The sequence below is a fragment of the Bacteroides sp. D22 genome (assembly GCF_000163675.1).
GTDB lineage: Bacteria > Bacteroidota > Bacteroidia > Bacteroidales > Bacteroidaceae > Bacteroides > Bacteroides xylanisolvens.
Genome location: NZ_GG774811.1, coordinates 59,623 through 116,137, shown reverse-complemented (window position 1 = coordinate 116,137; position 56,515 = coordinate 59,623). Strand labels below are relative to the sequence as shown.

59 protein-coding genes and 2 pseudogenes (1 of these 61 cut by a window edge) are annotated in these 56,515 nt (G+C 43.0%); 22 read left to right on the top strand and 39 right to left on the bottom strand.

The window, feature by feature from the left end; genetic code table 11:
* The 4 genes from HMPREF0106_RS08745 to HMPREF0106_RS08760 all read left to right on the top strand — a co-directional run.
* Window positions 1–644: the end of a PCMD domain-containing protein gene (locus HMPREF0106_RS08745; protein WP_157133815.1), read on the top strand. The gene continues 1,027 nt to the left of window position 1, outside the view; the window shows 644 of its 1,671 coding nt (coding positions 1,028–1,671); its start codon lies beyond the left edge, outside the window; the stop codon is at window positions 642–644.
* An 11-nt stretch (window positions 645–655) separates the two neighbouring features.
* A complete protein-coding gene (locus HMPREF0106_RS08750) occupies window positions 656–2,983 on the top strand; it encodes a DUF4493 domain-containing protein (RefSeq protein ID WP_009040429.1) in 2,328 nt (775 codons plus the stop codon).
* Between the two features lie 10 nt (window positions 2,984–2,993).
* Complete coding sequence (locus HMPREF0106_RS08755; protein WP_009040428.1) at window positions 2,994–3,719, top strand: DUF4493 domain-containing protein; 726 nt, start codon at window positions 2,994–2,996, stop codon at window positions 3,717–3,719.
* An 82-nt stretch (window positions 3,720–3,801) separates the two neighbouring features.
* Window positions 3,802–4,170, top strand: coding sequence for a hypothetical protein (locus tag HMPREF0106_RS08760; RefSeq protein WP_009040427.1), 369 nt, complete (start codon window positions 3,802–3,804; stop codon window positions 4,168–4,170).
* 1,052 nt (window positions 4,171–5,222) lie between these two features.
* Here HMPREF0106_RS08760 and HMPREF0106_RS08765 read toward each other — a convergent pair.
* From HMPREF0106_RS08765 to HMPREF0106_RS08795, 7 genes are all read right to left on the bottom strand, one after another.
* Window positions 5,223–6,680 carry an OmpA family protein gene (locus HMPREF0106_RS08765; RefSeq protein ID WP_009040426.1) on the bottom strand — a complete coding sequence of 486 codons (1,458 nt, stop codon included), beginning with the start codon at window positions 6,678–6,680 and terminating at the stop codon, window positions 5,223–5,225.
* Window positions 6,681–6,741: 61 nt separating this feature from the next.
* Entirely contained in the window at window positions 6,742–8,199 is a 1,458-nt protein-coding gene (mobV, locus tag HMPREF0106_RS08770; RefSeq protein WP_009040425.1) for a MobV family relaxase, read from the bottom strand.
* 206 nt (window positions 8,200–8,405) lie between these two features.
* Entirely contained in the window at window positions 8,406–9,266 is an 861-nt protein-coding gene (locus HMPREF0106_RS08775) for a hypothetical protein (RefSeq protein ID WP_009040424.1), read from the bottom strand.
* 23 nt (window positions 9,267–9,289) lie between these two features.
* Window positions 9,290–9,847: a hypothetical protein gene (locus tag HMPREF0106_RS08780; protein ID WP_009040423.1), complete on the bottom strand. Its 558-nt coding sequence runs from the start codon at window positions 9,845–9,847 to the stop codon at window positions 9,290–9,292.
* Window positions 9,844–10,239 (bottom strand): hypothetical protein, encoded by a 396-nt coding sequence (locus tag HMPREF0106_RS08785; protein ID WP_009040422.1) that lies wholly within the window; start codon window positions 10,237–10,239, stop codon window positions 9,844–9,846. Before HMPREF0106_RS08785 ends, HMPREF0106_RS08780 begins: the two co-directional genes overlap by 4 nt.
* An 11-nt stretch (window positions 10,240–10,250) precedes the next feature.
* Window positions 10,251–10,703 (bottom strand): hypothetical protein, encoded by a 453-nt coding sequence (locus HMPREF0106_RS08790; RefSeq protein ID WP_009040421.1) that lies wholly within the window; start codon window positions 10,701–10,703, stop codon window positions 10,251–10,253.
* A gap of 15 nt (window positions 10,704–10,718) precedes the next feature.
* Window positions 10,719–11,768, bottom strand: a complete 1,050-nt coding sequence (locus HMPREF0106_RS08795) for a hypothetical protein (RefSeq protein ID WP_009040420.1) — start codon at window positions 11,766–11,768, stop codon at window positions 10,719–10,721.
* Between the two features lie 237 nt (window positions 11,769–12,005).
* Between HMPREF0106_RS08795 and HMPREF0106_RS08800 the strand changes: the two genes are divergently transcribed.
* Complete coding sequence (locus HMPREF0106_RS08800; RefSeq protein ID WP_009040419.1) at window positions 12,006–12,650, top strand: recombinase family protein; 645 nt, start codon at window positions 12,006–12,008, stop codon at window positions 12,648–12,650.
* A gap of 360 nt (window positions 12,651–13,010) precedes the next feature.
* On the opposite strand, the gene HMPREF0106_RS08805 is transcribed toward HMPREF0106_RS08800, so the two are convergent.
* The 4 genes from HMPREF0106_RS08805 to HMPREF0106_RS08820 all read right to left on the bottom strand — a co-directional run bounded on the left by HMPREF0106_RS08805 (window position 13,011) and on the right by HMPREF0106_RS08820 (window position 16,257).
* Entirely contained in the window at window positions 13,011–13,265 is a 255-nt protein-coding gene (locus tag HMPREF0106_RS08805) for an LPD11 domain-containing protein (protein ID WP_009040418.1), read from the bottom strand.
* Window positions 13,266–13,694: 429 nt separating this feature from the next.
* Window positions 13,695–14,120 carry a hypothetical protein gene (locus tag HMPREF0106_RS08810; RefSeq protein WP_009040416.1) on the bottom strand — a complete coding sequence of 142 codons (426 nt, stop codon included), beginning with the start codon at window positions 14,118–14,120 and terminating at the stop codon, window positions 13,695–13,697.
* A 443-nt stretch (window positions 14,121–14,563) separates the two neighbouring features.
* The gene (locus tag HMPREF0106_RS08815) at window positions 14,564–15,829 is read right to left on the bottom strand and encodes a PcfJ domain-containing protein (RefSeq protein ID WP_009040415.1); all 1,266 of its coding nucleotides are present in this window, start codon (window positions 15,827–15,829) and stop codon (window positions 14,564–14,566) included.
* 2 nt (window positions 15,830–15,831) lie between these two features.
* Window positions 15,832–16,257 carry a PcfK-like family protein gene (locus tag HMPREF0106_RS08820; RefSeq protein WP_009040414.1) on the bottom strand — a complete coding sequence of 142 codons (426 nt, stop codon included), beginning with the start codon at window positions 16,255–16,257 and terminating at the stop codon, window positions 15,832–15,834.
* Window positions 16,258–16,485: 228 nt separating this feature from the next.
* Here HMPREF0106_RS08820 and HMPREF0106_RS25450 point away from each other — a divergent pair, with 228 nt between their 5' ends.
* The 3 genes from HMPREF0106_RS25450 to HMPREF0106_RS08830 are packed head-to-tail and all read left to right on the top strand — an operon-like array spanning window position 16,486 to window position 18,302.
* A complete protein-coding gene (locus tag HMPREF0106_RS25450) occupies window positions 16,486–16,683 on the top strand; it encodes a hypothetical protein (RefSeq protein WP_050427879.1) in 198 nt (65 codons plus the stop codon).
* Between the two features lie 15 nt (window positions 16,684–16,698).
* Window positions 16,699–17,016, top strand: coding sequence for a helix-turn-helix domain-containing protein (locus tag HMPREF0106_RS08825; protein WP_009040412.1), 318 nt, complete (start codon window positions 16,699–16,701; stop codon window positions 17,014–17,016).
* Window positions 17,013–18,302, top strand: a complete 1,290-nt coding sequence (locus HMPREF0106_RS08830) for a type II toxin-antitoxin system HipA family toxin (RefSeq protein WP_009040411.1) — start codon at window positions 17,013–17,015, stop codon at window positions 18,300–18,302. The genes HMPREF0106_RS08825 and HMPREF0106_RS08830 overlap by 4 nt, the downstream gene beginning before the upstream one ends.
* A 113-nt stretch (window positions 18,303–18,415) precedes the next feature.
* Here the strand turns inward: HMPREF0106_RS08830 and HMPREF0106_RS08835 are convergent, their stop codons facing one another.
* On the bottom strand, window positions 18,416–18,730 hold the full coding sequence (locus tag HMPREF0106_RS08835) for a hypothetical protein (RefSeq protein ID WP_009040410.1): 315 nt from the start codon (window positions 18,728–18,730) through the stop codon (window positions 18,416–18,418).
* A gap of 390 nt (window positions 18,731–19,120) precedes the next feature.
* Window positions 19,121–19,498, bottom strand: coding sequence for a single-stranded DNA-binding protein (locus HMPREF0106_RS08840; protein ID WP_009040409.1), 378 nt, complete (start codon window positions 19,496–19,498; stop codon window positions 19,121–19,123).
* Between the two features lie 152 nt (window positions 19,499–19,650).
* Between HMPREF0106_RS08840 and HMPREF0106_RS27150 the strand changes: the two genes are divergently transcribed.
* Window positions 19,651–19,824 carry a hypothetical protein gene (locus HMPREF0106_RS27150; protein WP_157133814.1) on the top strand — a complete coding sequence of 58 codons (174 nt, stop codon included), beginning with the start codon at window positions 19,651–19,653 and terminating at the stop codon, window positions 19,822–19,824.
* 378 nt (window positions 19,825–20,202) lie between these two features.
* On the opposite strand, the gene HMPREF0106_RS08845 is transcribed toward HMPREF0106_RS27150, so the two are convergent.
* Genes HMPREF0106_RS08845 through HMPREF0106_RS08860 form a run of 4 tightly spaced genes read right to left on the bottom strand, consistent with a single transcriptional unit; the run spans window position 20,203 to window position 21,296 of the window.
* Window positions 20,203–20,460, bottom strand: a complete 258-nt coding sequence (locus tag HMPREF0106_RS08845) for a hypothetical protein (RefSeq protein ID WP_009040408.1) — start codon at window positions 20,458–20,460, stop codon at window positions 20,203–20,205.
* A gap of 11 nt (window positions 20,461–20,471) precedes the next feature.
* A complete protein-coding gene (locus HMPREF0106_RS08850; RefSeq protein WP_009040407.1) occupies window positions 20,472–20,801 on the bottom strand; it encodes a hypothetical protein in 330 nt (109 codons plus the stop codon).
* Window positions 20,802–20,814: 13 nt separating this feature from the next.
* Window positions 20,815–20,985, bottom strand: a complete 171-nt coding sequence (locus HMPREF0106_RS08855) for a hypothetical protein (RefSeq protein WP_009040406.1) — start codon at window positions 20,983–20,985, stop codon at window positions 20,815–20,817.
* A 17-nt stretch (window positions 20,986–21,002) separates the two neighbouring features.
* Window positions 21,003–21,296 (bottom strand): hypothetical protein, encoded by a 294-nt coding sequence (locus tag HMPREF0106_RS08860; protein ID WP_009040405.1) that lies wholly within the window; start codon window positions 21,294–21,296, stop codon window positions 21,003–21,005.
* Between the two features lie 72 nt (window positions 21,297–21,368).
* On the opposite strand from HMPREF0106_RS08860, the gene HMPREF0106_RS27880 reads away from it, so the two are divergent.
* A complete protein-coding gene (locus HMPREF0106_RS27880) occupies window positions 21,369–21,575 on the top strand; it encodes a hypothetical protein (protein WP_232286787.1) in 207 nt (68 codons plus the stop codon).
* A 525-nt stretch (window positions 21,576–22,100) separates the two neighbouring features.
* On the opposite strand, the pseudogene HMPREF0106_RS27875 reads toward HMPREF0106_RS27880, so the two are convergent.
* The 9 genes and pseudogenes from HMPREF0106_RS27875 to HMPREF0106_RS08895 form a co-directional block, all read right to left on the bottom strand.
* Window positions 22,101–22,259 (bottom strand): annotated as a pseudogene (locus HMPREF0106_RS27875) (PG0870-related protein); the annotation flags it as partial.
* A gap of 115 nt (window positions 22,260–22,374) precedes the next feature.
* Window positions 22,375–23,748 carry a DUF3987 domain-containing protein gene (locus HMPREF0106_RS08870; protein ID WP_009040403.1) on the bottom strand — a complete coding sequence of 458 codons (1,374 nt, stop codon included), beginning with the start codon at window positions 23,746–23,748 and terminating at the stop codon, window positions 22,375–22,377.
* Complete coding sequence (locus HMPREF0106_RS08875) at window positions 23,748–24,107, bottom strand: helix-turn-helix domain-containing protein (protein ID WP_009040402.1); 360 nt, start codon at window positions 24,105–24,107, stop codon at window positions 23,748–23,750. Before HMPREF0106_RS08875 ends, HMPREF0106_RS08870 begins: the two co-directional genes overlap by 1 nt.
* 368 nt (window positions 24,108–24,475) lie before the next feature.
* Window positions 24,476–25,375, bottom strand: a complete 900-nt coding sequence (locus HMPREF0106_RS0124900; protein ID WP_157133812.1) for a hypothetical protein — start codon at window positions 25,373–25,375, stop codon at window positions 24,476–24,478.
* A gap of 8 nt (window positions 25,376–25,383) precedes the next feature.
* The gene (locus HMPREF0106_RS0124895) at window positions 25,384–25,683 is read right to left on the bottom strand and encodes a hypothetical protein (RefSeq protein WP_032851466.1); all 300 of its coding nucleotides are present in this window, start codon (window positions 25,681–25,683) and stop codon (window positions 25,384–25,386) included.
* A gap of 81 nt (window positions 25,684–25,764) precedes the next feature.
* Entirely contained in the window at window positions 25,765–27,015 is a 1,251-nt protein-coding gene (locus tag HMPREF0106_RS08880; RefSeq protein ID WP_009040401.1) for a site-specific integrase, read from the bottom strand.
* Complete coding sequence (locus tag HMPREF0106_RS08885; protein WP_009040400.1) at window positions 27,012–27,572, bottom strand: helix-turn-helix domain-containing protein; 561 nt, start codon at window positions 27,570–27,572, stop codon at window positions 27,012–27,014. The genes HMPREF0106_RS08880 and HMPREF0106_RS08885 overlap by 4 nt, the downstream gene beginning before the upstream one ends.
* 209 nt (window positions 27,573–27,781) lie before the next feature.
* Window positions 27,782–29,695, bottom strand: coding sequence for a molecular chaperone DnaK (dnaK, locus tag HMPREF0106_RS08890; protein ID WP_009040399.1), 1,914 nt, complete (start codon window positions 29,693–29,695; stop codon window positions 27,782–27,784).
* Window positions 29,696–30,021: 326 nt separating this feature from the next.
* Window positions 30,022–30,810, bottom strand: a complete 789-nt coding sequence (locus tag HMPREF0106_RS08895; protein ID WP_004313951.1) for an META domain-containing protein — start codon at window positions 30,808–30,810, stop codon at window positions 30,022–30,024.
* A gap of 145 nt (window positions 30,811–30,955) precedes the next feature.
* On the opposite strand from HMPREF0106_RS08895, the gene HMPREF0106_RS08900 reads away from it, so the two are divergent.
* The 4 genes from HMPREF0106_RS08900 to recA all read left to right on the top strand — a co-directional run bounded on the left by HMPREF0106_RS08900 (window position 30,956) and on the right by recA (window position 35,068).
* Window positions 30,956–32,239: a hypothetical protein gene (locus HMPREF0106_RS08900; RefSeq protein ID WP_009040398.1), complete on the top strand. Its 1,284-nt coding sequence runs from the start codon at window positions 30,956–30,958 to the stop codon at window positions 32,237–32,239.
* Between the two features lie 90 nt (window positions 32,240–32,329).
* A complete protein-coding gene (locus HMPREF0106_RS08905; protein WP_004312514.1) occupies window positions 32,330–33,523 on the top strand; it encodes a saccharopine dehydrogenase family protein in 1,194 nt (397 codons plus the stop codon).
* A 28-nt stretch (window positions 33,524–33,551) separates the two neighbouring features.
* A complete protein-coding gene (gene bcp, locus HMPREF0106_RS08910; protein WP_004312515.1) occupies window positions 33,552–34,007 on the top strand; it encodes a thioredoxin-dependent thiol peroxidase in 456 nt (151 codons plus the stop codon).
* Between the two features lie 26 nt (window positions 34,008–34,033).
* Entirely contained in the window at window positions 34,034–35,068 is a 1,035-nt protein-coding gene (gene recA / locus HMPREF0106_RS08915) for a recombinase RecA (RefSeq protein ID WP_004312516.1), read from the top strand.
* Between the two features lie 120 nt (window positions 35,069–35,188).
* Here the strand turns inward: recA and HMPREF0106_RS08920 are convergent, their stop codons facing one another.
* The 4 genes from HMPREF0106_RS08920 to HMPREF0106_RS08935 form a co-directional block, all read right to left on the bottom strand.
* Window positions 35,189–36,181, bottom strand: a complete 993-nt coding sequence (locus HMPREF0106_RS08920; RefSeq protein ID WP_009040397.1) for a YeiH family protein — start codon at window positions 36,179–36,181, stop codon at window positions 35,189–35,191.
* Window positions 36,182–36,303: 122 nt separating this feature from the next.
* Window positions 36,304–36,678: a YccF domain-containing protein gene (locus tag HMPREF0106_RS08925; RefSeq protein ID WP_009040396.1), complete on the bottom strand. Its 375-nt coding sequence runs from the start codon at window positions 36,676–36,678 to the stop codon at window positions 36,304–36,306.
* Between the two features lie 64 nt (window positions 36,679–36,742).
* Window positions 36,743–38,008: an ATP-binding protein gene (locus HMPREF0106_RS08930; RefSeq protein ID WP_009040395.1), complete on the bottom strand. Its 1,266-nt coding sequence runs from the start codon at window positions 38,006–38,008 to the stop codon at window positions 36,743–36,745.
* Between the two features lie 170 nt (window positions 38,009–38,178).
* Window positions 38,179–39,561 (bottom strand): BACON domain-containing protein, encoded by a 1,383-nt coding sequence (locus tag HMPREF0106_RS08935; RefSeq protein ID WP_009040394.1) that lies wholly within the window; start codon window positions 39,559–39,561, stop codon window positions 38,179–38,181.
* A gap of 715 nt (window positions 39,562–40,276) precedes the next feature.
* Here HMPREF0106_RS08935 and HMPREF0106_RS08940 point away from each other — a divergent pair.
* Both HMPREF0106_RS08940 and HMPREF0106_RS08945 read left to right on the top strand, forming a co-directional pair.
* A complete protein-coding gene (locus HMPREF0106_RS08940) occupies window positions 40,277–40,921 on the top strand; it encodes an HU family DNA-binding protein (RefSeq protein ID WP_009040392.1) in 645 nt (214 codons plus the stop codon).
* Window positions 40,922–41,242: 321 nt separating this feature from the next.
* Window positions 41,243–42,964: an ATP-binding protein gene (locus HMPREF0106_RS08945; protein WP_032851498.1), complete on the top strand. Its 1,722-nt coding sequence runs from the start codon at window positions 41,243–41,245 to the stop codon at window positions 42,962–42,964.
* Here HMPREF0106_RS08945 and HMPREF0106_RS08950 read toward each other — a convergent pair whose 3' ends face one another.
* Window positions 42,965–43,861, bottom strand: coding sequence for a LysR substrate-binding domain-containing protein (locus HMPREF0106_RS08950; protein WP_008021299.1), 897 nt, complete (start codon window positions 43,859–43,861; stop codon window positions 42,965–42,967). It lies immediately after the preceding gene.
* 60 nt (window positions 43,862–43,921) lie between these two features.
* The gene (locus HMPREF0106_RS08955; protein WP_009040390.1) at window positions 43,922–44,506 is read right to left on the bottom strand and encodes a DUF6621 family protein; all 585 of its coding nucleotides are present in this window, start codon (window positions 44,504–44,506) and stop codon (window positions 43,922–43,924) included.
* A gap of 170 nt (window positions 44,507–44,676) precedes the next feature.
* Between HMPREF0106_RS08955 and HMPREF0106_RS08960 the strand changes: the two genes are divergently transcribed.
* Window positions 44,677–46,305: a plasmid pRiA4b ORF-3 family protein gene (locus HMPREF0106_RS08960; protein ID WP_009040389.1), complete on the top strand. Its 1,629-nt coding sequence runs from the start codon at window positions 44,677–44,679 to the stop codon at window positions 46,303–46,305.
* Window positions 46,306–46,538: 233 nt separating this feature from the next.
* Window positions 46,539–49,127, top strand: a complete 2,589-nt coding sequence (gene clpB, locus HMPREF0106_RS08965; protein WP_004313964.1) for an ATP-dependent chaperone ClpB — start codon at window positions 46,539–46,541, stop codon at window positions 49,125–49,127.
* A 129-nt stretch (window positions 49,128–49,256) separates the two neighbouring features.
* On the opposite strand, the gene HMPREF0106_RS08970 is transcribed toward clpB, so the two are convergent.
* From HMPREF0106_RS08970 to nusB, 6 genes are all read right to left on the bottom strand, one after another.
* Entirely contained in the window at window positions 49,257–49,514 is a 258-nt protein-coding gene (locus HMPREF0106_RS08970; RefSeq protein WP_004313966.1) for a hypothetical protein, read from the bottom strand.
* Between the two features lie 234 nt (window positions 49,515–49,748).
* On the bottom strand, window positions 49,749–50,177 hold the full coding sequence (locus tag HMPREF0106_RS08975) for a DUF5606 domain-containing protein (protein WP_004313967.1): 429 nt from the start codon (window positions 50,175–50,177) through the stop codon (window positions 49,749–49,751).
* A gap of 24 nt (window positions 50,178–50,201) precedes the next feature.
* Window positions 50,202–50,816 (bottom strand): dephospho-CoA kinase, encoded by a 615-nt coding sequence (coaE, locus tag HMPREF0106_RS08980; RefSeq protein WP_004313970.1) that lies wholly within the window; start codon window positions 50,814–50,816, stop codon window positions 50,202–50,204.
* Complete coding sequence (locus HMPREF0106_RS08985) at window positions 50,806–51,819, bottom strand: CdaR family protein (protein ID WP_004313972.1); 1,014 nt, start codon at window positions 51,817–51,819, stop codon at window positions 50,806–50,808. Before HMPREF0106_RS08985 ends, coaE begins: the two co-directional genes overlap by 11 nt.
* Window positions 51,820–51,840: 21 nt before the next feature.
* Window positions 51,841–52,164 (bottom strand): preprotein translocase subunit YajC, encoded by a 324-nt coding sequence (gene yajC, locus HMPREF0106_RS08990; protein ID WP_004302063.1) that lies wholly within the window; start codon window positions 52,162–52,164, stop codon window positions 51,841–51,843.
* Between the two features lie 39 nt (window positions 52,165–52,203).
* Entirely contained in the window at window positions 52,204–53,130 is a 927-nt protein-coding gene (gene nusB / locus HMPREF0106_RS08995; RefSeq protein WP_004313974.1) for a transcription antitermination factor NusB, read from the bottom strand.
* A 168-nt stretch (window positions 53,131–53,298) separates the two neighbouring features.
* On the opposite strand from nusB, the gene HMPREF0106_RS09000 reads away from it, so the two are divergent.
* The 4 genes from HMPREF0106_RS09000 (at window position 53,299) to HMPREF0106_RS09015 (ending at window position 55,660) form a co-directional block, all read left to right on the top strand.
* The gene (locus tag HMPREF0106_RS09000) at window positions 53,299–53,700 is read left to right on the top strand and encodes a PUR family DNA/RNA-binding protein (RefSeq protein ID WP_004309787.1); all 402 of its coding nucleotides are present in this window, start codon (window positions 53,299–53,301) and stop codon (window positions 53,698–53,700) included.
* Between the two features lie 137 nt (window positions 53,701–53,837).
* Window positions 53,838–54,428, top strand: coding sequence for a 50S ribosomal protein L25/general stress protein Ctc (locus HMPREF0106_RS09005; protein WP_004309786.1), 591 nt, complete (start codon window positions 53,838–53,840; stop codon window positions 54,426–54,428).
* A gap of 136 nt (window positions 54,429–54,564) precedes the next feature.
* On the top strand, window positions 54,565–55,131 hold the full coding sequence (gene pth, locus HMPREF0106_RS09010; protein ID WP_032811507.1) for an aminoacyl-tRNA hydrolase: 567 nt from the start codon (window positions 54,565–54,567) through the stop codon (window positions 55,129–55,131).
* Window positions 55,132–55,237: 106 nt separating this feature from the next.
* Window positions 55,238–55,660, top strand: coding sequence for an RNA-binding S4 domain-containing protein (locus HMPREF0106_RS09015; RefSeq protein WP_008021285.1), 423 nt, complete (start codon window positions 55,238–55,240; stop codon window positions 55,658–55,660).
* 58 nt (window positions 55,661–55,718) lie between these two features.
* On the opposite strand, the pseudogene HMPREF0106_RS09020 reads toward HMPREF0106_RS09015, so the two are convergent.
* Window positions 55,719–56,515, bottom strand: a pseudogene (locus tag HMPREF0106_RS09020) (PDDEXK nuclease domain-containing protein); the annotation flags it as partial.

The window sequence follows — 56,515 nt, the reverse complement described above, 5'->3', positions numbered from 1 at the left end:
ATAAGTTGTGGAATCCCTGGTCTTCATCGGGCAACTCTTTTTGGGATACGGGTAATCGTGGTGCCACTACCGTAGGTAACAGTAATTCCGTACCTACCGATGATACTTGCAACGGAAGTGGACAGGCTGCATTGCTGGAATCTAAATGGATTGTGTTGAAGTTTGCGGCAGGAAACATCTTCACTGGAAGTTATGTTAAAACAACCGGAACCAACGGTGTATTGAGTTTCGGTCGTGAGTTTTCGGCTTTTCCAACCAAGTTGCGCGTGAACTATAAATGTGAAGTGACCGAAGTTAACCGTTGTGGTGATGATGACTACGAATGGTTGAAAGGCAGGCCGGATACTTGCCACATTTATATTGCTTTGACCGACTGGGATGAACCATTGGAGATTCGTACGCGTCCCAGCGAACGCCAATTGTTTGACAAGAACGAGTCTAAAGTAATAGCCTACGGCGAACTGCTGAAAGGTGAAACCGTGACTACCTGGACACAGGTGGATATCCCCTTGACTTATCGTTATTCCAAGCGTACGCCCCGTTATATTCTGGTGGTGGCCAGCGCCAGCAAGTATGGGGACTTCTTTACCGGCGGTGAAGGTACCAAGTTGTGGATAGACAATTTTGAACTGATTTACGAGTAAAAACGACTTGCATGAAATACTCTTATCGGACATATATCTTATTGTTAACGATTCTTTTGCTTTTCTCTTGCCGACAAGAAGAGCCGGTAGTAGACATGGAAAGTGGTTTCCTGCTTACTTTGGGAGAAGCAAGTGTGATAGTCGATACGCGCAACACACCGATTGAACTGGGTACTCCCGTGGCCGACAAATTCAATGTACGTATTGTGCGTAGCACCGGAGAAGTGATTTACGACCGTGCCTATACTTCGCAACTTATTCCCGCATCGGCAGACAGCTATACGCTGACCGCTTCCTATGGTACCAATGTAGCTTTGGGACTTGATGCTCCTTATTATGAAGGCGTTGCTACGGCTACCGTGGAGAAAGGAAAACAGACAGCTGTACGCATAGAATGTGGTGTGGCCAATTCCCTGGTTACGGTGAGGTACATTGATGCCAATACTAAGGAAGAGAGTACTGCTCGTTTTGACCGTTTTCTTTCGGATTACAAGGTAAGGATAGAGGTGGGCAATCGTGGTCTTTACCTACCTCACGACACCAAGCAGAGTATCTATTTTCCTGTAGGATCTATTCCTAAATTACAGTTTCAAGGTGTGTTGAGGGAACCGGAAGGCAAAGAGGTACGTTATGATATTCCTTTGAAGGACAAAGAAGGTAGGAATATTTCATTCGGAGCAGGTACCCATGTTATTATTTCGTTGTCGTATGCAGCGATAGACGGGTCTGGTGCAGCAATTACGGTAGAGCAAATAGAAGTAAAGACGGAGACCATCTCGGAGAATATTCCCGTCAGTTGGTTACCTCGCCCTTGGGTAGAGGGTATAGGCTTTGAAGACAGGGTGCTGACTCATTATGAAACAGAAGAAGTACCGGTAACACAGCTGAATTTCCCTGCAGCCATTGGTTTGGACGATGTAAAGTTCACTATTGCTTTTGATGATGGGACTTATAAGTCACTGAACGGTGACTATGTGTTGAGTGAAATGACAGATGGGCAGAAACGGGCATTTACCGATGCAGGTATCTCATTGCCCGAGATAGGGAATCCGGAGAAGACGACAATGGATTTTACCAATCTGATAGACAAACTTTCAGGTAATCCTGATACCACCGTGCCCACCGTAGACAATATCATCAAGATTACCGGTGTAACTGCCAATAACAAGGAGGCTGTCGAAGAGTATCTGCAAGACTATAAGATTGCAATAAAAGCAAAACCGGTGTTTTCTATGCCTGCATTGGATGAAAGAAACATTTGGTCGAAGTCATTTACTTCCGAAGATGCGGTAGTACAAGAGGGATATGCCAATGATATTATGGCCGGAATAGGCTATGAATATAGTTTGGACGGTGGAAATACCTGGACTTCTTATAATGGAAAGCCTTGGATAGATAGTGTGACTGATGCAGACAAGAAGTCTCATCATTTTGGTAGTAGTCGCCCTACTCCCAATCCCGAGTCGGGAGAAGATAGCAATACTGTGCATGTGTGGGCTCGTGGTAAGTTTCGAAACTTTGTCTCTTCTAATACAGTAACGTTTACATTGGAGATACCGGAACAAATACCAAATTCCAATTTGGATGAATGGTCTCTTGACAACTATCAAGGTAGCAGATATTCCTATGATCCGTGGGCAGGCGATGATGAAGTGAAGTTCTGGGATACTAACAATCAGTTTACCACACGCCATCGAACGAACTCTTCTTCGGTAACAATGGCAAACTACAATGGTATGCCGGCTGTGTCGTTTGTACCCGGACGAAGTGGTTGGGCGGCAGAATTGAGAAGTACAGCTAATGGTAAAGCAAATACAAGGATTAGTAGCAGGTGGCATAGCGAAAAAGATTACAATAAAGTAGCAGGTGAGCTTTACACAGGCACTGCAGAGGTTACGACCGGCAATAATGATGCCAATGCAAGCAGCGATACACATACCAGACTCAAAAATGCAGAACATCCTTCGCGTCCAACGGCTTTAAAGTTTTTCTATAAATACCAGCCTCATAATGGAGGTAGTGATGCTTGCAGCGCATTGATTCAGTTGTTGGATAGCAACAAGGAGGTTATTATAGAAAACACGATAAGTGGTGGTGGAACGGTATCTGACTGGACAGAAATAACGCTTCCGCTTAATTATGTCAGTGGAACTCTTTATGAAAAGTGTGCATATATTCATGTCCTGTTCTGCTCTACAACGACGACCGGAAGCAATATGGAGTATTCAGAACAGACATGGACGTTGTACAAGAGCGCCACGGAGACTTATACATTCAGTCCTGCTTATGTAGGCAGCGTTCTCACCATCGACGACATTATTTTAGTTTACGATAAATAACAGAAATATTATGAAAAACATTCACACCATCATAACCGCTTGCTTCACATTGTCGCTCCTGTTTGTTTCGTGTATTGAAGATGAGCAACTGGTACAACTTGGACAAGGGACGCTTTCCCTTTCCGGTCTTGAATTGCAGGCTGTGGCAACAGAACAAGTCGCCACTCGTGCATTGAGCGAAGACTTCACAGTGCAAGTTTATAAAGAGGGGGCAATAACTCCCGATACCACCTTTACCTATCAATCCACGCAGCAGTCGGGTAGCAAAGTAACCCTCAACGTGGGCAACTACTACCTGAAAGCCTACAATGCCGCCCATGCCGATGGTGACTATACACGTGCCGTTTACTGCTACCAAAGCGAAGTATTCACCATCAAGGAAGATTGGATAACCTACGTGAATGCTTATGTACCAATGGTAAACTACGCCGTACGCTTGGCGTTGCCTGCCACGTTTGACATTTTTTTTACGCTTGACTCTTTCACCATCACGGCAGGAGGAGGCAGTGTGTCGTTGTCCCGCAACGGTGAAACGGCTTACTTCGATATTCCCACATCTACCACTGCCTTCAGTTACACGCTCACCGCCATCAACAACGATGGCGAGCGGCAGACCCATACCGGCACCTATGGCTATCGGACCAATGATGTCGAGGCAAGCCGTGAGATACAGCCGGGAACGGTGTACGAAGTAACCTATTCGTATGTCACACAGCAGCTGGAAGTCAACAATTAACAGGCCGTCGGAGGTGGCAGCAACCGCGTGCGACAACCGAAAGCTGAAGCAGGAAACACAACTATAATAGAGATTAACAATTATGGGAGCAACACATTTAGATGTATATGTAGACAAGATTAAGTTAAACAACCAATCTGGAACAGTGTGCGCTTTGAATTGCCGTTATAAGGACGGTGTGGACGGGGAACAGAAACGTACCGGTGCCACAGACTCTTTCCCTGTTGGTCAAAATAAGACTTTAGACCTGAATTCTTTGCCCGAATTGAACGAGTTGTACAATAAAGGGCGTGAGGTATATGTCACGGCACATGTTGATGTAAAAGCCGGCAAAGATGATTATGCTGATATATGGGCAAAATACAAGCCAAACAGCGAAAAAGGTGCGGAGTTTACTATCTCCGGGGTAATCAACTTTACCGATGTAGGATTCAACGGTCTCATTGATTAGTTGACTAATTGGTAAGCTGTGAAGATAACCGGTTAGAAGCCTTAGTGTAACTAAACACGGGTGATATTGAAATCTTTCAAATCGCCCGCGTTTTCGGTACTAATTCTTTTTAGCCAATCCTTTGGTGATCTGAAGTCTCTCCTATTTCAAGGTAGTCATAATTTTGAGTGTCTTTGACGGCATCATGGATAAACTTGAACCACATGGTATAGATTACAATACATCCGCGGAAGGTGTATTGCCGGGGGTGTTAATCTCCATCTGAAGATATTCGTGGGAAGTTGAAGCTTACCAAGTTGCTTGTGAAATATAAGGCATCGACATTTTTTCTTTCGCGTGAATGATGTGTCTATGGTCAATGTAACAATGGAGACATTATCATCGTTGATCGTACCGTTACCTCTAACAACAACTGTAAGGCTACATGTTACATTGATGGTGAATATACTGTAAGTGTGTAGAACTATCGGATAAAAGCGTCCGCTTCATACCAGCTAATGAGCATAACACGATATTCATGCCGATAGAGATAACCCCGAAGAATAAAACTTTACAATTTGTAACGTTGTCACTCGGGTAATCAAAAAGGTGTAGCAATGTTTACCGTTGCCGCTATGCAAAGTTTTACATACTTGCCGATTGCAAAAACTTCTTCGCGTCTTGTGCGCGAGTATTCCGCTCTAACCTGCAAGATAATGGAGATTGTGTCAAAATGCTGACACAATCTCCATTGTCGGTACTATTGAGCCGGGTGTATTCCGAATGCTCTATTTCGACACAAGGGGTCTCGAAGAGACAGTCATGTGAATGGTCCCGACTCGCTCCACGAGTAGTCGGTGTTTTTGCATTTCATTCATACTATATATTGTTGTGTTACTGGAATACACATTCCACTTATTAACCTGTTGTCATCTATCAGTCCTGACAGCAAGAATACACGGGGGAGATTATTCCGGCTATTTGAAACAGGCCCGTCTGATGGATGATGAAGACTTGCATCCATGTTCCTTGTCTCATATCCGTGTTTTTTCCATGACGGCTCGTACGGGAGACTATTCCGAAGTCCTTTCCGGATTGGGAAAGAACAATTCCACTCTCGTATGCCGGTTGGCTTCCGTGGGTATATGGTTAGCAATCCCTCCTATACCGACCTTGATGACCATTCCGGTCGGTACTCCACGTCGTTCCAGTTCAACGGCGACAAACTCCGCCCTCGCGGTGCTCAATGAATCATTGATGGCAGGCGTACCAGTCGAACTGTCAGCCGCTCCCGTAATCTTTACGGACAGATTGTATTTCTTCGCCACCCGTGCCAGCCCATCGAGGTTGAGCATCTGCGAGGCGTCCGTCAAACGTGCCGTATTGAGACTGAAAAAGAAATAGACGGGCGCACCGACACATTCGCCGCCGACATACATGAAGGTAGTGGAGTCGGTGGCGAGGGGGTTGTCATGTTCGGACAGCGCACCACGGGAAGGCGGATAGCTGTAAATCAGATTTCCGTTCCTGGATTGAAGAGCAGTCGTGTCAAGGGGCGACGTGCCGTCCCAATGCCTGTATTTCAGCCTTGCACGTAACGAGTTCAGCCCACTATAATTGTTCACCGGATAGGTCTTGCGTCCGTCGCCGCTCTCCTTACCGAACATATAACTATATGTACCAAGCAAGCCTTCTATTTCCAGAATTTTCTTCAACTCGGCGAGCGTCCGCCTGTCCCGGTCATGCTGGCCCGCATAACGCCGGTTCTCTTCCGTCAAACAGTTGGCGTAATCGACGAGTTGTTCATTTCGGCGAATATAGGGTGTTGCATCCACCGCACGTTTCCAGCCCACCTTGCCGAGATGGAACGTGAATCCGGCAGTCAGCGAGAACAGGTGGTCGCCCAAGCGGTTCGGGCGGCCATAGCCGTCGAAGTCCTGAAAGGTGATCGTGTTAGACAGTTCCAGCGTGGCACTTACCCGTCGGGAGATACGGTACTGTCCTTGTACTCCATAGGAGAGCGCAAAGAGATTGCTCCCGTTTGTGGAATTATGCAGCAGCCCGACTCCTGCAAAGGGCGCAAGTCCCCAGCGTACCTGTTTCTGCCGGGTGTACCCGCGACCGAGGATGTTCCAGAGCAAATCCGCGCGGATATAGTGGTAATCCTGCGAGGACAGTTCTGCATCCTTGAACTGTAATCCGCTGTAATTGATACGTGTACCGACAGAGGGTGTGAACCACTTGCCGACAGCAAAGCTGTACGATGGTTTCACCCGCCCGAAAAGATCTTCACAGCCAAGTGGCGTGCCGAGAAAGGCGGTCATTCCTCCGGCGATACTGACAAACCAGTTGCCGGTACGGGACATCGGGAGTACCACCCCGTCGAGGTAGGCTGGCTGCATGAATTGAAGCAGTTCCGTGGCCTCGTAGCGTGAATAATGTCGTACAGTGTCTTCCTGTACGGGTTGTACATTCGCCCGTGCCTGCAATGTGCAGAACACGGCAAAAGTCAAGATGAGTTGTTTCGTCATATTCCAATGTTTTTAAATTCGTTATAGTTATACTCTGATTTATCGTGGGGCGTATTGCCACTTACCGCTTAGGCTTCTTGCCGATGGTCGGGCGCATCATACGGCTCGCCATTTTCATGCAGCGAAGTGCCCACGCGTGGTTGTCCTCGTCGTCATCGCGTCCCCATTTAAGGTCGCTGCCGCCACCTCCGCCGCCACGTGTTTCGGCAAACGTGGTGGCATCATCGACCATTCCGAGGAAGAGCATCGTCGCGCAGTGCATGACCTCCGTACCCCGTTCCGCTATCGACTGCACAAGCGAACCGTCGAACAGCTGCCGCTGTGGAGCATCCATTTGTGCCGATGTGGAACGGAACTCACCGACCAGACTTTCCAGCAGGACATCCTTGAGAAGGCTGTCCACTTTGGAGTGTACGTCGTGTGAGTATTTGTAGGCTTCCTCCTTGAGTTCTTCGGTACGTCCTTTAATGACATCCATATTCTCCTTGAGTGCAGCAAGCTGCCGGTCGGCAGCTTGTAGCTTCTCCTGCTTGTCTGCCAGTTGCCCGGTGATTCCCAGCAGCTCTTTTTTCAACGACATGACCAGGGCTTCCAGCTCCGCCGCGTCGTCTTTGTTCGTGGTCAGTTCCTGTTCAGCTGCCGACAGCTGGGCCTCTTTTTCAGCCTTCGCCTTTTCGAGGTTCCCTACCATTGTCGTAAGCCCCTTGACCCTGCGCTCCGCCAGACGGATGTCCGATTGGAGTTCTGACAACGCCTTCCGGTGGCGATCGATATTTTCCTCGATGGTTGTACACTCTTCGGAGAGCATACGGCGGTACTCCTCAGTCGAACGATGCCGTGCGCCCGTCTCGGAGATACTCGTTCCACGCGACATTCCCCACTTCGTGTTGACCTCGGCAAAGAAGTCCGTGTGGAGTTGTTTCATTCTCGCGCTGTACTCGAACTTGTCCTTTCCGGCGAATATCTCCTTGTATGCAAAGCGACCGTCCTTGATCGGCAGAAGCGTGCAATGCACGTGCGGGTTCAGTTCATCGAGGTGTACAATGAAAGCTGCGATGTTCTGCTCGCCGTATTTGCCACTCACGAACGAATAGACATCTTTTGCCCAGCGTTCGATGTCGCTCTTCCGTTTTATGCGTGTATTATCCGCACCTTTTTTAAAATCCACTTTCTGCGTGCCGAACGCAAGTTCGTGCATCCGTTCCCGTGAACCGCCGAAGATGATGTTTACCACCGTGCGGTATTTCGGTTCGACCAGCCCCTCGTTGGGGTCTTTGATCCCCCGACCGCTTAATATGTCCGCCATCCGTTCGGGAATGCTGCGGCTCGTGTCGATGGGACGTATCTTGCACCCAGACGCGACCTCGAAGTTCAAATGTTTGCGCGTGGGATCGTAGTTGCCCTTGCTCATGGCGTATTTCTCCGCCTTTTCGCTGCGGTCGCGCAGATGTTCGCTGCTCTGGGCGACGGTGATGCCCTTTGACACCTGCACATCAAGTACCTGTTTTTGATTTGCCATACTGTTCTCGTGTTGTTTCGGACAATCCTCCGTGTCCCAGCTTGCTGTCCCAACGGACACCCCTCCCACTGACGTCAGGCAGGTGGGGTATTAGGCTCCCCCTTCCCTTTGTTCGGTGGCAGACGGGCAAGCCCGGATGCCTCCTATAACTGGCAGGATACCTGTATCGAAAAAAGGCGGATTGTTCGCGGTTATACATTCTGTTTTCAACCTCCGATCTGATGCGTCCTCTCCTGCGCCCTTGCCGCGAGTGCCAGAAATGGCTTGAAAAGCGTTTTAAGAAACTCTTTGTCATCGTCATGATAATCGGTATTATCGTCCTTATCGACTTCGAGAACGAGCCTCGCAATGCCTTTCGAGGTCTCGACAAGTCCCGTCCAGTCCCCGTAGAGTTCATGACGGAAGTAGTCCATGAGTTCCGAGCCGTCGTCGAACCTCAACCCACGCAGTGTCCGCCTCATGGCGGCAAACGCGATGCACTCCAAGGCTACCGTGCGAATTTTCACGGCCTGCTCGTTGTCGTCCGATGCCGGGGTAACACGAGTGAGATTATCCAGAGACGGGCGACCGTCGTGTACGCCTGCTTCGTTCATTGCCTGACGGACAAGCTGCCCGCACTTGATGCCGGTCTCGTCGGAGTCCGTTTTGCCGGTTATCCAGTCGGATAATACTTCCTGCAACCGGTCGACAAGATCCGGCTTTATCTGTCCACCACGGGATTCCGTCGGCTGGCCGGTTTGCACGGTCATGGTGATGACGACACTTTTGGCGAGCCGGGTACGTTCCAGTAGCCCGAACGCTTCTATCGCGTCCAAAAAGGAACGGACGGTAGCGCGGTGCCAGTGCCACTCCGCCGCGAGGTCGGAAACGGTAACGTGGCACTGGTTGGGCTGAAGTTCGTAGTCCTGCCTTCTTAAAAAAGGGGAGACGAAGCCCGCCAGAGCTTTGTCCAACAGGTTACAGTAGGCTTCCGTCTTTGTCTTGCGTTCGCCGACTTTCTCTTTGAGGTAATCGAATACTCCTCTGTCTGCCAATATGGACACGGGTATCTTTTGTTTGTTTTCCATTTTTCGTTCTGTTTTAATGATTACTATTGCGCGGATATATCAAGGTTGCCGCTGTCCGCATTATGCGGCAACTTCACGTGATGATGGTCGTGATAACTTTTGGCCAGCAGTTCGGGGTGCTTAACCCAACCGGACAACCTGCTCCTGTCGCTCCATTCGGTCATTACCCGAACGGAGGGATAGAACAGGGCAGCCAAAAGAAGATAGGCGGCGGTTACTGCCGTCGTGTACAGATGTGGCACGAATCCGGTGCCCAATGCCATCAACGCGAGCGTGCCGAACGCGCGTGGACGGTCGAGCAAACCGCGTAGCCACTTGTCCGCTCTTTTGAACGAGAACATGACGGCACAGACAGCGGTCGATGGCAGGACACCGAACTCTCCGGGATGTCCGCCCGTGTAGACATAATGAAACAGTAGCAGCAGGATCAGTACGATCTGCACGTATAGCTTACGGGCTTTCGCACTGCGTGTCATGGCATCGTAGAATGCTGCCATGAAGGGGTGGCGGCTTTTGTACAATGTCAGCGACAGGACAAAAGGCATTGCGCAGAAGATGAGTTGTAGCATATTCCAAGTCATAGGTAATAGGGTTTTTCACGAGCGGGAGTGGGCGGTATCACGAGTTCCAGCCGGACAATGCCGTGGGTGGCCAACAGTATGACGGCCTCGGCATCCCTCGGCGAGAAGTACATCGCCGCTCTCTTGATTCGCTGTCTGAATGTATGGTCTTGCTTACGGTAGGTAGCCAGTGCCTTGTCCAGATCGTGTTCGGGAACCGTCCACGTCGTCCCTTGGACGTGTGTGCCTCTGTCCTTGTACGCCCGCAGTACCAGCGTGCGGGCAACCACGTAGTCGATATGCCCGTTTCTTGGAATGGCGTACTCCTTATAGGAATTATCATCAACGACCTCTATCCAGGTCCGGTACATCCTGATCCAGTAAACCATTTGTCGATACAGCGTGTTCCGCATGTCGTGGGTGTTTATAAAAAGTTCAGCAGAATATCGTCTTTCGACTTCCGGTACCTGAACGTGCCGCCTTTGGAATGAAGCTCCAAATCGAGGCACAGGTCGCCGTACATCTGTTCGAGCGAGTCGTAGATAGTAACGAGAATGGTATTCACCTTGCCGTCAGCATCCGTCTTGCAGTTCATCTTGAACATCTGCCCGAATGCCGGATTGGAGTACGCACAGGTGCTGTGGCCGAACTTATCGGTCATGGCGGGAATGTGGTGATAGAGGGTTATCAGCTCCATATCGTCCTCGAACATATCCATCACTTCCTCCAAATCGTAAGGGTCGTGCAACGGGAAGGTCAGCAGGGCGTAGTCACCGTAGAACTGCGGAGCTTCCATTGTCGTGACATCGAGCAACTGCGGCAGTTGCAGGGGGACGAACGTCATGAAGTCGTCGAAAAAATGTCGTAGCATATTCATATTTCTTGTGTCGGTTTATAACGTATAGATGAAAATCTCCATGAGCATTCCGGGCAGTTCGTCCAGCCTTGCGCTTTCTGACTGCAAGGTCCGGCTCAAAGCCTTGAATGCGGCGGGGGTCTGCGCCGCCATCCTGTCGAGCTGTTTCCTCTCCCTGTCGGAAAGCAGTGTCAGAAAGAAGCCGTCCAGCGAGGCATAGGGTTGCACAAGCATCCAGATATAGGCTTGCGCCTGTGCCGACGTCTTGACTTTCTTGTCGCGAACGTCGTCGATGCAGGCCTGCATATTCTGTATCTGCCGACGGTTGGTACGCATCGCCAGATAGAGCGTCGCCTCCCGATAGGTAATCTCCTCGCGCTCGGCGGCAAGGAACAGCTGCGAGCAGCAGCGTTCGGTGTCGCGCATGATGTCGGCCGTGTTCTCGCCGTCGAGATCGTACAGGTGGGTAAGGAAGGCCCGGAAGAGGGCGTCTTCTTTCCCGATGTATGCGGTCAGATCTTCGCGGCTGTGTATGCCTTTCTGGAGGGTTTCGGAGAGTAACGCGCGGTATTTCGCAAGGACTTGCCGTTTGCCGCCCCGGCTTGCAGGCCGGTTGTCCAACGAAGCGAAAAAAGGACGGATGTCCTCGGCCGCATGGTGCAGTTCCTCATCTTTGCCGTATGGTGAGAACTCTCCTTTGAGTGCCAGGAGTTCCTGATAGGTGCGCGGTCTCGATAAGATCAAGCGCGAGAACTCGATACGGACGGAATCATGCAACCGGACGCACTCTTCACGGAGAGCGGAGTGGTCCGAACCGAGCGTGTCCCGCTTGATACACGTGAAAACGGAATCCTTTACCGTCTGCCACCGGCGGATGTGCTTTGTCAGAACCGTGAAAGACGGATTGGCCTGCCGCCGTATATCGGACAGGTACTCCCGGTATGTTCCGGCAGGGTCGCGGGGTGCCTCGACCAATGGCTTGTCGCTGTCGCTACCGCACGATGCCAACACGAATATGGCAAAAGAAACGGCACATATCCGGGACAAAAGAAGCGGTGTTTTCGAGTATGATTTTACAGTTTTCATATTTACTTTTCATATTAAACAGCACAAAACTATATATAATTTTTGATAGAACATCCGCCTAAAATCATATTTAGCGTAATTTTTAATATCATATCTAATAATATGATTATCAATGAAAATAACTGAAAGAAAAAGTAATTAAAAAGAGCGTGTGGTGAAAAATTCTGCCGGAATATGAAATAATATTCGGATGAAAGTGCTATATTTGCACTTGTTATCAAAACGACGTATATTCAAATGGCAAAAGTAGGCTACCTATTCAGAGCAAACAATGATAGTTTCGACACGGACAGGGAATGGATGCAACAGTACGGTTGTGTACACATCATAGAGGAAACTATCGAACACGAGACGCTTCGCCCCATGTGGAAACAGCTTATGTCCAATCTCGGAAGGGGCGATGAGATTGTAGTGTCCAAATTCAGTACAGCTGTGCGCGGCTTGCGGGAACTGGCGGCGTTCGTCGAGCTGTGTCGAATCAAGGGGGTACGCATCATATCCATCCATGACCGGATAGATACCCGCGACGAACTGTTTCCCAATACGACCGCGGCCGATGTGCTATGGATTGTCGGGGCTTTGCCCGAGGAGATTGCAGCGCTGCGTAAGTTTTCCGCCCATGTCGAGGAACTGCAGCGGAACATCAAGGCTCCGGGAACGCCACGGGTCGTATCCAAGGCGCAGCGAGACCAGACTATCGTGGATATGTATGTAAACGGGCATAATCTCGACGACATCTGGGCTATCAGCGGGTTCAGCAGCAAAAGTTCAATCTGGCGCATACTCAACCGGTACGGGATAAAGCTCGACCGCGGTCAGACTAGCGGCCCGCGTAACAAGAAAAAGCCGGAAGAAGATGAAGAGAACGACGGTAAGGCTTGAATATAAAAGTTTATTAATTAACCCTACATATTTGCTCTATCGGCAGTTTTTCGTATCTTTATATTGATAATCGTATAAAAAAAGTGAAACTTATGGAAGATATTATCATTTTATTTTTGGTGTTCTGGGTTGTCGGCAAGCTCCTGAAGGGCGTGTTCGGCGGTTTCAGCCAAAGCAGCTTCAAGGATGACAAGTAGGCCGATCGAAGGCATTGGTAAATGCGATAAAAGAGGCAAGGCACAAGAGGCGTGAAATGCTTTTTAAGTTTTTGCCATACGATGATTACATTTTGTTGTCGGAAAACAGGAATGTTGTAACAACCTTTTCCAGGGTGTTGCGGCATTCGCGGTTATAGGGGGATTACTCTTCCGCTACCCCCATTTCCCTGCCGTATTCTTTGATTTTCTCCATTGCCAGCCACTCCGGTTTTTCGGCTTCTCCGAAGCTGTCGTGGATTTTCGTCATGTACTCGATTTGCTCCGCTTCAGAGCCTGCCCACAAGCGTCCGGGGTTTCTGTTTCCAAAACCAAGATAATACTCGCAATCGGCTTGTAAACGACTCAACAGCATATATCTGAACCTTAAATCGTGCTGCACTACTTCTTCTACTGTCATACTCTTTTCCGTTTTAATTAAGTTTTTATTTCCCCTCCTTTTCGGTTCCTTTCGCTGCCTGAACCGCTTTGAGATTTTATGGTTGCGGTACACGGCTGTCGGCAGAGCTTCATACGGCGGTTTTTCTTGACAAATTACTCTTGCGCGGGAAGGAAGAATTTGCAAGAAATGCACTTCAAGCCGCCGGATCAAGCGCGACAGCAGACCTTTGCAGCCGATAAAACCCAACGGTGACGGCAAAGCGGAGACCGCAACGGTTACACATATAAAAAGAAAGTGGCTGTGCCAAGGTATAAGAGCAGAGGGGAAGAAAGAGGTATAAAGGAGAGCCGCTGGCATTCCGGTATTTTATAAATGGGGACGCTCCTGTAGCCGATGGTGTTATCACAGGCGCAACATCCTTTATAGCTTACCGGAATTATCCATATCCTAAAGAGTGGACGGTAATAAATCTCCCATCTTTTTTTCCGGCAAACCGCAAAATCCCCTAATCACTGTATCGCCGTTTATGCCTTCAAGTTTCGTGAACATTTGTAACGTGTCAAATCCCCTGTCGAACTGCTCCATGCTGACAACGGGGGCAAAATGAATAATTCCTCGCGGATAGTTTTTCGAGACGCCAATCCAACCGCGCAAATAATCATCGAAGCACCCTTCCGCTTTTGAGGCATAGAACTCTTGTGAATGGGAACTGCAAATGCTTTTTCCGTACATTTCGTCTCCTAAAATCAAAATTCCGGTTGGCGGATTATACATAAAACGCCGGTTGGCTATTTGAAGAATATCTATGATTTCCCGTTTGACATTGACAGTCATCAAGATTTTTTCAGTCTGTTTTTTTGTACGCTTGGCCATTTCGTGATTTTCTTGTTTTATGTGAAACCTCTGCTTTTCCCTCTTCTTGAAGCCTTTCGACTTCGCCCGAAGGGGGTGTTTTCATGTGCGGAACCAAACGGGGATACAAGAACGACGGACAAGAAACCGGGAATGAAATTTTATGAAATACCGCAATCCGCGATTGCGGAAAGCTGTCGTCAAATTTCATTTCAGGTAGCGATAGCGGTACTTGGAGCGCGTTCATCCGCCGTATCTTTGTACGTGAAAACAAACCTGCGGCGATTGCCGGGGCAAAAAGAGGAATAATGTTTCCCGTCTGTATAAAGGGATATGCAGAATGACATTATAACAAGAAACGCTTGAATCAGAACAAGCCTTAAAAAAGGAATCCGGCGGTATATAACCGTCAATCAGCCGCCTGCCCGTCCTGGCAAGCGGCTGACAATTACCGACCGTACCGGTTATGCAACCATACGTTTCCGAATAAGAGATACGTTCTTGCTCACGAGCTTGATAATCCGGTCGTGGTACTCTGTACTCTGATTGCATACACCTCTCGACTGCAACACCTTGAATGTTTCGAGGCTCAACTCTACGGTTTCGACCCTTTTGTCCTCTATCCTTGCGGAGAATACCAGCGTATTCGGTTTGAGGTAACACTCGCACTGTCCTACGCAGTGATGTAACGCATTACCCTCGTCGTAGTAGGCTTCCACGCTGTCCAGTACACGGACGACTATTGTCCCGTCCGTGAACTCCAGACCGAAGAACTTGCCTTTCAACTCCCTGAAACGTACCTCGTTTTCCCTCGCCCGTTTCATCTGCTCCTTGCGTTTTTCCTGCTCTTGGAGAATACGCACCTTGTTTTGGAACTTGTCATGTTCGGCTTTTAAATCAGCGGGACAAACATAGTGGGCGTTGTGCAAGTCCTTGCCGCACCTGCCGAGCATACGGAGGTAATCAACCCATATTCCCATGTCCGTTATCCGGTACTTCCGGCGCAACACGATTTTGTAGGAGGGCCAACAGAAATCCAAATCGCGCGGATTGTCGATGAGATGTTTAAGGTCTTGCTTCCGTCCGTTTTTGAGTATCGTTTCGACACGGCTGTCCGAAAGCAGGGCTTTCATCAGTTTTTGCGGGGCAATGTCGGCGAATGTCCCTTTCAGCCCGTTGCGCCTTAATTTCGGGAGAACCGTGTAGTTCGGACAGACATAGCAATCGGCGATATGCTGATAAACATAGTTGTCGTTCCGCAGTTCCAATCCCGACCCGTACAGAAAGGAATCCAAGTAACGCCCCATTGTCCGTTGCAGGGCTGTCAGGGCGGTTTTCCCGTTCTCGTCCAACCAGTACCTTGCTATTTCGTACACACTCGTCCATGCGTTTTCGCCTTTGCGGTAATAGACGTTTATTCTGAAAATCCGCTGTACCTGAAAACCGTCCTGCGTGGTGATGACGGAAAAATAACTTTTCTCGTCCGCCTTGCGGCAAAGCGTGTCTTTGAGTATCAGTTTGGCGTTGCAATTCGGGCAGGTACAATGTTTCGCTTTCGTTTCGTTCCACCGATGAACGCAATCGAGGCAGGTTGTCTGTCCGCTGGGTGCGCGAAAAGCGTAATGTTTGACGGTATGACGGAACGCCCATTCCGTCTGCTTCTCTGTGATAGGCAGTAACCGCCCGTTGGCGGCTACTACCTGATGCTGAAATTTCGTCCGTGCTTTCATGGTCAGAAATCGAAGAGTGAAAGTTCCGTTTGATTGCACTGTGCAGCTTGGGCGGTCGGCCTCGACCTGCTGTGGCGTTGCTGTATCTTACGCATTTCTTCTTCCTGATAGGCTTTCAGCGCATCCTTTCGTGCCTGCGCCTTTTCTTCTTCAGTCAGCTCCACCTTGTGATTGACCACGATGCCGCAACTGATGGGCTTGCCCACGTCGATGTTGTCTTCATCATAATAATGAATGGCGAGCGACCAGACCTCCTCGTCTGTCATTCCGCAGCAGCCGCTGGCTTTTACCTGATTGAGAATGAACGTAATGCAGTCGTCCAAATTCTTGTTTTCTTTGACATACGACACGGCGAAGAGTTCGTCCGTCCGTGCCTTGTCGTCCAAGTACTTCTTGATTGTCTCCTTGAAATGTTCCGTTCCTTTCATCGTCTTGTGTATTAGGAGTTAATTTTCCTGTGTTTGGGTAATTTGAAAAATCTTGCTGTGTATAGCCGTAATTTTCAATTTGTTGGAATTGTTTTCTTTCCCTCTGTTCGGCTTCCTCATTGCCGGAGCCGCTTCGGGTTTTATGGTGCTTTTCAGGGCTGGCGATAAAGCCCTTTCCGACGTTTTTTCTTGCCAATTACGCTTCGCAGAAGGAAGAATTTGCAAGAAATGCACTTCAAAGCGACGGAACCGGGCGCGACAGCTCATATTTGCACCGGTAAAACCTATGCGGGGGACGGACAGGAAAGCCAGCCGGGAGAGAATACCGGGCTGAAAGCGATAGAAAAGGACGGATGGAAGTTAAATAAAAAAGAGGTATTATGTATCTATATATGGATAATTGTCACTATATTTGCATATAAATAGTGATATATTGATATTATGGAAGTGATGAACAACTATACCACAAACAGCGATATGCTGACACTTCTGGCATTGCGGGTCAGGGAATACCGTCTGGCAGCCCGCATGAGTCAGAAAGAGCTGGCCGAACAGTCGGGTGTGAGCCAGACGACGATCAGCCACTTCGAACAGGGCGTGAGCCGTAACCTGACCTTGGCTAACTTCATCTCCCTGCTGCGTGCACTCGGTCAAGAACAGCGGCTCGCGGAGATCCTGCCGGAACTGCCTATGCCGCCGATGGCGCTTCGGGAAATTGAAAAACTGATACCTAAACGGGTAAGGAGGAGCAAGAAATGATAGAAAGTATCGATGTGATTCTGTGGGATAAAAAGGTCGGCACGCTTGTCGCCAGCCGGGAAGGACACCGCGGCAAAGCCTGTTTTTACTTCGACAGCGATTATGTCCGCGACGGCTATGACATAGCCCCGCTTCGTGCGCCGGTAAAAGGGGTTGCCGCGCAGCGCGGCCTGCCGGTCTATCCCGATGAAGAGCGGATTTTCGGCGGGCTGCCGTCGTTCATCGCCGATTCGTTGCCTGACCATTGGGGAAACACCGTGTTCAACGAATGGGCCAAAGTGCATCATATCCGTATGAGGGACTTGTCTGCTCTCGACCGTCTCGCCTACATCGGACGGCGCGGCATGGGGGCGTTGGAGTTTGTACCACCTACGACCGAGGAGCTGGAGACGCCATTCAAGGTGGAGATTGCCGACCTCTATCAACTGGCTCGGCAGGCTTTCGAGGAAGCCGGACGGTTCAACGTCCCGGTATCGGGCGACCTGATGGTCGAGAGCCTGTTCAAGGTGGGAACGTCCGCGGGAGGACGGCGGCCCAAAGCGGTGGTCAACGTCAATTTCGAGGAGGACCAATGTTACTCCGGACAGGTGGCGACCCCTTATCCGGGCTACACACCGATGATTGTCAAATTCGACGAACACCTGAAGATGCCGACGACACGTATCGAGTACAGCTATTACCTGATGGCCGTGGACGCCGGGCTTCAGATGATGCCTAGCCACCTGCTCGAAGGCGACCGGGCGGCGCATTTCCTGACCGAACGTTTCGACCGCCGGAACGGCAAAAAGGTGCATATCCAGACGTTGGCGGCCATGACCCCCTCGGCGGATTCCTACGAAGCCCTGTTCGACACGGCTTTCCGTATCGGCGTACCGCCGGGAGAACTCCGGCAACTGTTCCGCTCGATGGTACTGAACGTGCTGGGCAGGAACGTCGATGACCACAACAAGAATTTCAGCTTTCTGATGGACCACGACGGGCGTTGGCACGTTGCTCCGGCCTACGACTACACGTTCTCGGTCGATCCGGACGCGCCGTACTACGTCAACCGCCACAGCATGACGGTCAACAACAAGACGGAAGACATTACCGCGGCGGATCTGTTGGAAGTAGCTCGCCGGTACGATATAAAGGCCGCAGAGCCGTTTATAGAAAAGACCATAGGCATCGTCTCGCATTATCCGGAGTACGGCCGGGAGGCCGGTGTCGGAGAGGAATGGATAAAGACGATAGAAGAGGAAATAGCCGCACGGGTGGAGTGCATGCGAGACAACCGTACCCGATGAAACAGGGTGACAGGGAACATGTAATACAAAGAAAGAGGGTGAAGAGAGCAGCCGACTTTTGCCGACTGCTCTCTGTGCTCTTCAGACATTACCCTGACGAGGGTTCTACAAATTTAATCCGTTACGTCATAATAATAGCTTAACTCGTCATCTTTCAGGTTTTCCACCGCGTATTGGCTGGCCTCTTCCCAAAGGGTATTATACAGGGAGGCAATGTCCGGCCTTGTTTCATAGTATTGCCAGATTTTGTGATTGAGTACCAGTACCAGCTCCGTAAGATATTCGTAGTCCTCTTTCCACTCCCTGAAGGCACGGTTGAAGGTGTCCCGGATAGCCGACAACCCGAACCGGTCTGCTATCGAAAAATCACTCCAAAAGGTTGTTTGTAACTCGTAACCGTTCTCTGCCATAAATTCCCTGAATGTCATATCGCTTCAAATTTTAAGATTGTTTTTTTATTTTCCCTCCGGTACGTCCTGTATAGAAAGGCTGATTATTTTTTCTGCTCCAAGGATTGGCGGTCGGTCCGGACAAGGAGGACGCGGTAAATACGCTCTCCGATGTGTCGGGGAGGAAGATTTTCCGCATCAAGCGTGAGCGGTCCTTGACAGGACGGATAAGTGGCAATCGAACTTTGCAGAGAAAATGACCGGGCTTGCGGGATAGGGCCTACAAGAAAAACGGGTGCAGGCCGGCAAGGAATATAAAGGCAATCTGGCAGAGCGATAACACGGCTATAAAAGTTGATACACAGTAGTCTGACAATGAGCAAAACAAAAGCGACCCGGAGGCCGCTTTTTGTCGTGACAAGGCAGGAGTTATTTCTTGCCTTTTTTCTCGGACTTTGCCGGCTTTTCAGGAGTCTCCTCCTTTTCGACGGGCGGGTAGAACTTGACGGCTACCATCACGATACGGTTGCGTTTCGTGCCGTTGTCGTTCCACTCTTCCGGCTTGAAGTAGCCCTCGACGGTGAGCATAGTGCCTTTGGTCAGGATGTCGAACGACCCGGTATTCTCGTTTTTGCGCCATGCCTCGATATTCATAAAGGCGGAAACGCGGTTGGCTTCCTCACCGTTCTTCTCCTGTCGGCTTACTGCCAGAGAGAAACGTGCGACACTGGCGTTGGTGAACTGGCGGATTTCAGCATCTTTGCCCAAGAATCCGGTTACGGCGAAGGTATTTTCGATCTTTTTCATTTTGAATTGCTTTTAGAAGTTAATGAATCAGTTTTACGCTGCCTCAAAAAGTAGGTGCTGCCAAGGGATGCACCAAGGATAGCTGATACAATACGCTTTATTTCTGGCCGCAGGCAAAACCGGAAGGCTTGATAAAGGAAGATTGTATAGCGATGCCATTGGTCAAGACCGTCAGGCCGTTCCCGTCCGCACACTATCTTTGCAACGGAAAAATGATGATTGCTTCGGCAAAAAGCGATTATGAAAAGATTGGGAACAAGCAGCCGGACGGAATAACGAGAGAAGCTGATCCGCATACCGACACAAGGGACGGCACGCCTGGCTGAAAGCCGACGAAGGCTGGTGTAGCCGGAGCGATACATGACTGCCTTGAATCGAGACTGCCGCAAACGGAATATCAGTTCCTACTCAAAGGAACATCACCGAAGAGGTACGGCCGGTTAAGGATTGACAGGAACGGTGCCACCCATCGGGAGGCTGTCATTGTCTGTCCCGGAAAGGGAAATAAGCGAAAAAGCCAGAGAAGGGAAAATGGCAAGAACCGGACTTGTCCGCAAAGTGGCGGTACGCCTTGCGCGAATGAGCAGTTGTTACAAAAGGGAGTGGCGCAGCCAAAAGAGAAAGTATAAAAGGAAACGGGCAAGGCTGAAACAGGATTTACTTTACCTGTTTCAGTCGCTAATACGGCTTGTTTACCATCGTCGTCAAAATTCCGCCACCATAATGCGGTAGTCGAATACTTTGGTCTTGTCACTCGGTCGTCGTTGGTTTATCCAAATATGATGTGCCCCGTATCCGAAAATGAAATATTCGTCAAACGGCGTGTTTTGTCGTAGCCGTTCCATGCGGTTGCGCAATGTCGCTTCATTGCTTGAAAGAAGGATTACATTGACAATCTGGAAATAGAGGTTTGTCACCTCTTCACAGTAGGGACAAAAGCTGTGTTCAATCATTACGTTCATGGCTCTTGATTTTATTGTATTTCGACTATACCTTCAATTCGACCGTACAGGATAGAACGCAGTGCGGTCTTATCAATGGCGTAATACTCGGCAATATGCCCGTGCTGTTTCACGAAATACCGTTTGAGGACATCGGAGAAGTCAAAACGGTAGCCCATCAAAGCGACACCTCTTTTGAAATATCCGCACTCTTTCACGCTTCGGGTGAGCCAGTTCTTTTCTTCCCGGCTCAACTTGCCGCCATTATCAAGGCGTTCCCGTAACTTGTAAACCTTGCTGTCTTTCAGCTTCGCCAATTCCGGCACGTCCCATTGGACGAATTTCATTGCTATCTGTTCCATTGTTCAAAATATTTTAATCATAGATAATCACTTCGTCTCGGTACTCGACGATTTCCTTGCCGCTGGTGAGGCGAACAATAATCTTGTTGCCATACTCCCCAACAATCGTTCCCTCCGTGTAACCTTTGTAGGGGATGAGCAGCGTGCAGGATAAACCGATAATTTCGCTTTCTTCTTCGTACATAGCCTATGATTTTGCGGTTATAACTTGATGTCCCATTTACCTTGAGAGAAGATTCTGAAGCTCACGTATTCGTTTTCAAGTTCGTGGGTCAGGATGCGGATATAAATTTTGTCTCTGGCTTCCAGCGATGCCACCAGTTTGTCTATCTCTTTTTTCGGGTATTCCCAACGGGAAGAAAATTCTACATCTACGATGTCACCATACCGGTTGATATAGCCGTTGAAGTTTTCGTCCAAGAAAGCCTCTATCTTGTCGAGGTCCGTTTTGTTTTCCGCTCTTGCGTGAAAAATGTTTGTTGCACAATTCGCCATAATCTTAAAAATTTTGAGTTTTTAACTTTCCCTCTTGTCGCATTCAGCTACTTTCGGGCTTGATTGAAAATTATGTCGCCTCAAAAGGTGGCATGGCTCTTTATGCAGGGTTTCCAGGCCAAATACTACCTCCGCAAAGCGGAGCGTGGAGATTTTGTCGGGAACCGCCAAGCTATGACCTTGCATACAAGAAAGACATGGCAAGTACCTTTGCGACACAATTCTCATCAGGCAGACCGAAAGTTGATATGCGAGGATGTGGAAACACGTCAGGTATGAAAGGGGAACTGTGGTGTAAAAAGGGATTGCAGCGAAAAGAGAAAATATGCGGCAGTCTTTTCTCTCTTTTGGCTGTACGACCAGAATAGGAGAATGGTGCGAAATAGCACGAAAATCCAGTTTAGTTTAGTTTGTTAGCCTATATATGCTAAACTAAATTAAACTAAATATAGGCAGGCATTTTTGGCTGCCTGTGTAGAAATGATTATCTTTGCGAAGAGTTATGCGACTTGCAGGGAGGGGTAAGGATTTGTTCCTTTCTCTTTTGGCTGCAATAATTCGTCAATGCAAGTACGAGAATCTGATCATTCAAATGTTGGAACACGAATCGGGAGAAATTACCCGAAAATGCACTCCGAAGACAAGCAAATGCAAAGAAAGAAATAGAGTGCAAACAAAAAGACACAAAATCATTTTAATTCTCATTTTTGTTCCTTATTTGTTTCTCAATCAAAATGCGATATCCCATAAACAACTGATTTATAAACAATTAAATTATCAAGATTGAATATTTTCAGATTATTAGCAAGATTGTTCATGATCGCATCTACCCACATAATCAGGAAAGGTTATTTCTCCTTGACTATCTATGTACTTGACAAAACATTGCTTCTTTCCACATTTCGGGCATGATAGCTTTGAACCACGTTTATATTTTTGAAGAGAAAATCTATATTCGGTCATATTTCATCGTTTTATTATTGCAGTCCGTGCAGTTTGCACTTATTGCAGTTTTGCAGAAATCCTATATGAAAACAAAGTGCAAACTGCAACAACTGCAACGTGCAAACGAGGTTATCTATTGCAGTTTCTCATATTCTCCTCGTTTTACTTTCTTGATAATCTTATTTGTGGCAAGATTGACCAAAGAATACATTACCGATCGTTCTGACAATCCGACCTCTTTCCCAGCTTGAATGGCATCGGAAGTTGTAAAAATCACGGAAAGGCAGTCGAGCAATTCTTTCTTTTGAGGTTCAATGCGCTCGTTCAATATATACTTCTGAATATCTGCATAACAACTCTCAAAATATTCACTTAAAGCAATAGCCGATTTTGTTGAATCTATATCCACAAAATCCTTATGAACCACTCCACAAGCCCAACGAAGGATTTGCAAGATCAAAGCTAAACGAGCCGTTATCATGGGAGCCTTAATTACTCTGCTATCCACCAGTTCGTCATCTTGAATTTGATTGACAGCTCGAATTGCATTATTACGCCAATTAGTAAAATAGGCTTTGGCTTCCGAAGAAAAATCCAAAATATTTTGTGTATTTCCACCACTCTCGTTCTTTGCAAAAGGCAAGCTAACCACCCTGTCAATTATTGATTCCCACATAGCCGAGTATTTCTCAAAAGTTGCAAAGGACGAATCTTCATCCAATTGCCAATCAGCAATTTCTTTGGACGATGGATAAACAAAAATAATTCGGTCAAGCAGACCATTCTCTTTATAACCTTTCTCTATCAGTTCGTGTATACGTGTTGTTTGCATCGTACCCACAATGTTTATAAAGGGATATTCTATATGAATCGGTACTGGCATACTGCACCTTGAAATATCCAAAGGCTTACCGCTAAATGCAGTTAATAGCTGCTCGATAAGTTGTCCTCTGCTGTATTGGTTTACGGCATTAAACATACCCATAATCTCATCCACATATACTACAATACCTCGTTGGTTGTCATCAAGTGCACGCATTAACGCTTCTGGAGTAAAGTCTGATATAATAGTCCTCCGTAAAACAGGTTTGTCAGGCAAAGGAGTAGTATTTTCCTTCTTACCTTTATTTCTCTCTATCAGATTATTGTATTGCTCCATCTCCAACTTGAATTGTTTGATAGCTTTGGCATCATGCTTGCGGATAGGGCGGAAAACAAAATCCAACGGTGGAGTTTTACCCATTCCAGGACGACCTACCAATATCATATAAAGGGCAGAATTACTAACCCATCCACCACGAATACGAATATTGACAGCATTGCCAATGGCAGTTGAGACAGCCACCAAAAGAGAAGCCATCATGTATTCTATGGAATAATTTTCCTGCCGGGATAAAACCAATATCATATCTTGGATTTTTGCCGGGAAAGCATCTAAAGGAATCTTCTGTTCAAGGACCCCTTCAAATTCCATTCTAAGTGCATTGCATAAGTTGGTTGCATCCATTAGAATCGGGTATTTCTTTTTGACTTTATGAATTGGGATGCTTCATTTTCCAAATCCTTTTCAGATTTTATCTTACCGGCATGAAGCCACTCGTCTATTTCTGATTTAAGGAACATGATACGCTTTCCTCTTTTATGAAATGGGATTTGATGGCAACTCGTCCATCCATACACTGTTTGTTCTGCCGGATGACTGGGGATATACTCACACAATTCTTTAAGGTTCATCCATTGCTCGGTTATAACATTCGAGTTTTGATTGTTCAGACCGTCAATCTTAGAATCCAGCTCATTCAGTTTATCCATCATCCACGACATTGCCTTGGGCAAATCTTCAAAAGTAATGTTCTTCTCGCTCATATTACTACTTGTTATTTGTTCGATTTTTCGGCAAAGTAACAGTGATTTCAAATACTGATTTTATGGTGTAATACATCACATAAAAAGACAGCAACGAAACATAACTGTCATAAGGATTACATGTTGATTATCAATGTAAGTAGTGGAGAATATCAGTAGCGGATTTTTATGGTAGTGTCGCCTATCATATAGGAATAATAAGGCAATCACAAGAAATGACCGTAGATAAAAATAAAAAGCCACCCATGTAAATTCTACGCAGATGGCTATGTTTATTGAAAACATTGAAACGATAAAAGCTTATAGCACTCTATTTGCAATTGGTTAATATTATTCTTTCTTCTTTTGGACTTCTAAAAATGCGTTTATTATGGATATATAAACGAAGAACCATCTTTAGTTTTAACTTTTGTCAGAGTGGGAAATAAACAGTCCTTTGAGTTTTCAATAATGGCTTCTTTACTAACCAAATATTGAGCAGAATCATTTTTTGTTATTAAATCAAATGAGAGTAATTCTGAATGTATGTGTTTTGTTCTATGTCTATAATCTAAATTCAACAAATTGATATCATTGTAGTATATCATTTCTCCTACATAAAAAACTGCTGCAATATTTGCTCCTGCCCTTATTTCTGCTGCAATTTCATTAATCTTTCTATATGTTGTTGTTTTGATAGATGCATCATACATGAGCATAGATAAGACTCCATCTCCGCTTAAGATCAAGAATGTTGGCATAATCTTTTTTTGCTTAGAAAAAGATATAATATGCATCTTTTTAAATGCTTCGAAAGTTTCTTGAATAAAATCTCCTTTTTTCTCTATGTGAAGTAATTTGCAAAAATCAATGTATTTAACACCTATTTTAAATGGTGTAACTAATTCCAACCGTTCACCTTTCTCAAAAATATTATTTTCTCGATAGTAAACATAGTCATCAATAAACCAAGTATCTTTTGGAATACGGTGAAAAAGTAGTTTTTCAATCTTATTTTGAACAGTTTTAGGCATTGGAGACACTTCATTGCCAATTTCTTTATCCAATTCTACAATTAAAGACAGAAGTACTTCTATACCATAATTTATACTATCAAATAAATTTACATCTAAAGCTATTTCCTTATATACGAATTCAACAGAAAAAAATACTTCAATAGCAGAAATATTAGAAATGATTGTCTTGACAGATTCTATTAATGATTCATAATTAACTTCATCCTCTATAGTATAAGATTCAGAATGAAATACACCTGCTGTATGTGCCAAATAGATAGTCAATATGATTTTTTCTCTAAAGAAAAAGGTCTCTCTTTAAGCACTTCGTTGCGTTTCTTTACCAACCAAGAACATTGGTCATTTTTTAGATATTTATCGCGAAGATTTTCATATAAAGATATATAGCCAGTGTGTGTTAAAGATTTTTGCAGAACGAAAGTAACATTACGATATTCAGACAAAAAACTATCAATGCAAGCAATGTTATCATATAAATCTTGCCCCTTACCAAATCTTTCCAGACTAGCAAGAGCCGCATATAGTTTTTGACATACAGGTAATAACAAATCTTCTTTCATAAATTATTTCATTCTTATAGTTATAATATTATATTACTATTGAACTAAATGCTTATATATGATAGATAATAAAATCTATTCTCACATAGATAAATCCAATTTAATGGTTTCTGTAGCTTTCTCTTTCTTTTCATCAACAACCTTTGCATACACTTGGGTTGTCTTTACGTTTGTATGCCCCAACATTTTGCTAACTGTATAAATATCAGTACCTCCAGCCAGTTGCAGGGTCGCATACGAGTGCCTAAAACAATGAAATGTAATGTGTTTGGATATTCCGGCTGCTTCAACCCATCTCTTGACAGGGCGATTTATCCATGAGGGGTCGGGTAGTCCGGCAAACACAAGAAGTTCTCCTTCCTGTTGTTCTCCGCAAAGACTATATGCTTGCTCTGAAATGGGCATATATTCAACACCTTTTGTCTTTTGTTGGGTAAAGTTCAGTCGATAGCCTCCATTGAACATTTCTACTTCCGACCATTTCAATTTTTGAATGTCGCAGTGACGGATTCCTGTTAAAGCAGAAAACAGAGCAGCACGTTTCAGTAATGGGTCACAAGGCGTTTGAGCCAGTCGGTTCAATTCCTCTACTGTGAGATATTCTCTCCGGCTTTCCCTTTCCTGAATACCTTTGACTTTCGCAGAAATATCAATAGTCAAGTAGCCGTCTATAAATGCTTGCTTCAATCCGGCTTTGAAGATTGAAAAATAAGTCGCTGCTGTATTTTGAGATATTGTACCTCGCTTAGTACCACCTTGCGGTGCGTTCATTATGAATTGACGGAACGATTCTACCAACTTTATGTCTATTTGCGAAAAGAGGATGGTATCGCTTTTTGCAAATATCTTCAACAACTCATGAACTCGCCTCCAGTTGACAATGATAGAATCAGAACTATGGGCATGTCTTGTTCGTTGCACATGGTCGAAGTATTCGATAAAATTGCTTCGGGAGCGTTCTAATTGTTCTGCCTGTTCAGCATCGGTATCGGCATAAAGAGCCGCATTGTCATATTCCTTTTGCCGTAGGCTTCTTACCTTATCGGCATAGATACATGATTCTTGGTCTAATTGAGACTTGCATTGTATAATACCGTTCAGGTCTCGCTTTGGCTTATAAGTGGTTTTGCCATCGGCATTAGTTCTGGCATTGCGAGACTTATCCCAAATAGGTGTCGTAATGGTACGATTGAGATATTCACGTACTCTTTGCGGTGTATCTTTACCGGATTGGAATACTGGGTAAGATTCCACATAAAGATACCACTCATCACGATATTCAGACTTACGGAGCTTTACCGACACTCGTGTGTTTACTAATGCTTTCTTCATCGCTTCATACCTTTATATAAGTTATCAATTTCTTTCTTGGGTGCATACACGAAATTACCTATCTGACGAGTAGGAATCGAATATTTGCGTATATGGAGGTAAACAGTACTTTCATTCACAAGAAATTTCTCTGTGATTTCTCCAATGGTATAACAGTCTTTCGGCTCCAGACTATAAAGTTTGACAATAGGCTTTGGCTTTGTGAGAGCTTTCTTTCGGAGAGGATAGAGTTTCATTAGTTCTGCTTTACTTACTCGGATTTGATTCGTTCCAAGATTTATATGACTAATGGTTTCTTTGCGAATCAAACGATACAATGTATCACGACTAATTCCAAATAACGCATAGGCTTCCGAGACCTTGATATAGTCTTGGTTTTTAGGAATACCTTTCACAACTTCATCTAACTTTAAGTTCCTTGTTTCTTCATCCTTCCTACGTTTCCAAGCAATTTTAGAACATCGAGGGGAGCAATACCAAGACTCTATCGTTTTGGCTAAAAACTCTTCTCCACAAATCTGGCATTTACGCTTTATTTCAAACTTTGCTGCTGGCATACAACTAGTTATTTTATATTATTTTTCAACCTCATCTATTTTATCGCACATTATCTACTTTTTTATCGCGGAACAATTATGGTACAAATATACAATAAAGATTCGAATAACAAGCAAAGTTACAGAAAAGTGATATAAAAAGAAATAGGGCATAACTCATTAAGTTACACCCTATATTCTTATTTTTAGTTATCGTTGTTTACCGATACTTACTTCACTTCTTCAAAGTCAGCATCCTGAACATTATCCCCGTGCTTGCTATTATCTTGCTGACCAGCACCACCGTTCATATCAGGACCAGCCTGTGCGCCAGCTTGTGCACCACCCTGTGCGTACATTTCAGCACTTGCAGCCTGGAAGGCAGTATTGATTTCTGCCATAGCAGTATCGATAGCAGCCAAGTCCTGTGCTTTGTGAGCATCTTTCAACTTCTGCAAAGCAGCTTCAATCGGAGCTTTCTTATCAGCAGGCAACTTATCACCTAATTCCTTCAACTGATTTTCAGTCTGGAAGATTACGCTGTCAGCCTGGTTCAGCTTATCGATTTTTTCACGTTCTTTCTTATCTGCTTCAGCATTAGCTTCAGCTTCAGCCTTCATCTTTTCGATTTCTTCCTTGCTCAAACCGCTGGATGCTTCGATACGGATAGCTTGTTCTTTACCGGTAGCCTTATCTTTAGCAGATACTTTCAAGATACCGTTCGCATCGATATCGAATGTAACCTCAATTTGAGGAACACCACGACGAGCCGGAGCAATACCTGACAAATTGAACTGACCGATTGATTTATTCTGGGCAGCCATCGGACGTTCTCCCTGCAATACATGAATCGTAACTTCACTTTGATTATCAGCAGCAGTAGAGAATGTTTCACTCTTACGAGCCGGAATGGTAGTGTTAGCGTCGATCAACTTAGTCATTACACCACCCAGTGTTTCGATACCCATTGACAGCGGAGTAACATCCAACAATACTACACCTTTGATTTCGTCTGTCAAAACAGCACCCTGCACAGCAGCACCAATAGCTACTACTTCATCCGGATTCACACCTTTAGAAGGAGCTTTGCCGAAGAAATCTTCTACCAACTTCTGAACAGCCGGAATACGTGAAGAACCACCAACAAGGATTACTTCATCAATATCAGCATTGTTCAAACCTGCATCGCTCATTGCTTTCTTACATGGTTCAAGACAAGCCTGGATCAATTCGTGAGCCAGAGATTCGAATTTTGCACGAGTCAAAGTCTTCACCAAGTGCTTAGGCACACCACCTACCGGCATGATATACGGCAAGTTGATTTCTGTACTTGTAGAAGAAGAAAGCTCAATCTTAGCTTTTTCAGCAGCTTCTTTCAGACGTTGCAAAGCCATCGGATCCTGAGTCAAGTCAGCACCTTCATCGTTCTTGAATTCCTGTACCAACCAGTTGATGATTACCTGGTCGAAGTCGTCACCACCAAGGTGAGTATCACCGTTTGTAGAAAGTACTTCAAATACACCACCACCGAATTCGAGGATAGAGATATCGAATGTACCACCACCAAGGTCGAATACAGCAATCTTCATATCTTTGTGAGCCTTATCCAGACCGTAAGCAAGAGCTGCGGCTGTCGGTTCGTTTACAATACGTTTTACTTCCAGACCGGCAATCTGTCCGGCTTCTTTTGTAGCCTGACGTTGAGAGTCGGAGAAATAAGCAGGAACGGTGATGACTGCTTCTGTTACTTCCTGTCCAAGGTAGTCTTCGGCAGTCTTCTTCATTTTCTGAAGAATCATTGCAGAGATTTCCTGCGGAGTATACAGACGTCCGTCGATGTCAACACGCGGAGTGTTGTTGTCACCTTTCACTACTTTATAAGGAACACGAGTCACTTCTTTTTGTACCTGATCCCAATTTTCACCCATGAAACGTTTGATAGAGAAGATTGTACGTGTAGGGTTCGTAATAGCCTGACGTTTTGCAGGATCACCCACTTTACGTTCGCCACCATCAACGAAAGCGACAACAGAAGGAGTTGTACGCTTACCTTCACTGTTTGCAATTACTACAGGTTCGTTACCTTCGAATACGGCAACACAAGAGTTTGTAGTTCCTAAGTCAATACCAATAATTTTTCCCATGATCGTTATTTTTTTATTTATTATTTATTCAATGATTTCTTTTTGTCCGGTTGTTTCTCTGCTCTTATCAGGGAGCTTCGCCGCGAACGGACGCTTATTAAAAAGCAAACCGTGTGCCAAAAGGAAATTATACGAATGCATGACATAATATCTGCCAAAAAGACAGTTTTAATAAATAAACACTGCTGACATAGTCATATTCAAAGCCAATCAGTAACTGTTTCTTTAAACAAATACAGGCGGCTCTGGTTCGATAAAGGAAAAAAAATATGCCTGTATCGTCAAATGCGACACAGGCATATCCTATTATATATAACTCTTCTTTATTACTTTTCCAGCACGATGACCAATGCACCGTTTGCATCATACAAACCAATGCCACCACCAGACAACACATCGAATGATTTCACTTCATTGATAGCTTTCAGCACCTTACCTTCTGTTTCCATATCAGGACAAGCCATCATTGTGCTTGCTACTCCCGGGAAAGAAATAGATTTGGCATTACTTGTACTGGTTTCAAAACCACCATTAATCAAATTACATCCGGCATTGCCATGAATGGTCTTTTTCTTCACATCAAAAGCAATGAAAGGTTGTTTTTCCATACCGGAAGGAATTGCTTCACCATTCACTTCTTTAATTTTCCATTCTCCATTCAAAACTGAAAGTTTCACATCAGCCTCCTTCTTTTGTAGAACGACAACCGGACGGTTGGACGAATTGCAAAGATACATCTTATCTTTACCTGCCTTCTTGTATCCTTTTACTTGCGCAAAAGCATTCAATACATTATTTTCAGTAGTCATATCCGGACACATCATTCGGGTACTAGCCATCCCTGTAAGTTCAAGGCTTCCCGGCTTCGCATTTACATCGAAACTGCCCATCATACGATTACATCCGCTATTGCCGGACACACGACCGGTCGCTGTATCAAAAGCGATAAAAGGAAGGGTTCTACTTTCGCCCGGAGCAATTTTCGAGCCGTTGACTTCTATAATATTCCATTCACCATTGATAGATGACAGGGGGATTGCCTTCTCAACCGAACGGCACGAAGACATTGCAAGTGCTGCACCAGCAATGCAAATTGAAACAAATACTTTCTTCATATTGTTATAACGTTTAAGTTAAAATCGGGGGCAAAGATATCAAAAAGATTGGAAAATAACATCCAATACAACATAAAATATATACATTTGCCAATAGATATACAACAAACGAACAATTTACATAGTTCACTTAAAGTAAACAAATATGAGAATAATTGTCCTGTCTTTAATTCTATTCTGTTGTGGCACGTGTCCTATCACAGCTCAAAGTGATTACATTGTCACTACTCCTTCCACGCAGGAAATCCCTGTAGGTGAAGAAGAACAATTCATCAAGAATAACTTTCCACTGCAACCGCTGTGTAAATGGACACCCGGAATGAAGTTTATGTTTGTTCCTTCTACACGGAACATGTTCCTTCCTACTCTTTCCAGCTACGACACCGACAAAGGAATAGACAACAGCCTGCTGAAGCACAAGATTCTCACTTTCACGGGAACAGAAGAGAAGGCTCAAAATATATCAACCGGGACCAACTATTCCACTCGCTTCGTATTCGAATGTGAGGGAGAAAAATATTATTATGACATAAAGAACATGAGGCTGGACGAGATTTGCGAGAAGGCTCCCCGTGCCGGTATCAATGGATTGGTTTATCTGAAAGATGTAGATACTGCCAAAGAGTTGTTAGTAGGAAAAACAGTCTATATACAATCTGAAAGTGCCCGGGTAGACGATGCCAACAATTATTCCGGCTATCGGGATATAGCAATTCCTGTCAATACGGAAGCTACAATTACCGCTATTGGAGTCGGCAGTCAGGCATATCCAGTGAAAATCGTATTCAAAGATACACAGGGACATTCTTATTATCTGGAAGTCGCTCTCTCGCGAACAAACTCCGGCATGGACCTGAATGATTTTCAAGGCGAAAAGAGAATGAAATATTTTTCAAATGCATTCAGTTTCACTAATAAGAGTCTGGGTACTATTGAAAGCCTGAAAAATAAATACTTGGGAATGACCGTTTATCCTAAAAAGATGCTGCCGGCCAAAAGAATCGTATCTTTTGAAGATAAGCAGACCGAATCACGTGTTCACTTGCCCCGATATACGGTTCTGCAAATAAAAGAGATTAAATTATCTCCTCCCGGCAGCCTGGCTACTCTGTCATTAACGGACAGGGACGGGGCAATCTACGAATTGGAAACAGATCTGAAATATGACGTGATTGTCAAAAATGATAATTATATCGAGGACTTTTTCGGATTCGAGGATATACATAAAAAATATCCGGGCATTACAGAAAGCCGTTGGCAGATTATCTCCCGGGGAGATTTAGAGGCAGGGATGAGTACGGTAGAATGTCGTTTATCCATTGGTGATCCGATAGAAATCGAGCTGAAAAAAGACAGTCGTTTCGAAACCTGGTTCTACAATGGCAAAACGCTGGAATTCGAAAACGGAACCTTGCAACGTTACAAATAAAAAGGAGTAGCTGCGCAATGATTATCTGAAAATAATCACGTATATTTGCCAAACCAATAAATCATAAATTATAATTCATTAAATACAGAAATGGGTAGAGTTCTTATTATTGGTGCAGGCGGTGTTGGCACTGTCGTTGCACACAAAGTGGCACAAAATGCCGATGTATTTACAGATATCATGATTGCCAGTCGTACGAAAGAGAAATGCGATAAAATCGTCGAGGCAATAGGTAACCCCAATATAAAAACAGCAAAAGTTGACGCAGACAATGTAGAGGAGCTGGTAGCCTTATTCAACGATTTCAAACCCGAAATGGTGATTAATGTGGCTCTCCCTTATCAGGATCTGACGATTATGGAAGCTTGTCTGAAAGCCGGAGTGAACTATCTGGACACCGCCAACTATGAGCCGAAAGATGAAGCTCATTTTGAATACAGCTGGCAGTGGGCTTATCACGATCGTTTCAAAGAAGCAGGTCTGACAGCTATCCTCGGCTGCGGATTCGACCCGGGAGTAAGCGGTATCTATACTGCCTATGCAGCTAAACATTATTTTGATGAGATTCAATATCTGGACATTGTAGACTGCAATGCAGGTAACCATCATAAGGCTTTTGCTACAAACTTCAATCCGGAGATCAACATTCGCGAGATTACACAAAACGGACGCTATTATGAAAATGGCAAATGGGTAACTACCGGTCCGCTGGAAATCCATAAAGACCTGACATACCCGAACATCGGTCCGCGTGACTCTTATCTTCTTTATCACGAAGAACTGGAATCTTTGGTGAAACATTATCCGACTATCAAACGTGCACGTTTCTGGATGACTTTCGGACAGGAGTATTTAACTCATTTACGCGTTATCCAAAACATCGGTATGGCACGAATCGACGAGGTTGATTACAACGGAATGAAGATTGTACCATTGCAATTCTTGAAGGCTGTATTGCCTAACCCGCAGGATTTAGGAGAAAACTACGAAGGAGAAACTTCTATCGGTTGCCGTATCCGTGGTCTGAAAGACGGTAAGGAACGTACTTACTATGTATACAACAACTGTAGTCACCAGGAAGCTTATCAGGAAACCGGTATGCAGGGAGTAAGCTACACCACCGGAGTTCCGGCAATGATTGGAGCCATGATGTTCTTCAAAGGCGAATGGAATCGTCCGGGTGTAAACAATGTAGAAGAATTCAATCCGGATCCGTTCATGGAACAACTCAATAAGCAAGGTCTTCCCTGGCATGAAGAGTTCGACAAGGATTTGGAATTATAAGCGTACACCTATTCATTAAAAGAAAGTTATGATAAACGTAGGAGATAAAGCACCGGAAGTCTTGGGTATCAATGAGAAAGGCGAAGAAATCCGTTTAAGTGCTTATAAAGGAAAAAAAATTGTGTTGTACTTCTACCCAAAGGACAGTACATCAGGTTGCACCGCACAAGCGTGTAACCTGCGCGACAACTATTCCGAACTACGTAAAGCCGGCTATGAAGTAATCGGTGTCAGCGTAGACAATGAAAAGTCGCACCAGAAATTCATCGAAAAGAACAATCTTCCTTTCACTCTGATAGCTGACACTGACAAAAAGTTAGTAGAAGAATTTGGAGTATGGGGAGAAAAGAAACTGTACGGACGTGCTTACATGGGTACTTTCCGCACTACTTTCCTGATTAATGAAGAGGGAATCGTAGAACGGATTATCACTCCCAAAGAAGTGAAAACCAAAGAACATGCCTCACAGATTTTAAATCAATAACTCCATTAATTATATAAGAATAAGGTATGGCAAAAAAAGACGAACTTAATTTTGAAACAGATAATAAAATGGCATCAAGCGAAAAACTAAAAGCCTTACAGGCTGCCATGGAAAAGATAGAAAAGAGCTTCGGTAAAGGTTCTATCATGAAAATGGGTGATGATAGTGTTGAACAAGTAGAAGTGATCCCGACAGGCTCTATTGCCCTGAACGTGGCACTTGGCGTTGGAGGTTACCCTAGAGGTAGAATCATCGAAATCTATGGCCCGGAGTCTTCCGGTAAAACAACATTGGCTATCCACGCCATTGCTGAAGCACAAAAGGCCGGCGGTATCGCTGCTTTTATTGATGCCGAACACGCTTTCGACCGTTTCTACGCATCTAAACTGGGCGTAAATATCGATGATCTTTATATCTCTCAACCGGATAACGGCGAGCAGGCGTTGGAGATTGCGGAACAACTGATTCGTTCTTCTGCTATTGACATCATCGTTATTGACTCTGTAGCTGCACTGACTCCTAAAGCGGAAATCGAAGGCGACATGGGTGACAACAAAGTAGGCCTTCAGGCACGTTTGATGTCGCAGGCTCTTCGTAAGTTGACAGCTGCTGTGAGCAAGACACGTACTACTTGTATTTTCATCAACCAGTTGCGTGAGAAGATCGGTGTTATGTTCGGTAACCCGGAAACAACAACCGGTGGTAACGCTTTGAAGTTCTACGCTTCTGTACGTCTGGATATCCGTGGTAGCCAACCGATCAAAGATGGCGAAGAGATTCTCGGTAAACTGACTAAGGTGAAAGTGGTGAAGAATAAAGTAGCACCTCCTTTCCGCAAAGCAGAATTTGACATCATGTTCGGTGAAGGTATCTCCCATTCCGGAGAAATCATCGATTTGGGTGCTGACTTGGGAATCATCAAGAAGAGTGGTTCATGGTATAGCTACAACGACACAAAGTTAGGACAAGGACGTGATGCCGCTAAGCAATGCATCATGGATAATCCTGAACTGGCTGAAGAACTGGAAGGATTGATCTTCGAAGAATTGAAGAAGAAATAATTTGCTTTAATTCTGCTTTATCCGCAGGCTAAAACTGAATAAACAAAGGTGGGAGAAAGTCGTTTACTACGATCATTCTCCCACCTTTTTCTCTTTTATATAGTTCTCTCTTTTTTCCTCTTATACAAAATAAATGTATGCCAATGTGCTCAAGCTGATTATTACCCAAAGCAAAATTCCTTGAACCAAAGGCTTTATTCCAACTGCTTTCAATACATCAATAGAAAGAGAAGCACCGATGAAAAACATGGTAATCGTCAGAGTTTTACGGGCAATACCGTTAATAGCCTCTCCCAATTGTGGTACTCCATCCAGCAAATAAGTGTTTACTACCAATGCCAACACGAAGAAGAAGATAAACCATGGAATACTTATCTTTTGTCCTTTGCTCTTGAAAATAAAGGAAGTAGCAAAAGCCATCGGGATAATCCAAAGCGCACGGGTAAGTTTAATAGTGGTTGCCACTTTCAATGCTTCTTCGCCATAAGCAGCTCCTGCACCTACTACAGAACTGGTGTCATGAATAGCAATGGCCGCCCATGTTCCGAATTGTTGCTGATCCATATTCAATGCATGACCAATGGCAGGGAAAATGAAAAGTGCAATAGCGTTCAAGATAAAGATTGTACCTAATGCCACAGACATTTCACTGTCCTTCGCTTTCAACACTGGTCCCACTGCTGCGATAGCACTACCACCACAGATAGCGGTTCCCGAACTGATAAGATAAGCTGTATTACGGTCGATCTTGAACAACTTACGTCCGATAAACCAACCTATTACCAAGGTTCCGATCACCGAAATGACCGTAAACTCCATACCTTCCTTACCGGAAGCTAAAGCAGAATGAAGATTCATACCAAATCCCAATCCTACAACTGAATATTGCAACAGATATTTAGAGGTTTTCTTATTAAACTTTGGATGTGCTTGTCCGCATGTCAATGCAAAAATAAGTCCGAGGAACAAAGCAACCGGAGGAGTTACCCAAGCCGACCATGCTTCCAATCCTGGAATATAGTCTAAAAAAAGAAAGAAAGTCAGAGTAGAAAGCAGTGCAACATAAATCATTTTATTATTTGCCTGCAAAGTTTTTGTAGCTGTTGAAATCATATCTTTTTATCTTTAATTGTTTTCCGGGTGCAAAGGTACGGTAAACAATCAAGACCCGCCAATAGTTTCTAATTATGCATTATAACTTTTAATTATAAGCATACGCTTCCCTACAACTACTCTTACACTGTTATAATGTCTTTCCCAAAAGGTGATAATGCCAAAGCTGCCAATTTAAAGTGCTGTAAGCCAAAAGGAATACCAATGATAGTAATACATAATATAGCCCCGAAAACCAAATGGGACAGACAGATCCAAATGCCACCCAAAAATATCCACAGGATATTCATCAATATATAAAGGCAACCGCCAGAGTGATTCCCACTTCTTACCTCTTTACCGAAAGGCCACAAAGCAAGTCCTGCCAGTTTCAAGGTTTGCATACCAAACGGAATACCAATAATGGTAAGCATCATCAATATGCTTGAGATGAGGTATTCAACAGCAATAAAGATACCACCAAGCAACAACCACAATAAATTCATTAAACAGCCCATATATAAATTGTATTAGTTATTTTTCCAATTTTCTTTTTGTTGTCTCATCCACTTTACCCTGATGTCACTTATTCTCTAGCATTATCATCCATTTCCAAATGGGAATCACCTCTATTGTAAAACCATCCTGTTCCACCGTACGTTCTTCATTACGAGTCACAATTTGTAACTTCTCCGCCTTTAAGAACTTTGCTGTTTTCAAAAGCCCATTTACTTCACGAGTAAAAGTTTGAGTATCAGAAATATTATATGATGCTTGAACAAGCCATTTCTGATCAGGGATATAAAAATCAACTTCTACATTTTGATTATAGAAATATAGCTCCTTTCCAACCATTCTATATAAAGAGACAGCTACTAAATTCTCCAACAACAAAGTTTCCGGATTAAAGATAAACAGATTCAAAATGCCATTATCAATAAAATAGTATTTCCGGTTACTCTCTCTTTCCGCAAAACGAGCTGCATAATTTTCAATACTGAATATCAGCCAAGTTTCTTCCAAATATCCCACATAGTCAATAACTGTTCGCACCCCCACGCTCTCTCCCGCTGAAGATACTATATTTTTAAGTCGATTGTAAGAAGAGGGTTGCATGACACTTTCAGCAAGTTTTTTCACCAACAAACTCATCGAATCCGAATTACGTAGTGCATAACGGGCCACCAGATCACCAAAGAATATTTTCTGATAAAGCCCGCTCAACCAAGAACGTTTATCTTTAAATGCTATCAATTCAGGAAATCCCCCATTATAAAAATAAGCATCAAAAGTGCGCACCACTTCATTACGTAAACTTGGAGTATAAAGCCAGTTTGTTTTTAAGATTATATCCTGCGAAAGAAGAAACTCACGAAAAGAATACGGATATACCTCCTGAATAAGAAAACGCCCGCCTAATGTCGTAGCAATCTCACTACTCAACATCTTCGCATTACTTCCAGTCACATATACACGATATTTTTTATCTACCAACCGACGAACGAACTTTTCCCACCCGTCTACAACTTGTATCTCATCCAAGAAGAAAATAGGCTGATAGGGAAAAGTCTCTTCGTATGCCAATTTTATATCGTCCAACTCTTCCGATTTCAAGCCGATAAAACGTTCATCTTCAAAGTTGATATATAGTATTTCTTCTATCGTATGCCCTTTTTTCAGAAGTTGGTGTATCCGCTGATACATCAAATAGGATTTTCCAGCCCGGCGAATACCTAAAAACACATAATTACCCGCATCCTCAAAAGTAAAAGGACGTTCCATAAATGTTATATCCTTCACAAACTCTTGATTTTCACCAATTATTTGCTTTATTTGTTCCTTATTCATATCAGGTATTGTTTTATATACAGAATTCAAATATAGATTTTTTGTTTCATATACAAAACAAAATACACCATTATTTATTTCATATATACAAAAAATCCGAACCGCTAAACACGGTTCGGAAGTATGGTTTTGCCATAGAAACTAATGATTGATTATCTGTTTCCTATGAATCATTTATTATAATGAAATGAATATTTAATGATATTCTTATTGGTTTCCACCTCTGTTTCTCTTTCGTTGGTAGTCGTGTATTCATAACCGTATTCCGGATACCCAGGGCGTTTAAGCGTATTTCCTACAATGACATCATAATCCACACGTATTTTTTTAAACGGTTCGTTCCAGCTCATAGTTGTGACATAGCCGTTATTATCAAACGCATATACAACAGGATGGACTGTTTCAGTGTATTTGGTATAAGTATAATTCTCATGAACCGTTTTATTCGGTGTTGTATAGATCCATTCCGGCCTCCCTTCACCGTCCATTTCATAATCTATTTTCTCAAGATAGCATTTTGAGCCGTTACCAAACAGACGCATAATATAAAGCATCTGATAATCGTCATCTATATCCAACAGGAAACCGTTAGGATCAATGTTGAGTTTATCATTTGCATAACGATTGGGATAAAGCTCGTCTACGGTATATTCCCAAACTTCGTCCTCATGATAGTTTTCATGATACACGGTTTTTGTCAGCAGACCGTCTGTATAACCCAATGTCATCCAAAATTTATCGTAATCATCCTTTGTGTTTGTATTGTCTATTTTCGACAAACGATTATCAGCATTATATTCAAAACCTACATAATCCTCCGGAAATGTGATACGGGTTGCAAATCCTTGCTCATTCAACATGACTGTGCTTTTTTCAATCTCTCCGTCACTACTTGTTCCATCATGATAAATCCGCCGGTTTTGAATGCGGACTTCATTGGCTATCGTATAGTCGAAAGCAATCGTTTCAGTATATTTGAGATTTGCCTCACTCGCATCGGGCCCGTTCTTTCTTACACATTCGGCAATTCTTCCTAATGAATTGTATTTAAACTCATAACTTTTATATTCATTCGAAGATTTATACTCGTCCTCATTGTCCGTGTATTCGTAAATAACTTTACGAATCATTTTTTGGAGAGTACCGTCCTGCGTTGTTCCTTTCTGTTCTATAACAATCACAATCGTGGTATCTCCGCAAACAATACGGATTTCAGCCTTGCGGCTCTGTCCCGTCAAGTTCGGTTGCAACGTCATGGTCAATGTAAATTCACCCGCACCTCCCGAATAAGCACTCAATTCCACCCAATCCACACGCCCGGCAGCCGCTTTGGTGGTTGCTACTTCAGTAATAGTAGCCGTCCATGCTTCGGTAGCTGTGAATTTGATACCGTTGTTTAGGGTCGTTTCGTCGGCAAAGACTGTTTGCGTGGTTTGTGTACCTCCAGTCAGTTCAATTGTTTTTGAAGATTCGTCGTCTCCATCACTGCAACTTGCCATTGCTACGCCAATGGTCAATAAAGCTAAAAATAAGCTTTTCTTTAGTTTCGTCATTTTAAAAAAATTTGCATTCCGCGTTCCCCCGGAATATTACAAAAAACAGAAAGCGCGGAACTGCGTGCTCTCACTTGTTTCTGAAGGTCCTAGGAAAACCCAAACGTACAAATGAATAGACAGCAGACCCACGCCTATACGACGTGAGAACCGACTATGCCATTCTTGTACGTTTTGAAAATTTCCTAGGTTTTCAGAAACAAGAATGAAGCACAACGCTTCTTACAATTTCTTCTTTAAATAAATATATAAAAGTCCATCACTACAGACTTTGTTCACAAATGTATGATTTTTTATTATAAACACAAAGATATGCAAAGGAATCTTTCATCCAAATACAGAAAAAGAGATAAGACAAACACACTCTCAACCTTATTAAATCAATCAACTACCTTTCAGAATCAGTCCATCATTACTCTTTATCTCATTCATTATTACTCCTCTCCCAATCTATTAACAAATAAATTATTCTTTATTACTGATAAACTTGCTTTTGACGAACAGATAACTTACCTTTGTGTAATAGCAAACTATAAATGAAAGTTTTGATTATAAAAACAGAACTTTCATTTTTATAAACGCAAGTTGCATTTATAAAAACAAAACTTCCGTTTACAGTTTACATTTAACCCAAAGGAACTTTTCTATTAGAGGAAAGGAAGTTTACTTCCAATAGAAAAGAACTTATCTATTAATACTTTAAACAACAGATAGTATGGCACGATACATTATGGAGGAGATGCCCGACATACGAAAGACGGGCAAAAGAATTACATATCCGAAGTTTGCACGGATAGACAATGCAAGCATAAAAGAGTTGGCACGACGGGTGGGCGATGTCAGCGGCTTCAGTGCCGGAGACATAGAAGGCGTACTGCTTCAGACAGCTATTGAAATGGCACACATGATGGCAGAGGGACGTTCGGTAAAGATAGACGGGATAGGTACATTCACTCCATCGCTCACCTTAGGCAGAGATAAGGAACGGGAAGATGCGAAAGAAGGTGGAAAACACCGCAACGCACAAAGTATTTTTATAGGAGGCGTCAATTTCCGGGTAGACAGGGAAATGGTAAGAAATATCAGCGAAAGATGCCGGTTGGAAAGAGCTCCTTGGAAAAAGCAAAAATCCTCGAATAAATTCACACCGGAACAACGACTGGCATTAGCCCTAAAGTATCTGGACGAACATCCTTTCCTGACCGTTTGGGAATATCGGAAACTAACCGGATTACTACAAACAGCAGCAACCACTGAACTGCGACAATGGGGACATCAACCCGATTCGGGAATAGAAATCACCGGAAGAGGAACACATAGGGTATATACAAAGAAGAAAATAGTCGAAGAAGGGCAATAATAGTATGAGAAATGACTTAAAAAAAGTATGAGAAATAACTGTTTTTAAGGCTTATTTCACCCGGAAATGATGAGAAATGCGATTTATTAAAAACATTTCTCATACTATAATTCACTGATTATATGCTGATTAATGCGAAATCATGAGAATATGAGAAATAAAAACGTTTTTTCTTTTCTAGTAGAAGATAATCCCTGACGTTAAAAACTGCGTTTATAATTAGATAAAAAATAAGCGCAAAAGAATGGAATATCCATTTCAAAAAAACTATCTTTGGTAATTAATTGTTTGGAAAACAAGAAGAAACAATCTGAAAAAGTTATGGGAACAATAAAAGGAATTCCTTATGGTATGTCCAATTTTGAGGATGTAATCACGCAAAACCGCTATTATGTGGATAAAACAATGTATATCCCCATGTTGGAAGATCAAGCCAACTATCTGATATTCATCCGTCCAAGACGCTTTGGCAAGAGCCTGCTACTAAGCATGCTTCGTTCATATTATGACCTTTCACAGAAAGATAAGTTCCAGCAACTTTTCGGGAATCTCTGGATCGGGCAGAATACAACTCCGCTTCAAGGCAAATATCAGATGCTTTATCTTGACTTTTCCAAGATTGGCGGCAACATTGATGAACTGCCACAAAGATTTGATTCGTATAGCGCAGTGCAACTGGATGGCTTTCTGAACCGTTATCGTGAATACTACACGGATGAGTTTATTGAGCGCTTCAGCACAGCGGAAAAAGGGATTGATAAACTGCATATACTAGACGATGAAGCACGCCGTCAAGGGTATCCCCTATACCTTATTATAGATGAGTATGACAATTTCACGAACGTCGTACTCAACGAGAAAGGAAATGAGATATACCACGCCATCACCCATGCCAGCGGATTCTACAGAGATGCCTTCAAAAATTATAAAGGAATGTTCGACCGTATATTCATGATTGGGGTCAGCCCCGTAACTTTGGATGACTTGTCAAGCGGATATAACATAGGTTGGAACATCAGCACTAATCCACTGTTTAATCAAATGCTGGGATTTTCTGAAGAAGACGTACGTACTATGCTCCGATATTATCAGGAAGCAGGGCAGTTACAAGGAGACATTGAAGAAATGATTCAGGAGATGAAGCCATGGTATGATAATTATTGTTTTGCTCGCCAAAGTCTAAAATCAGATCCTAAAATGTTTAATTGCGACATGGTACTCTATTACCTACGTAATCGAATTCAGTTAGGAGAATCCCCTGAACAAATGATTGATCCTAATACCCGTACAGACTACAATAAGATGAAAAAACTGATTCAACTTGACCGTCTTGACGGTAACCGCAAAGGTGTTATCAAACGAATTGCCGAAGAAGGGAAAATCATGACTAACCTATACCAGTCTTTTTCTGCCGATCAAATTACGAATCCGGAAATATTCCCCAGTCTATTATTTTATTATGGTATGCTAACTATCATCGGAACACGTGGAAATCTGACTATCCTGGGAATTCCCAACACGAATGTCCGTAAACAATATTATGAATATATCCTGGAAGAATATCAGAATCACCATTATATCAACCTGATAGATATAGAGATTTTATTCAATGATATGGCTTTTGACGGACAATGGCGACCGGCATTGGAATTCATAGCCAAAGCTTATAAGGAGAATACTTCCGTACGCAGCAGCATTGAGGGCGAACGTAACATTCAGGGATTCTTCACCGCTTACCTTAGCGTGAACGCCTACTACCTCACAATGCCTGAAGTAGAACTGAATCACGGCTTTTGCGATATGTTTCTAATGCCCGATCTGCAACGTTACGCAGAAGTAGCGCATAGCTATATCTTGGAATTAAAATATCTGCCGAAAGAAAAATACGACACCCAAGGCACCGCACAATGGCAGGAAGCCGTTGAACAAATTCATGGTTATGCTGCCGGTCCGAAAGTCCGCCAACTATGTCAGGGAACTCAACTTCACTGCATTGTCATACAATTCTGCGGCTGGGAATTAGTCCGTATGGAAGAGGTTTGATTACAAACTCTTACTGTGATGCCCGGCAAATCGCATGAAAGCTTGAGATAAACCTCCCTCCTGCCCTTGCAGTTGCACAAAATTAAACTCGCGCTGCATGGGCATTCCTTTTATCTCAACCACACGAAAATTACCGGCAACCAGTTCCTTATAAACAGAACGGATAGAAACAATTCCCATACAATCTGTATGTTCCAAAAAAAGCTTGATGCTCTCCGTACTACCGAGATACATCAATACATTCAAAGAAGATAGTTTCAAATTATGGCGTAACAGGGAACGTTCAAACACATCCAACGTTCCTGAACCTCTCTCCCGCAAAACTAAGGGGATATTTGGCAAATCTTCCGGAGCGATCTCATCCGAAACAGCCAATTTACTATGGGTATGAACCACGGCAACCAGTTCGTCTTGCAAAAATGGAGTATACTTCAGATTAGGCAAACGGAAGATACCTTCAACCAATCCCAAATCAATCCGATGTTCTTGTAAAGCAGCTTCCACTCCCCGGGAATTTCCATTAATCAAAGAAAGATTGATTTGTGGAAACTTGGCTATAAAATCCGCCAACAAAGGAGGAAGTACATATTGCGCAATCGTAGTACTGGCACCCAGTTTCAGTTCGCCGATATATTCATTATGCAACAAATGCATCTCATATTCCAACTGTTTATAATCGTCCAAAATCTTTTCGCTATGTTTCAATAATAGTTCTCCGGACTTAGTCAACGAGATCTTACTGCCCTGACGATCGAACAAACGAGTCTGATAATAAGCTTCCAGTTCCTGAATGTGCTTAGTGATAGCAGGCTGACTGACAAACAGCTCTTGCGAAGCCTTCGTGAAACTTAAATTCTTCGCCACGCTCTGAAATACTTTTAAACGAAAATCGGACATGGAAAATAGTGATTAACTTATTAGTGATTAGCGATTAATGACTGAAATGGGTAGCTATGGCTATAATTCATCGGCTCTGATTCCCAATGCCTGCATGACAGGAAAAGCCAACATATCCCATTTATAAGCTACCGGAGTATCCGGTTCGTTCATTCGGAATTGGACAATCTCCTTACCCTGTACTTCATTCAAAGCATCAGTCACTTTCTTTCCATATTCTTCATTGAAAGATACCAGAATCATTTTTTTCACATCGGCCGAATCGGCTACAATGGATAATAAGTCTAAAAACAAGTCCTCTCTCGACACCATCCCTTCCGACGGAACACTGGCAAACGAATATTCTCCATAAGGGCTTTGAAAAGCAACTCCATTCAACTCTTTCTCCAAGTCAGAAGGCTGGCAATGCGCAAGATTACCTGACTCTTTATCATAAACAAAAAGAAACTGCACTTCATTTTTTCCTTCCGCAATCCCAGCATCCAAAGTCAAATAGGTAGTCAACATCGAAAGATCGATCTCTTGTAAAGAACGTTGCAAAGTCTCTTCGAAGTATCTCTTCATATCCGTAATTACGAAATTCAGGAAAGCAGCATCAATCAGCACCACTGTTTCCGATAATTTTATTTGTGGTTTATCATTCATATCATTAGTCATCAATTAGAAAACAGATTTACTCTCTACTATAGGACAAAGATAAACTTTCTTATCTTCTCCGGAAAGAATATTTAAAAAAAAGAGAAATTATCAGGCTATTACTCAATAAAGAGGCGTACCTTTGGAGAAAATTGACAAATTTATTAAATGGCACGATAATGAATAAAAAAAAGAACCAAACTTCGATCGATCTCGATGCGATTATGACCGAAGTATTAAACTTGTTTACACCCGAAGAACAACAGGAAGTGATAGATATATTAAGCAATAACGGATTAGAAAAAATCTACCAACAAATGGAAGAAGCTTTCTATCACTATCAACATCCGGACTATAGCTCGGAAGCAACCCCCATTGCAGCTTACCTGCAAAGGCTTTGGGATATGCAGACATGCAAAGACTACCCATTTGACGAGTTTAAAAAAGATTGCACGACAGTACTCGCTGCCGAATTAGAAAAAGATTTGCGCAACTTTATCCTACATCTATTCATCCATTATCAAGGACCTCTCGAAAACGCAAAAGAAGAAGACAGACCTTTTAAGTTATGGTATATCTACTGGGCGATGGAACATTACCGAATGGAATCTTCTTTAAATATCATCTTGGAAATAATGCGGCAAAGTCCGACTTTCCTCGCTTCCTATTGCCACCTCGTACAGGATGAAGCTACCATTGCCATCATTTACCAACTCGGACAGCACCAATTGCCTTTGCTATTTAGTTTCATGAATGAAGACGGAATCGCTCCTTTCGGAAAAGAAGATATTTGTAGTGCTGTCGCACAAATTGCCATAACCAACCCTGAACGAAGATTGGAAATTATTAACTGGTTCTGCCAATTATTGAATTCTTATTACGATCGGTTTGAGCGTGGGGAAGATAATAATATCGCGATAATTGACTATATCACAAATACGTTGATGAATATCCGTGCCATAGAAACGTTGCCTATATTGGAAAAAATCTATAAACGATTCAAAATTCCCAATACATTAACGAGAAGAGGAATCAAAGAAATAAAAAAAGAAATGCCACACGCAGAACTGAAGGGATTGGAAGTGGACAGTATGGAAGAACTAATGAACTTATTGAATGAGTTCTTTGCCTTCAATGGGAATAATGAATTTGATGATAACGAATTTGATGAAGAATACGATGACGAGTTTGACGATGATGAATACGACGAATCTTTCTACATTGAAGAACAAACCTCTAAAAAATTCAATATAAAAATTTCTTTGATTAATTCCGACCCGGAAATATATCGTATAGTGGAAGTTCCTTCCAACATCCGTCTGGAAAATTTTGCGGATGTCATAAATACCGCAATGGGGTGGGAAGGCTATCACTTGCATCTGTTTCAAAAAGGGAAAACAATATATACAGCCGATGAATACGGTGATGATCTTTTGTTTGATCCCAATAATACAGTCAACTCCTACTCTCTCTCTTTAGGAGAGATCCTTACCCGAAAAGGCTCACATATTAAATATGAATATGATTTCGGAGATAGTTGGGTGCATCGGATTACTCTGGAATCGCAACAAGCATATAAAAAGGACGAAACACAAGGCATCTTTCTCATAGACGGAGCAAATGCATGTCCACCCGAAGATTGCGGAGGAATATATGGTTACCAAGAGATGTTGGAGGCATTAAAACAACCACACTCAAAAGCTGCAAAAGAATATCGGGAATGGTTGGGAAAGAATTTCAACGCACACAAATTTAATGCGAAAAAAGTAGAAAGAGAGCTTAGAGACTTCCCGATAAGAATCTTCTAACAATTGTTTCTCCACAGAATAGTAAACTTCATTGAAAACCCATCTTATTCTGAAGCCCATCCTATTCTGTGGAGTATATGGTAAATTCGTCAGTCATATCTAGATAAAAAAGGTCATTTTGTCCTTTAACTCCTTAATACTCATGCTATTTTGTCATATTTTTATACTTGGCAAATCTTTTGAGCCCCTTTAGGTGTTATTAAAAACGTGAAATAAGAAAGGAGAACAAAGATATGAACTTTAACAATTTTACCATTAAATCTCAAGAAGCGGTACAGGAGGCCGTAAACCTGGTACAAAGCCGGGGACAACAAGCCATTGAACCTGTCCACATCATGCAGGGAGTAATGAAAGTAGGCGAAAACGTCACTAATTTCATCTTCCAAAAACTTGGTATGAATGGACAGCAAGTAGCTCTCGTGGTCGACAAGCAAATCGACTCCCTGCCGAAAGTATCCGGCGGAGAACCGTATCTAAGTCGTGAATCCAACGAAGTTTTGCAGAAAGCAACACAGTATTCTAAAGAAATGGGCGACGAGTTTGTTTCATTAGAGCCTATCATACTGGCATTGCTGACTGTTAAGAGTACCGTCTCCACGATCTTGAAAGATGCCGGTATGACGGAAAAAGAATTGCGCAACGCTATCAGCGAATTGAGAAAAGGAGAAAAGGTTACATCACAATCCAGTGAAGATACTTATCAATCATTGGAAAAGTATGCTATCAACCTGAACGAAGCTGCCCGTAGCGGAAAACTGGATCCCGTAATCGGACGTGATGAAGAAATCCGCCGAGTATTACAGATATTGAGCCGCCGTACAAAGAACAACCCGATTCTGATTGGTGAACCGGGTACCGGTAAAACGGCTATTGTAGAAGGTTTGGCACATCGTATTCTTCGCGGAGACGTGCCCGAAAACCTGAAGAACAAACAAGTTTATTCACTGGATATGGGAGCACTGGTTGCCGGCGCAAAGTACAAAGGTGAATTTGAAGAACGATTGAAATCAGTTGTCAATGAGGTGAAGAAATCAGAAGGTGATATTATTCTGTTCATTGATGAGATTCACACGCTGGTAGGTGCCGGAAAAGGTGAAGGTGCCATGGATGCCGCCAACATTCTAAAGCCCGCCTTAGCTCGTGGAGAACTACGTTCCATCGGAGCAACAACCCTTGACGAGTATCAAAAATACTTCGAAAAGGATAAAGCATTGGAGCGTCGTTTCCAAATCGTGCAAGTGGACGAACCGGATAACTTGAGTACCATTTCCATCCTTCGCGGATTGAAAGAACGTTACGAGAACCATCATCACGTACGTATCAAAGACGACGCAATCATTGCAGCTGTCGAATTGAGTAGCCGTTACATCACCGACCGTTTCCTGCCGGATAAAGCCATTGACCTGATGGACGAAGCCGCAGCCAAACTGCGTATGGAAGTAGATTCCGTTCCTGAAGAACTGGATGAGATTTCCCGTAAAATCAAGCAGCTGGAAATTGAACGCGAGGCTATCAAACGTGAAAACGATAAACCGAAACTGGAAATTATCGGTAAGGAACTTGCCGAGCTCAAAGAACAGGAAAAGTCCTTTAAAGCTAAATGGCAAAGTGAGAAAACGCTGATGGATAAAATCCAGCAGAACAAGGTTGAGATAGAGAATCTTAAATTTGAGGCAGAAAAAGCCGAACGTGAAGGCGATTACGGTAAAGTAGCCGAAATCCGTTATGGTAAACTTCAGGCTTTGGATAAAGAAATAGAAGATACTCAAAAACAACTGCGTGATATGCAAGGCGATAAAGCCATGATTAAGGAGGAGGTAGACGCTGAAGATATTGCTGATGTTGTTTCCCGCTGGACTGGTATTCCTGTCAGCAAGATGCTGCAAAGTGAAAAAGATAAACTGTTGCACTTGGAAGAAGAACTTCATCAACGTGTAATTGGTCAGGACGAAGCGATTGAAGCGGTGGCAGATGCTGTGCGCCGTAGCCGTGCCGGATTACAAGATCCGAAACGTCCGATCGGGTCATTTATCTTCCTGGGAACCACCGGCGTAGGTAAGACCGAATTAGCAAAGGCATTGGCAGAGTTCCTGTTTGATGACGAAACGATGATGACTCGTATCGATATGAGTGAGTATCAGGAAAAACATAGTGTCTCCCGTCTGGTCGGAGCGCCTCCGGGATATGTTGGATACGATGAAGGTGGTCAGTTGACAGAAGCTATACGGCGAAAACCTTACTCTGTTGTTTTGTTTGACGAAATAGAAAAGGCTCATCCGGATGTCTTCAATATTCTGTTACAGGTATTGGATGACGGACGACTGACTGACAATAAAGGAAGGGTGGTCAACTTCAAAAATACCATTATCATCATGACTTCAAATATGGGCAGTTCTTATATACAAAGTCAGATGGAGAAGTTGCATGGTTCCAATAAGGAAGAAGTAATCGAAGAAACGAAGAAGGAAGTGATGAATATGTTGAAAAAGACAATTCGTCCGGAATTCCTGAACCGTATTGATGAAACGATTATGTTCTTACCATTGAACGAAAAAGAAATCAAGCAAATCGTACTTTTACAAATTAAAGGAGTACAGAAAATGCTTGCCGAAAACGGAGTGGAACTGCAATTGACAGAAGGAGCATTGAACTTCTTATCGCAAGTGGGTTATGATCCTGAATTTGGAGCTCGTCCGGTGAAGAGGGCTATTCAACGCTATCTGCTGAATGATCTATCCAAGAAGTTACTATCACAGGAAGTCGACCGAAGCAAAGCAATTATTGTTGATGCTGACGGAGACGGATTGGTATTCAGAAATTAAAAGTCATCATTCAAATAGAATGGGACTGTCTAACAAGTCTCTAAAATTAAAAATCACTCCTATCAGAGTTTGTTTGAACTCTGATAGGGGTGAAATCGTTAAAAAGAAACATGTTAGGCAGCCCCTTTTTTATATTCCTAAATATGTAATTCGCCGAACTTCCGGTTGGCAGTTCGGATGACTCATCACCAAAACATAAGTGCCCGGTTGGGGTATTTCCATAGTCAATGAAGGCAAAGCAAATTTATGTTTGCCTCTTAGTTCTCCCTGTGAATCGTAAAGGAATACCATTGTACCTGCCAACAAACCTGTCAGGCATAATGTCCCTTTTTCATTGTCCAAACGGACGTTTACTTCTTTATTTGTTATTGTCTCCATACCCAACATTAAAAAACGTTATTCAGCATCCACGAGCTATATTCCCAAGAATGGTGAACAGCGACAAAGATACATAAAAAGCATCATTATTTACAATATAAGTAGAAGATATTTATTATTGCAAAAGATTACCCAAATAATACTAATTTTTTCCTAAACCTACAAGTGTTTATATAAAAAAAACATGATAACCACCTTAAATGATTATCATGTTCTTTATTCCTATTAAATAAACTATACAGATTACTCTGCAACTTCTTCTTCCTTAATCTCTCCTTCCGGTTTGAATTCTGTAATTCCATTAGAAATTAAGATGTTATACCAAGCAACCAATTTCTTAATATCGGCTACATATACACGTTCACGATCAAAATTAGGTAATACTTCAGCCAAGTATTCACGCAATTGTTCGGGAGTCGCTTTTTTCGGATCGATAGAAGCCTGCGCTGATTTTTCTTTCTCTTTTATTGACTCCAACACATCATACAAAGGAACTTCTGCATCGTCCGTGTACATTGCTATATCTGCCAAAGAGATAATTTTTTCATTACCATAAGCAGGGAAACGTTTCTTTTCAGCATTGACTGATTCAACAATCAACATATTTTTTCCTTGCGAAATAAGTTTGTATAATCCCGGTTTACCTGAGATAGACAAGATAGTCTTCAACATAGTATATATCCTTTTATTTATTAATTATTTTTTTGCGGAGCAAAGGTAATGATTATTTTTAGATAGCAAAGAAATAAGCTCCAAAACCTGTGGAATTAACGGTGTTTCATCATCATTCACTATCACGAAATCGGCATGGCTTCTCTTTACTTCATCACTCATTTGAGCTTCGATACGCTTCATCACCAGTTCTCTTGACGAACAGTCCCGCTTTACAGCACGTTCCACTCTCACTTCCAGCGGCGCATATACCATAACCAGAAAATCAACTTCATCCTTAAAACCAGCTTCCACCAGTATTGCAGACTCCATACCCACCAGCAGTTCACTTTTCAACCGGGCAGCCCATTGTCGGAAATCTTCTTTCACTTGCGGATGAATAATCTCATTCACTTTCCGCACATGCTCCTGATGACCGAACATATAAGAAGCCAACAAAGAACGATTCAACTCTCCACCCTGAAACACATCCTGACCAACCAGATCACAAAGCCCCCGGCGAATCACCGGATCTGTCTGTGTAATTCGCTTTGCTTCTATATCTGATATATAGACAGGTATTCCCATTATTTCGAGTAGCCTGGAAACAACACTTTTTCCACTACCAATGCCACCGGTTATGCCAATCTTAATCGCCATTAGAAGTAATTTGTTCTATCAGGAAGTCCACTTGCTCGGGAACAATACGTATTTGATTTATTCCACTTGGAAACGACTTCAATTTAACCGTATATTTATCAGAGCCAAGCTTCAGCAATTCTTCATAAGAGATATTGATGATAAAATCGCTTGCTTTTATACTGCGGAACCGTTTTAAGCCCACTTGAAAAGTAATCTGAACTTTGGAAGGAAAAGTACGTAACACCTTATCTGCCGGAAAATTAACTCCATGTAATGGCACTTCGACCGTTTTCTCCGTATAAATATCCACCGGGAAAGTCATTTCTACCGAAGCCGGAACAAACTTCACTCCTCTTTCAGAAGTCAGCGGAATTCGTCGCCGGGTTGTATCAGATATATTCTCCAAAGTTATATTTTGAGTATATGCAGTTGTTATAGTATCCAAAATTCCTTCCGGAGCATAAACCAATACAGAGTCCGGCTTACAAATGGTGTCAGATACATAATATTGAAGTCCGGCTGTCACTTTCCCCTGAAAACGAACAGGAACCAGCTTGGACTTTCCTTCGGAATAGATATATTCTAATGTATCCGGCTTGATCGATAGGATTTTGGAGGATACATTCAGTTGGCTTAATATTTTTTTCTCAAAGTCGGAAGCATAAATTTTCACATGATTATCTTTTCCTTTATAATCAAGAAAACCTAGATTGACCGGAAAGAAACTTTTCCCCAACATATAATTGAGAAGCACTGTCCCTTTATCTTTCACTCGAACACGAAGTTCGGAAGGAGGTTCCGAAGTCAACACTACATTGTTAGGAAGATCTTTCATTCGCACCGGGATAGAAAACTCCGCTTCATAATCATTATTGAGCGTCTGAAGCAACCAGAATCCACCGGCTATCAGAAAGAAAAATAAAAAAATTAAGAACTCTCTGCTCTTATCACTGAGCAGAAAATCCTTAATTTTCTTAGATAGTTTTAAATATGTATATTTTATATTCCTACGATCAAACATAGGCATTTATTTACCAACTATTTATTTAGACTGATTGCTAGCCGCTGAAGCATCAGCGAATATAGAATTCTTGTCTATTTTAATCTTTACATTAGAAGCAATCTCAAGTACTATATAGTCGTCAGTAATTTCCTTGATTGTTCCGTGGATACCACCTGCAGTAATCACATTCTGATTTACCTGAAGAGATTTACGGAAATTAGCTATTTCTTTCTGCTTCTTATTTTGAGGACGGATCATAAAGAAATACATGATAACAAACATAGCTATCAGCATGATCCACATCATACTTCCACCTCCGGCAGCACCGGCAGGAGCTTGCAATAATACAGTCAATACGTTCATAAATAATCTGTTTTAGTTTCTACTATATGGACAAAGGTATCAGTTTTTAGTCAACTTACCTTCTTTTTTTAATTGATTAACTATTCCATCCAGCGTACCGTTGATAAAGCTACCGCTTTTAGCTGTGCTATACAACTTCGCAATCTCTACATATTCATTTAACGAAACACTGACCGGAATGTTCGGGAAACTAAGAATTTCTGCTAATGCAGTCTGCATAATGATTACATCCATAAATGCGATGCGGTCCAAATCCCAGTTTTTTGTATTCTCACTCACCAAATGACGGTAATAGTCAGAATTCAAAATGGTGCGACGGAACAGACGACGTGCAAACTCCTGATCTTCGTCATCCTTAAATTCCGGAAGCAGTTCCTGGTTGGCACCCTTCTTTTCATCAAAGCGTTTGATTGTTTTCAAGACGAACGTGTCTACAATTTCTTTATCATCATTCCAGTACAGACTCTGGTCTTCCAATACCTGGTCAAGAGAATCATTATTAAAGATGTATGTCTTATAGATTTTTCTCCACAGTTCACGATCAGCTTCGTATGAGTTGTCATCAGAAGCCATATAATCTTTATAGATATCGGTTTCTACAATTTTCTCATAAAGCTCTTTGATAAAATCCTGGTCGTTTGTCCAGGTTCTTTTCTGATTAGCTATAAACTCCGTCAATTGTTTATTGACTTCCAATTGAGCAATAAACTTGTTATCTACGAACTTCCTGTTGGGATACAATTCCTCTGTCGTAGGTGCCAATTTAGCTTTTGCCGCATCAATACGTTTTTGTGCATACTCTGTCAATGCTATCATCAGCATTAACAAATAGTTGTAAAGGTCATACGCCTTTGAAAGACTAAAGAATAACTCTTTCTCCGCTGAGTCTAGATTTTTGCTGCCATTCTGATAATAGGCATATACTATCTGTATAATCTTAAGACGAATAAGAACTCTGTTGATCATAATTCAAATTAATACTGTTGTTATCGAACTGCAAAAGTAGATATTTTTAATGAGTTTCCACTAATAAATCACATTTTTTAATGCAGTATTTGATTCTCTGCGCTTTTTCTTTTGACAGTTTAAAAAAAATATCCAATTTTGAAGCCGATTATAAACGGACCGAAAGATATGGAAGATTTAAAAAAGAAAATGAGCGCAGACATGAATGATAAGGAGATCGTATTCTCCAAGTCCATTAAGGCAGGTAAACGCATCTATTACCTCGACGTAAAAAAGAATCGTAAAGATGAAATGTTCCTGGCTATTACAGAGAGCAAAAAAGTGATAACGGGAGAAGGCGATGATTCTCAAGTTAGTTTCGAGAAACACAAAATCTTCCTATATAGGGAAGACTTTCAGAAGTTTATGGCAGGACTCGAAGAAGCAGTCAATTTCATTGAGTGCAGCGACGCAAACGAATATATCGCCCGCCTGAACATCGAAGCTGATGAAGAAAATGAACGGAAAGCAATCGAAGAAGCCCGGGAAAACAAATTGGAGAGCGAAATTAAGATTGATATTGACTTTTAAGAAAGTAACTCTTTGATATTTCAAAAAAAAGATGTACTTTTGCACCGCTTTTTTGCAACATCGTGTGATAATCCACATCGTGTGATGGTGAATTAAGCAAACTAACTTAATTTAGAGTAACACAATTTTTTAAAGAAATGAAATCAATTGAAGTAAAAGGAACTGCAAGAACAATTGCAGAACGCTCTTCAGAACAAGCAAGAGCTTTGAAAGAAATTCGTAAAAACGGTGGTGTACCTTGTGTACTTTACGGAGGTAATGAAGTAGTTCACTTCACAGTGACTAACGAAGGACTTCGTAACTTGGTTTATACTCCGCACATCTACGTTGTAGACCTGATTATCGATGGCAAAAAAGTAAACGCTATCCTGAAAGATATTCAGTTCCACCCGGTAAAAGATACTATCCTACACGTTGACTTCTATCAAATTGACGAAGCTAAACCTATCGTAATGGAAGTTCCTGTACAATTGGAAGGTCTTGCAGAAGGTGTGAAAGCCGGTGGTAAACTTGCACTGCAGATGCGTAAGATCAAAGTGAAAGCTTTGTACAATGTAATTCCTGAAAAGTTGACCGTTAACGTTTCTCACCTGGGCTTGGGTAAGACTGTTAAAGTTGGCGAATTGAGCTTCGAAGGTCTTGAACTGATTAGTGCAAAAGAAGCCGTTGTATGTGCTGTTAAGTTGACTCGTGCAGCAAGAGGTGCAGCAGCAGCCGCTGGTAAGTAATTGAGATTATCCCTGTAAAGAGATATACTTCAAACGCAGATTAATGCAGATTAAAGCAGATGTTCAGTCTGCATTAATTTGTATTAATCTGCGTTTCTCTTTCTATATTAATGAACTGTTTTACGGAAATACGATGATAAAATACTTAGTTGTCGGACTGGGAAACATTGGTCCCGAATATCATGAAACGCGACATAATATCGGATTCATGACAGTAGAAGCATTGGCTAGAATCAATAACGCTCCTCCTTTTATGGATGGACGATATGGATTCACTACCAGCTTTTCTATCAAAGGACGCCAGTTGATTTTGCTTAAGCCATCGACTTTTATGAACCTAAGCGGACTGGCCGTTCGCTATTGGATGCAGAAAGAAAATATTCCATTGGAAAATGTACTGATCGTAGTAGATGATCTGGCTCTTCCCTTTGGAACTTTACGCCTGAAGGGAAAAGGGAGTGATGCAGGACATAATGGATTGAAGCATATCGCCGCTATTCTGGGCACTCAAAACTATGCCCGCCTGCGATTTGGTATCGGAAATGATTTTCCACGTGGCGGACAGGTTGATTATGTACTCGGACACTTCACTGACGAAGATTGGAAAACAATGGATGAAAGACTGGAGATGGCAGGGGAAATTATAAAAAGTTTCTGTCTCGCCGGTATTGACATCACGATGAACCAGTTCAATAAAAAATAATAGACTAGTCCTATAAAAATAAAGATAGCAATGAACGGTTAGCGATAAATGACAACGTCAACTGATACTAACCAACGAATTGCTTATCACTAAACAACTAACTAAAATGGCCGAAGCAAGAATAGATAAATGGATGTGGGCTGTCCGCATCTTCAAGACACGTACGATTGCAGCAGAAGCCTGCAAAAAAGGACGTATTACCATCAACGGTTCTCTAGCCAAAGCTGCCCGTATGATAAAACCGGGAGACGTTATTCAGGTGAAGAAACCGCCTATCACTTATTCATTCAAGGTATTACAAACTATTGAAAAACGTGTGGGAGCCAAACTTGTATCGGAAATGATGGAAAACGTAACTACTCCCGATCAATACGAACTGCTTGAAATGAGTAAAATCAGCGGATTCGTAGACCGTGCACGTGGAACCGGACGTCCGACCAAGAAAGATCGTCGGGAACTGGAAGAATTTACAACTCCGGAGTTCATGGATGATTTCGACTTTGATTTCGATTTTGACAGTGAAGAATAATAAATGGGAATTTAGCGGTTAAATGAGAATTTAGCGGGTTAAATTGTTGGTTTCATTGTTAGTTATCTCTTAATTTAGCTTCTATCTCTTCTATGGTAGGCATGGTACCTTCCACTTTTTCGGGATAAAACTTCTCCAGATCATATTCGGAAATACCCAAAGGTTGGCTACTTGCCTCCAAAGCATACTGAGCTTGTATGCGGTCTTTCTCTTTGCAAATCAGTAAGCCGATGGTTGGGTTATCCCTTCCTTCCTTACGCAGCAAATGATTGCAAGCTACCACATATCCACCTAATTGACCGATGTCGGCAAAAGCAAATTTACCGATCTTTACCTCTACCACTACATAGCAGGAAAGCGAAAGATTATAAAAGAGCAAGTCGATAAAGTTTTCCGTTTCGCCTATTTCTAAACGATATTCTTTGCCCACATAAGCGAAACCCGTACCCAGTTCAATCAGGAATCGGGTAATGTTATTCAGTAGAGCATCTTTGAGCAACCGTTCATTGTAACGCCCAGTTATACCCGTGAAAGCAAAATTGTAGGGGTCTTTGGTCAACTCCTGTGCAAGGTCGCTCATCGCGTCAGGCAATGTTTTTGTAAAGTTAGTCAGTGCCTTGCCCTGCCGCTCATAAAGGTCGGTGCTAATGAAATTGAGCAGCATACTACGACTCCAGCCGTTCTCCACCGTCTGGTGAACATAGAACAGAGCTTTGTCTATATCGTCTTTCACTTTATCCATTATCAAACAATGGTGTCTCCATGGGACTTCAAATATTCCACCAACTTGGTGGAATAATTCCGTTTCATTTTTTCCACCAAGTTGGTGGTAAAGTTTTCAGAGCATCCTTGTAT

What these genes read in the sequence shown, in the direction of transcription:
- nusB (WP_004313974.1), bottom strand. Translation starts at nt 53,130, where the DNA reads ATGATCAACAGAGTTCTTATTCGTCTTAAGATTATACAGATAGTATAT.
- HMPREF0106_RS0124895 (WP_032851466.1), bottom strand. Translation starts at nt 25,683, where the DNA reads ATGAAAGAAGATTTGTTATTACCTGTATGTCAAAAACTATATGCGGCT.
- HMPREF0106_RS08755 (WP_009040428.1), top strand. Translation starts at nt 2,994, where the DNA reads ATGAAAAACATTCACACCATCATAACCGCTTGCTTCACATTGTCGCTC.
- HMPREF0106_RS08955 (WP_009040390.1), bottom strand. Translation starts at nt 44,506, where the DNA reads ATGAATGATAAACCACAAATAAAATTATCGGAAACAGTGGTGCTGATT.
- HMPREF0106_RS25450 (WP_050427879.1), top strand. Translation starts at nt 16,486, where the DNA reads ATGCACTTCAAAGCGACGGAACCGGGCGCGACAGCTCATATTTGCACC.
- HMPREF0106_RS08870 (WP_009040403.1), bottom strand. Translation starts at nt 23,748, where the DNA reads ATGGATGCAACCAACTTATGCAATGCACTTAGAATGGAATTTGAAGGG.
- recA (WP_004312516.1), top strand. Translation starts at nt 34,034, where the DNA reads ATGGCAAAAAAAGACGAACTTAATTTTGAAACAGATAATAAAATGGCA.
- HMPREF0106_RS08950 (WP_008021299.1), bottom strand. Translation starts at nt 43,861, where the DNA reads ATGTCCGATTTTCGTTTAAAAGTATTTCAGAGCGTGGCGAAGAATTTA.
- HMPREF0106_RS08970 (WP_004313966.1), bottom strand. Translation starts at nt 49,514, where the DNA reads ATGTTGGGTATGGAGACAATAACAAATAAAGAAGTAAACGTCCGTTTG.
- HMPREF0106_RS08850 (WP_009040407.1), bottom strand. Translation starts at nt 20,801, where the DNA reads ATGGAACAGATAGCAATGAAATTCGTCCAATGGGACGTGCCGGAATTG.
- HMPREF0106_RS09015 (WP_008021285.1), top strand. Translation starts at nt 55,238, where the DNA reads ATGGCCGAAGCAAGAATAGATAAATGGATGTGGGCTGTCCGCATCTTC.
- HMPREF0106_RS08790 (WP_009040421.1), bottom strand. Translation starts at nt 10,703, where the DNA reads ATGAATATGCTACGACATTTTTTCGACGACTTCATGACGTTCGTCCCC.
- HMPREF0106_RS08775 (WP_009040424.1), bottom strand. Translation starts at nt 9,266, where the DNA reads ATGGAAAACAAACAAAAGATACCCGTGTCCATATTGGCAGACAGAGGA.
- HMPREF0106_RS08925 (WP_009040396.1), bottom strand. Translation starts at nt 36,678, where the DNA reads ATGGGCTGTTTAATGAATTTATTGTGGTTGTTGCTTGGTGGTATCTTT.
- HMPREF0106_RS09000 (WP_004309787.1), top strand. Translation starts at nt 53,299, where the DNA reads ATGGAAGATTTAAAAAAGAAAATGAGCGCAGACATGAATGATAAGGAG.
- HMPREF0106_RS08795 (WP_009040420.1), bottom strand. Translation starts at nt 11,768, where the DNA reads ATGAAAACTGTAAAATCATACTCGAAAACACCGCTTCTTTTGTCCCGG.
- dnaK (WP_009040399.1), bottom strand. Translation starts at nt 29,695, where the DNA reads ATGGGAAAAATTATTGGTATTGACTTAGGAACTACAAACTCTTGTGTT.
- HMPREF0106_RS08935 (WP_009040394.1), bottom strand. Translation starts at nt 39,561, where the DNA reads ATGACGAAACTAAAGAAAAGCTTATTTTTAGCTTTATTGACCATTGGC.
- HMPREF0106_RS08895 (WP_004313951.1), bottom strand. Translation starts at nt 30,810, where the DNA reads ATGAAGAAAGTATTTGTTTCAATTTGCATTGCTGGTGCAGCACTTGCA.
- HMPREF0106_RS08810 (WP_009040416.1), bottom strand. Translation starts at nt 14,120, where the DNA reads ATGGCCAAGCGTACAAAAAAACAGACTGAAAAAATCTTGATGACTGTC.
- HMPREF0106_RS08860 (WP_009040405.1), bottom strand. Translation starts at nt 21,296, where the DNA reads ATGGCGAATTGTGCAACAAACATTTTTCACGCAAGAGCGGAAAACAAA.
- HMPREF0106_RS08750 (WP_009040429.1), top strand. Translation starts at nt 656, where the DNA reads ATGAAATACTCTTATCGGACATATATCTTATTGTTAACGATTCTTTTG.
- HMPREF0106_RS08815 (WP_009040415.1), bottom strand. Translation starts at nt 15,829, where the DNA reads ATGAAAGCACGGACGAAATTTCAGCATCAGGTAGTAGCCGCCAACGGG.
- coaE (WP_004313970.1), bottom strand. Translation starts at nt 50,816, where the DNA reads ATGGCGATTAAGATTGGCATAACCGGTGGCATTGGTAGTGGAAAAAGT.
- HMPREF0106_RS08840 (WP_009040409.1), bottom strand. Translation starts at nt 19,498, where the DNA reads ATGAAAAAGATCGAAAATACCTTCGCCGTAACCGGATTCTTGGGCAAA.
- HMPREF0106_RS08835 (WP_009040410.1), bottom strand. Translation starts at nt 18,730, where the DNA reads ATGACATTCAGGGAATTTATGGCAGAGAACGGTTACGAGTTACAAACA.
- HMPREF0106_RS09005 (WP_004309786.1), top strand. Translation starts at nt 53,838, where the DNA reads ATGAAATCAATTGAAGTAAAAGGAACTGCAAGAACAATTGCAGAACGC.
- HMPREF0106_RS08945 (WP_032851498.1), top strand. Translation starts at nt 41,243, where the DNA reads ATGGGAACAATAAAAGGAATTCCTTATGGTATGTCCAATTTTGAGGAT.
- HMPREF0106_RS08845 (WP_009040408.1), bottom strand. Translation starts at nt 20,460, where the DNA reads ATGAACGTAATGATTGAACACAGCTTTTGTCCCTACTGTGAAGAGGTG.
- HMPREF0106_RS08855 (WP_009040406.1), bottom strand. Translation starts at nt 20,985, where the DNA reads ATGTACGAAGAAGAAAGCGAAATTATCGGTTTATCCTGCACGCTGCTC.
- HMPREF0106_RS08780 (WP_009040423.1), bottom strand. Translation starts at nt 9,847, where the DNA reads ATGACTTGGAATATGCTACAACTCATCTTCTGCGCAATGCCTTTTGTC.
- HMPREF0106_RS27880 (WP_232286787.1), top strand. Translation starts at nt 21,369, where the DNA reads ATGTCGCCTCAAAAGGTGGCATGGCTCTTTATGCAGGGTTTCCAGGCC.
- HMPREF0106_RS08885 (WP_009040400.1), bottom strand. Translation starts at nt 27,572, where the DNA reads ATGCCAGCAGCAAAGTTTGAAATAAAGCGTAAATGCCAGATTTGTGGA.
- bcp (WP_004312515.1), top strand. Translation starts at nt 33,552, where the DNA reads ATGATAAACGTAGGAGATAAAGCACCGGAAGTCTTGGGTATCAATGAG.
- HMPREF0106_RS08985 (WP_004313972.1), bottom strand. Translation starts at nt 51,819, where the DNA reads ATGTTTGATCGTAGGAATATAAAATATACATATTTAAAACTATCTAAG.
- clpB (WP_004313964.1), top strand. Translation starts at nt 46,539, where the DNA reads ATGAACTTTAACAATTTTACCATTAAATCTCAAGAAGCGGTACAGGAG.
- HMPREF0106_RS08760 (WP_009040427.1), top strand. Translation starts at nt 3,802, where the DNA reads ATGGGAGCAACACATTTAGATGTATATGTAGACAAGATTAAGTTAAAC.
- HMPREF0106_RS08765 (WP_009040426.1), bottom strand. Translation starts at nt 6,680, where the DNA reads ATGACGAAACAACTCATCTTGACTTTTGCCGTGTTCTGCACATTGCAG.
- HMPREF0106_RS08820 (WP_009040414.1), bottom strand. Translation starts at nt 16,257, where the DNA reads ATGAAAGGAACGGAACATTTCAAGGAGACAATCAAGAAGTACTTGGAC.
- yajC (WP_004302063.1), bottom strand. Translation starts at nt 52,164, where the DNA reads ATGAACGTATTGACTGTATTATTGCAAGCTCCTGCCGGTGCTGCCGGA.
- HMPREF0106_RS08875 (WP_009040402.1), bottom strand. Translation starts at nt 24,107, where the DNA reads ATGAGCGAGAAGAACATTACTTTTGAAGATTTGCCCAAGGCAATGTCG.
- HMPREF0106_RS08960 (WP_009040389.1), top strand. Translation starts at nt 44,677, where the DNA reads ATGAATAAAAAAAAGAACCAAACTTCGATCGATCTCGATGCGATTATG.
- HMPREF0106_RS08975 (WP_004313967.1), bottom strand. Translation starts at nt 50,177, where the DNA reads ATGTTGAAGACTATCTTGTCTATCTCAGGTAAACCGGGATTATACAAA.
- HMPREF0106_RS08805 (WP_009040418.1), bottom strand. Translation starts at nt 13,265, where the DNA reads ATGACAGTAGAAGAAGTAGTGCAGCACGATTTAAGGTTCAGATATATG.
- mobV (WP_009040425.1), bottom strand. Translation starts at nt 8,199, where the DNA reads ATGGCAAATCAAAAACAGGTACTTGATGTGCAGGTGTCAAAGGGCATC.
- HMPREF0106_RS08940 (WP_009040392.1), top strand. Translation starts at nt 40,277, where the DNA reads ATGGCACGATACATTATGGAGGAGATGCCCGACATACGAAAGACGGGC.
- HMPREF0106_RS08830 (WP_009040411.1), top strand. Translation starts at nt 17,013, where the DNA reads ATGATAGAAAGTATCGATGTGATTCTGTGGGATAAAAAGGTCGGCACG.
- HMPREF0106_RS08800 (WP_009040419.1), top strand. Translation starts at nt 12,006, where the DNA reads ATGGCAAAAGTAGGCTACCTATTCAGAGCAAACAATGATAGTTTCGAC.
- HMPREF0106_RS08905 (WP_004312514.1), top strand. Translation starts at nt 32,330, where the DNA reads ATGGGTAGAGTTCTTATTATTGGTGCAGGCGGTGTTGGCACTGTCGTT.
- HMPREF0106_RS08785 (WP_009040422.1), bottom strand. Translation starts at nt 10,239, where the DNA reads ATGCGGAACACGCTGTATCGACAAATGGTTTACTGGATCAGGATGTAC.
- HMPREF0106_RS08825 (WP_009040412.1), top strand. Translation starts at nt 16,699, where the DNA reads ATGGAAGTGATGAACAACTATACCACAAACAGCGATATGCTGACACTT.
- HMPREF0106_RS08920 (WP_009040397.1), bottom strand. Translation starts at nt 36,181, where the DNA reads ATGATTTCAACAGCTACAAAAACTTTGCAGGCAAATAATAAAATGATT.
- HMPREF0106_RS08930 (WP_009040395.1), bottom strand. Translation starts at nt 38,008, where the DNA reads ATGAATAAGGAACAAATAAAGCAAATAATTGGTGAAAATCAAGAGTTT.
- HMPREF0106_RS27150 (WP_157133814.1), top strand. Translation starts at nt 19,651, where the DNA reads ATGCCATTGGTCAAGACCGTCAGGCCGTTCCCGTCCGCACACTATCTT.
- HMPREF0106_RS08880 (WP_009040401.1), bottom strand. Translation starts at nt 27,015, where the DNA reads ATGAAGAAAGCATTAGTAAACACACGAGTGTCGGTAAAGCTCCGTAAG.
- HMPREF0106_RS08900 (WP_009040398.1), top strand. Translation starts at nt 30,956, where the DNA reads ATGAGAATAATTGTCCTGTCTTTAATTCTATTCTGTTGTGGCACGTGT.